This is a genomic window from Lysinibacillus sp. ZYM-1 (assembly GCF_001308875.1).
In the GTDB taxonomy this organism is placed as follows: Bacteria; Bacillota; Bacilli; order Bacillales_A; family Planococcaceae; genus Lysinibacillus.
Map to the genome: position 1 here is coordinate 1 of NZ_KQ465126.1, position 57,671 is coordinate 57,671.

General features: G+C 36.8%; 52 protein-coding genes, 1 tRNA gene and 1 riboswitch (1 of these 54 running past the window's edge). Of the genes, 36 read left to right on the forward strand and 17 right to left on the reverse strand.

The annotated features are described in order from the left end of the window. Nucleotides 1–199 precede the first annotated feature (199 nt). The gene (locus AO843_RS15900; RefSeq protein WP_054612075.1) at nucleotides 200–1,264 is read right to left on the reverse strand and encodes a M24 family metallopeptidase; all 1,065 of its coding nucleotides are present in this window, start codon (nucleotides 1,262–1,264) and stop codon (nucleotides 200–202) included. A 224-nt stretch (nucleotides 1,265–1,488) separates the two neighbouring features. Between AO843_RS15900 and AO843_RS15905 the strand changes: the two genes are divergently transcribed. The 6 genes from AO843_RS15905 (at nucleotide 1,489) to tsaD (ending at nucleotide 5,175) form a co-directional block, all read left to right on the forward strand. After that, nucleotides 1,489–1,564: transfer RNA gene (locus tag AO843_RS15905), tRNA-Asp, on the forward strand. A 448-nt stretch (nucleotides 1,565–2,012) separates the two neighbouring features. Further along, the gene (locus AO843_RS15910) at nucleotides 2,013–2,351 is read left to right on the forward strand and encodes a hypothetical protein (RefSeq protein ID WP_054612076.1); all 339 of its coding nucleotides are present in this window, start codon (nucleotides 2,013–2,015) and stop codon (nucleotides 2,349–2,351) included. Between the two features lie 209 nt (nucleotides 2,352–2,560). Next, a complete protein-coding gene (gene tsaE, locus AO843_RS15915) occupies nucleotides 2,561–3,010 on the forward strand; it encodes a tRNA (adenosine(37)-N6)-threonylcarbamoyltransferase complex ATPase subunit type 1 TsaE (RefSeq protein ID WP_054612077.1) in 450 nt (149 codons plus the stop codon). Next, on the forward strand, nucleotides 3,007–3,714 hold the full coding sequence (gene tsaB, locus AO843_RS15920; protein WP_054612078.1) for a tRNA (adenosine(37)-N6)-threonylcarbamoyltransferase complex dimerization subunit type 1 TsaB: 708 nt from the start codon (nucleotides 3,007–3,009) through the stop codon (nucleotides 3,712–3,714). The genes tsaE and tsaB overlap by 4 nt, the downstream gene beginning before the upstream one ends. Beyond that, a complete protein-coding gene (gene rimI / locus AO843_RS15925; protein WP_054612079.1) occupies nucleotides 3,707–4,159 on the forward strand; it encodes a ribosomal protein S18-alanine N-acetyltransferase in 453 nt (150 codons plus the stop codon). Before tsaB ends, rimI begins: the two co-directional genes overlap by 8 nt. Then, nucleotides 4,159–5,175, forward strand: coding sequence for a tRNA (adenosine(37)-N6)-threonylcarbamoyltransferase complex transferase subunit TsaD (gene tsaD / locus AO843_RS15930; RefSeq protein WP_054612080.1), 1,017 nt, complete (start codon nucleotides 4,159–4,161; stop codon nucleotides 5,173–5,175). The genes rimI and tsaD overlap by 1 nt, the downstream gene beginning before the upstream one ends. A gap of 437 nt (nucleotides 5,176–5,612) precedes the next feature. Here the strand turns inward: tsaD and AO843_RS15935 are convergent, their stop codons facing one another. Then, nucleotides 5,613–7,556, reverse strand: coding sequence for an ABC transporter ATP-binding protein (locus AO843_RS15935; RefSeq protein WP_054612081.1), 1,944 nt, complete (start codon nucleotides 7,554–7,556; stop codon nucleotides 5,613–5,615). Between the two features lie 252 nt (nucleotides 7,557–7,808). Between AO843_RS15935 and AO843_RS15940 the strand changes: the two genes are divergently transcribed. From AO843_RS15940 to tatC, 3 genes are all read left to right on the forward strand, one after another. Then, nucleotides 7,809–8,444: a redox-sensing transcriptional repressor Rex gene (locus AO843_RS15940; RefSeq protein WP_012291935.1), complete on the forward strand. Its 636-nt coding sequence runs from the start codon at nucleotides 7,809–7,811 to the stop codon at nucleotides 8,442–8,444. Between the two features lie 165 nt (nucleotides 8,445–8,609). Continuing rightward, nucleotides 8,610–8,795: a twin-arginine translocase TatA/TatE family subunit gene (locus AO843_RS15945; protein WP_008176991.1), complete on the forward strand. Its 186-nt coding sequence runs from the start codon at nucleotides 8,610–8,612 to the stop codon at nucleotides 8,793–8,795. Between the two features lie 16 nt (nucleotides 8,796–8,811). Then, nucleotides 8,812–9,636: a twin-arginine translocase subunit TatC gene (gene tatC / locus AO843_RS15950; protein WP_054612082.1), complete on the forward strand. Its 825-nt coding sequence runs from the start codon at nucleotides 8,812–8,814 to the stop codon at nucleotides 9,634–9,636. A gap of 75 nt (nucleotides 9,637–9,711) precedes the next feature. Here the strand turns inward: tatC and AO843_RS15955 are convergent, their stop codons facing one another. After that, nucleotides 9,712–10,476, reverse strand: a complete 765-nt coding sequence (locus AO843_RS15955; RefSeq protein ID WP_054612083.1) for a CPBP family intramembrane glutamic endopeptidase — start codon at nucleotides 10,474–10,476, stop codon at nucleotides 9,712–9,714. 169 nt (nucleotides 10,477–10,645) lie between these two features. Between AO843_RS15955 and groES the strand changes: the two genes are divergently transcribed. From groES to AO843_RS15980, 5 genes are all read left to right on the forward strand, one after another. Then, nucleotides 10,646–10,930 (forward strand): co-chaperone GroES, encoded by a 285-nt coding sequence (gene groES, locus AO843_RS15960; RefSeq protein WP_054612084.1) that lies wholly within the window; start codon nucleotides 10,646–10,648, stop codon nucleotides 10,928–10,930. Nucleotides 10,931–11,062: 132 nt separating this feature from the next. Next, complete coding sequence (groL, locus tag AO843_RS15965) at nucleotides 11,063–12,694, forward strand: chaperonin GroEL (RefSeq protein ID WP_054612085.1); 1,632 nt, start codon at nucleotides 11,063–11,065, stop codon at nucleotides 12,692–12,694. A 243-nt stretch (nucleotides 12,695–12,937) separates the two neighbouring features. Next, nucleotides 12,938–13,987, forward strand: a complete 1,050-nt coding sequence (locus tag AO843_RS15970; protein ID WP_369814430.1) for a FecCD family ABC transporter permease — start codon at nucleotides 12,938–12,940, stop codon at nucleotides 13,985–13,987. 4 nt (nucleotides 13,988–13,991) lie between these two features. Then, on the forward strand, nucleotides 13,992–14,753 hold the full coding sequence (locus tag AO843_RS15975; protein WP_054612087.1) for an ABC transporter ATP-binding protein: 762 nt from the start codon (nucleotides 13,992–13,994) through the stop codon (nucleotides 14,751–14,753). 10 nt (nucleotides 14,754–14,763) lie between these two features. Then, complete coding sequence (locus AO843_RS15980) at nucleotides 14,764–15,774, forward strand: ABC transporter substrate-binding protein (protein ID WP_054612088.1); 1,011 nt, start codon at nucleotides 14,764–14,766, stop codon at nucleotides 15,772–15,774. Nucleotides 15,775–15,876: 102 nt separating this feature from the next. Here the strand turns inward: AO843_RS15980 and AO843_RS15985 are convergent, their stop codons facing one another. The 4 genes from AO843_RS15985 to AO843_RS24585 form a co-directional block, all read right to left on the reverse strand. Then, the gene (locus AO843_RS15985; protein ID WP_054612089.1) at nucleotides 15,877–16,530 is read right to left on the reverse strand and encodes a 4'-phosphopantetheinyl transferase family protein; all 654 of its coding nucleotides are present in this window, start codon (nucleotides 16,528–16,530) and stop codon (nucleotides 15,877–15,879) included. After that, on the reverse strand, nucleotides 16,527–19,694 hold the full coding sequence (locus AO843_RS15990; RefSeq protein ID WP_054612090.1) for a non-ribosomal peptide synthetase: 3,168 nt from the start codon (nucleotides 19,692–19,694) through the stop codon (nucleotides 16,527–16,529). Before AO843_RS15990 ends, AO843_RS15985 begins: the two co-directional genes overlap by 4 nt. A gap of 131 nt (nucleotides 19,695–19,825) precedes the next feature. Continuing rightward, entirely contained in the window at nucleotides 19,826–21,574 is a 1,749-nt protein-coding gene (locus tag AO843_RS15995; RefSeq protein ID WP_054612091.1) for a methyl-accepting chemotaxis protein, read from the reverse strand. Between the two features lie 556 nt (nucleotides 21,575–22,130). After that, complete coding sequence (locus AO843_RS24585; protein WP_054612092.1) at nucleotides 22,131–22,619, reverse strand: hypothetical protein; 489 nt, start codon at nucleotides 22,617–22,619, stop codon at nucleotides 22,131–22,133. A gap of 150 nt (nucleotides 22,620–22,769) precedes the next feature. On the opposite strand from AO843_RS24585, the gene AO843_RS16005 reads away from it, so the two are divergent. Continuing rightward, on the forward strand, nucleotides 22,770–24,107 hold the full coding sequence (locus AO843_RS16005; protein WP_054612093.1) for an AAA family ATPase: 1,338 nt from the start codon (nucleotides 22,770–22,772) through the stop codon (nucleotides 24,105–24,107). Next, nucleotides 24,100–24,831, forward strand: a complete 732-nt coding sequence (locus AO843_RS16010; protein ID WP_054612094.1) for a hypothetical protein — start codon at nucleotides 24,100–24,102, stop codon at nucleotides 24,829–24,831. The genes AO843_RS16005 and AO843_RS16010 overlap by 8 nt, the downstream gene beginning before the upstream one ends. A gap of 44 nt (nucleotides 24,832–24,875) precedes the next feature. On the opposite strand, the gene AO843_RS16015 is transcribed toward AO843_RS16010, so the two are convergent. Both AO843_RS16015 and AO843_RS16020 read right to left on the reverse strand, forming a co-directional pair. After that, complete coding sequence (locus tag AO843_RS16015; protein WP_054612095.1) at nucleotides 24,876–29,963, reverse strand: DUF4132 domain-containing protein; 5,088 nt, start codon at nucleotides 29,961–29,963, stop codon at nucleotides 24,876–24,878. A gap of 13 nt (nucleotides 29,964–29,976) precedes the next feature. Next, nucleotides 29,977–30,396 (reverse strand): hypothetical protein, encoded by a 420-nt coding sequence (locus tag AO843_RS16020; protein ID WP_054612096.1) that lies wholly within the window; start codon nucleotides 30,394–30,396, stop codon nucleotides 29,977–29,979. A 183-nt stretch (nucleotides 30,397–30,579) separates the two neighbouring features. On the opposite strand from AO843_RS16020, the gene AO843_RS25605 reads away from it, so the two are divergent. The 4 genes from AO843_RS25605 to AO843_RS16040 all read left to right on the forward strand — a co-directional run bounded on the left by AO843_RS25605 (nucleotide 30,580) and on the right by AO843_RS16040 (nucleotide 35,100). Continuing rightward, complete coding sequence (locus AO843_RS25605) at nucleotides 30,580–30,759, forward strand: RNA polymerase sigma factor (RefSeq protein ID WP_054612097.1); 180 nt, start codon at nucleotides 30,580–30,582, stop codon at nucleotides 30,757–30,759. A gap of 167 nt (nucleotides 30,760–30,926) precedes the next feature. Next, complete coding sequence (locus tag AO843_RS16030; RefSeq protein WP_054612098.1) at nucleotides 30,927–32,216, forward strand: glycoside hydrolase family 18 protein; 1,290 nt, start codon at nucleotides 30,927–30,929, stop codon at nucleotides 32,214–32,216. A gap of 90 nt (nucleotides 32,217–32,306) precedes the next feature. Next, on the forward strand, nucleotides 32,307–34,526 hold the full coding sequence (locus AO843_RS16035; protein WP_054612099.1) for a YcdB/YcdC domain-containing protein: 2,220 nt from the start codon (nucleotides 32,307–32,309) through the stop codon (nucleotides 34,524–34,526). Between the two features lie 109 nt (nucleotides 34,527–34,635). Beyond that, complete coding sequence (locus AO843_RS16040; protein ID WP_054612100.1) at nucleotides 34,636–35,100, forward strand: YusW family protein; 465 nt, start codon at nucleotides 34,636–34,638, stop codon at nucleotides 35,098–35,100. Between the two features lie 55 nt (nucleotides 35,101–35,155). On the opposite strand, the gene AO843_RS16045 is transcribed toward AO843_RS16040, so the two are convergent. Beyond that, nucleotides 35,156–37,141 carry a catalase gene (locus AO843_RS16045; protein WP_054612101.1) on the reverse strand — a complete coding sequence of 662 codons (1,986 nt, stop codon included), beginning with the start codon at nucleotides 37,139–37,141 and terminating at the stop codon, nucleotides 35,156–35,158. A gap of 169 nt (nucleotides 37,142–37,310) precedes the next feature. Between AO843_RS16045 and AO843_RS16050 the strand changes: the two genes are divergently transcribed. The 6 genes from AO843_RS16050 (at nucleotide 37,311) to AO843_RS16075 (ending at nucleotide 42,275) form a co-directional block, all read left to right on the forward strand. Next, nucleotides 37,311–37,739: a MarR family winged helix-turn-helix transcriptional regulator gene (locus AO843_RS16050; protein WP_054612102.1), complete on the forward strand. Its 429-nt coding sequence runs from the start codon at nucleotides 37,311–37,313 to the stop codon at nucleotides 37,737–37,739. Nucleotides 37,740–37,796: 57 nt separating this feature from the next. Then, nucleotides 37,797–38,780, forward strand: a complete 984-nt coding sequence (locus AO843_RS16055; RefSeq protein WP_054612103.1) for a ring-cleaving dioxygenase — start codon at nucleotides 37,797–37,799, stop codon at nucleotides 38,778–38,780. A gap of 69 nt (nucleotides 38,781–38,849) precedes the next feature. Next, nucleotides 38,850–39,467, forward strand: coding sequence for a nitroreductase family protein (locus AO843_RS16060; protein WP_054612104.1), 618 nt, complete (start codon nucleotides 38,850–38,852; stop codon nucleotides 39,465–39,467). A 63-nt stretch (nucleotides 39,468–39,530) separates the two neighbouring features. Beyond that, the gene (locus AO843_RS16065) at nucleotides 39,531–40,073 is read left to right on the forward strand and encodes an NADPH-dependent FMN reductase (protein ID WP_054612105.1); all 543 of its coding nucleotides are present in this window, start codon (nucleotides 39,531–39,533) and stop codon (nucleotides 40,071–40,073) included. A gap of 128 nt (nucleotides 40,074–40,201) precedes the next feature. Further along, entirely contained in the window at nucleotides 40,202–41,596 is a 1,395-nt protein-coding gene (locus tag AO843_RS16070; protein ID WP_054612106.1) for a HAMP domain-containing sensor histidine kinase, read from the forward strand. Next, nucleotides 41,574–42,275, forward strand: coding sequence for a response regulator transcription factor (locus tag AO843_RS16075; RefSeq protein ID WP_054612107.1), 702 nt, complete (start codon nucleotides 41,574–41,576; stop codon nucleotides 42,273–42,275). The genes AO843_RS16070 and AO843_RS16075 overlap by 23 nt, the downstream gene beginning before the upstream one ends. A gap of 49 nt (nucleotides 42,276–42,324) precedes the next feature. Here AO843_RS16075 and AO843_RS16080 read toward each other — a convergent pair whose 3' ends face one another. Both AO843_RS16080 and AO843_RS16085 read right to left on the reverse strand, forming a co-directional pair. Further along, complete coding sequence (locus AO843_RS16080) at nucleotides 42,325–42,909, reverse strand: YdhK family protein (RefSeq protein ID WP_054612108.1); 585 nt, start codon at nucleotides 42,907–42,909, stop codon at nucleotides 42,325–42,327. A 116-nt stretch (nucleotides 42,910–43,025) separates the two neighbouring features. After that, on the reverse strand, nucleotides 43,026–43,622 hold the full coding sequence (locus AO843_RS16085; protein WP_054612109.1) for a biotin transporter BioY: 597 nt from the start codon (nucleotides 43,620–43,622) through the stop codon (nucleotides 43,026–43,028). A 180-nt stretch (nucleotides 43,623–43,802) separates the two neighbouring features. Then, a riboswitch (cobalamin riboswitch) is annotated at nucleotides 43,803–43,992 on the forward strand. A 245-nt stretch (nucleotides 43,993–44,237) separates the two neighbouring features. On the opposite strand from AO843_RS16085, the gene AO843_RS16090 reads away from it, so the two are divergent. Both AO843_RS16090 and AO843_RS16095 read left to right on the forward strand, forming a co-directional pair. After that, complete coding sequence (locus AO843_RS16090; RefSeq protein WP_054612110.1) at nucleotides 44,238–45,284, forward strand: FecCD family ABC transporter permease; 1,047 nt, start codon at nucleotides 44,238–44,240, stop codon at nucleotides 45,282–45,284. Nucleotides 45,285–45,289: 5 nt separating this feature from the next. Further along, nucleotides 45,290–46,081: an ABC transporter ATP-binding protein gene (locus AO843_RS16095; RefSeq protein WP_054612111.1), complete on the forward strand. Its 792-nt coding sequence runs from the start codon at nucleotides 45,290–45,292 to the stop codon at nucleotides 46,079–46,081. A gap of 88 nt (nucleotides 46,082–46,169) precedes the next feature. Here the strand turns inward: AO843_RS16095 and AO843_RS16100 are convergent, their stop codons facing one another. From AO843_RS16100 to AO843_RS16110, 3 genes are all read right to left on the reverse strand, one after another. Further along, complete coding sequence (locus AO843_RS16100) at nucleotides 46,170–46,487, reverse strand: DMT family transporter (protein ID WP_054612112.1); 318 nt, start codon at nucleotides 46,485–46,487, stop codon at nucleotides 46,170–46,172. After that, entirely contained in the window at nucleotides 46,487–46,840 is a 354-nt protein-coding gene (locus AO843_RS16105) for a DMT family transporter (protein ID WP_054612113.1), read from the reverse strand. The genes AO843_RS16100 and AO843_RS16105 overlap by 1 nt, the downstream gene beginning before the upstream one ends. Before the next feature lie 71 nt (nucleotides 46,841–46,911). Continuing rightward, a complete protein-coding gene (locus tag AO843_RS16110; RefSeq protein WP_054612114.1) occupies nucleotides 46,912–47,490 on the reverse strand; it encodes a TetR/AcrR family transcriptional regulator in 579 nt (192 codons plus the stop codon). A 144-nt stretch (nucleotides 47,491–47,634) separates the two neighbouring features. Between AO843_RS16110 and AO843_RS16115 the strand changes: the two genes are divergently transcribed. The 4 genes from AO843_RS16115 (at nucleotide 47,635) to AO843_RS16130 (ending at nucleotide 51,248) form a co-directional block, all read left to right on the forward strand. Then, nucleotides 47,635–47,805 (forward strand): hypothetical protein, encoded by a 171-nt coding sequence (locus AO843_RS16115; RefSeq protein ID WP_197278942.1) that lies wholly within the window; start codon nucleotides 47,635–47,637, stop codon nucleotides 47,803–47,805. A 71-nt stretch (nucleotides 47,806–47,876) separates the two neighbouring features. Further along, nucleotides 47,877–49,043, forward strand: a complete 1,167-nt coding sequence (locus AO843_RS16120; RefSeq protein WP_054612116.1) for an endonuclease Q family protein — start codon at nucleotides 47,877–47,879, stop codon at nucleotides 49,041–49,043. A gap of 108 nt (nucleotides 49,044–49,151) precedes the next feature. After that, nucleotides 49,152–50,774, forward strand: coding sequence for an S-layer homology domain-containing protein (locus AO843_RS16125; protein WP_054612117.1), 1,623 nt, complete (start codon nucleotides 49,152–49,154; stop codon nucleotides 50,772–50,774). Between the two features lie 105 nt (nucleotides 50,775–50,879). Further along, nucleotides 50,880–51,248 carry an ion channel gene (locus AO843_RS16130; RefSeq protein WP_054612118.1) on the forward strand — a complete coding sequence of 123 codons (369 nt, stop codon included), beginning with the start codon at nucleotides 50,880–50,882 and terminating at the stop codon, nucleotides 51,246–51,248. Nucleotides 51,249–51,296: 48 nt separating this feature from the next. On the opposite strand, the gene AO843_RS16135 is transcribed toward AO843_RS16130, so the two are convergent. Together AO843_RS16135 and AO843_RS16140 are read right to left on the reverse strand one after the other, a co-directional pair. Further along, entirely contained in the window at nucleotides 51,297–51,584 is a 288-nt protein-coding gene (locus tag AO843_RS16135; RefSeq protein WP_054612119.1) for a DUF2653 family protein, read from the reverse strand. Then, nucleotides 51,572–52,036 (reverse strand): hypothetical protein, encoded by a 465-nt coding sequence (locus AO843_RS16140; protein WP_054612120.1) that lies wholly within the window; start codon nucleotides 52,034–52,036, stop codon nucleotides 51,572–51,574. Before AO843_RS16140 ends, AO843_RS16135 begins: the two co-directional genes overlap by 13 nt. 184 nt (nucleotides 52,037–52,220) lie before the next feature. Between AO843_RS16140 and AO843_RS16145 the strand changes: the two genes are divergently transcribed. The 4 genes from AO843_RS16145 to AO843_RS16160 all read left to right on the forward strand — a co-directional run. Beyond that, complete coding sequence (locus AO843_RS16145) at nucleotides 52,221–53,237, forward strand: YdcF family protein (protein WP_054612121.1); 1,017 nt, start codon at nucleotides 52,221–52,223, stop codon at nucleotides 53,235–53,237. A 71-nt stretch (nucleotides 53,238–53,308) separates the two neighbouring features. Further along, the gene (locus AO843_RS16150) at nucleotides 53,309–54,595 is read left to right on the forward strand and encodes a tetratricopeptide repeat protein (protein WP_054612122.1); all 1,287 of its coding nucleotides are present in this window, start codon (nucleotides 53,309–53,311) and stop codon (nucleotides 54,593–54,595) included. A gap of 626 nt (nucleotides 54,596–55,221) precedes the next feature. Beyond that, nucleotides 55,222–56,514 carry a globin-coupled sensor protein gene (locus AO843_RS16155; protein ID WP_054612123.1) on the forward strand — a complete coding sequence of 431 codons (1,293 nt, stop codon included), beginning with the start codon at nucleotides 55,222–55,224 and terminating at the stop codon, nucleotides 56,512–56,514. Between the two features lie 205 nt (nucleotides 56,515–56,719). After that, nucleotides 56,720–57,671 carry the 5' portion of a protoporphyrinogen oxidase gene (locus tag AO843_RS16160; protein WP_054612124.1) on the forward strand. 443 nt of this gene lie beyond the right edge of the window, so only the first 952 of its 1,395 coding nucleotides appear in the window; it begins with the start codon at nucleotides 56,720–56,722; the stop codon falls past the right edge of the window.

The following is a 57,671-nucleotide window of genomic DNA, read 5'->3' on the forward strand; positions in this document are numbered from 1 at the left end:
ACCGAACACGGAAGTTAAGCTCTTTAGCGCCGATGGTAGTTGGGGGCTTCCCCCTGTGAGAGTAGGACATCGCTAGGCAACCAAAACAGTCAGCTGTGTCCTGGCTGTTTTTTATTTTCTTAACAAAAAGCAATGACAATAAAATAGAAATTGTCATTGCTCCTTATAATTCCAAAAGGAAAAAAATTATATTAATAAATTACAAAATGATAAGATCCTTAGGAGAGTGGGTGATGATCTCCACACCGTTCTTTGTAATAATGACATCATCCTCGATACGAACTCCACCTACATTTGGGATGTAAATACCTGGTTCAACTGTAAGTACCATATTTTCCTCTAGAATGTCTTCACATATAGTTGACATAAATATATTTTCATGGATATCTAAGCCGATACCATGTCCTGCACCATGCCCGTAATTTTGTCCGTAACCTTTATCTGTTATGTAATTGCGAGTATAGCTATCTGCTTCTTTTCCTGTAATACCAGCTTTCATATGAGAAAGGGCATTTTGCAATGAATCAAAGACGATTTGATATATTTCCTTTAATTGCGCTGATGGTTCTCCAACAGCAATTGTTCTTGTCATATCAGAACGATAGCCTTGATAATAAGCACCAAAATCTAGTGTCATCATATCACCTTGCTGAATGGTCTTAGAAGAAGCTAGACCATGTGGCAATGCTGAACGATGGCCAGAAGCGATAATCATGTCGAAAGCTGCTCCAGTTGCACCATTTTTTCGCATATGGGACTCTAATTCATAGGCAATCTCGATTTCAGTCATGCCAGGTTTAATGTATGTTAAGATATGCTTAAATGCCTCATCTGAAATCCAAGCTGCTTTTTTAATTGTTTTAATCTCTTCAGGCGTTTTAATCATTCGTAAATTTTCTACAATATTAGATAATGGCTTTAATGTGGCAGTTAATTTACTATTTATTAATTGATAGTCATAATAAGTAACATGATGTTGCTCAAAACCAACTGTTTGAATGGACTCTTGTTCGAAAAATTCTTGAATAGTCTCATATAAACGGTTACGATCGATCTCCAAGACTTCAAAAATTTTGCTTTGTTCAGTTGCTTGCTGTGTATAGCGGAAGTCTACCAATAAAAGTGCACGATTGTTAGTTACAATAACGGTTCCAGTACTACCTGTAAAGTCTGTTAGGTAACGGCGATTTTGAGCATTTGTAATGATAATAGCGTCCGTTTCTTGCACTTGCAAAGCTTTTCTTAAATGTTCTAATTTTGACATGTTGTCATTCCTCCTTTAAGTTAAATATACTGCAAAAACAGTGCGAAGTTTAAGAGAAAATTTAATTACATAGTGATTTATTTGCAAAATGAAGCAGGGCAAAGTAGAATATTATTTTTCTATTTATCCGTCCTGTTATATTAACATCATATATAGGAAAAAAATATGAAAATATTTCTTGCGTTGGTTACTTACATATGATATATTTATAAATGTCTTAAGAAGGTCCCGTGGTGTAGCGGTTAACATGCCTGCCTGTCACGCAGGAGATCGCCGGTTCGATCCCGGTCGGGACCGCCATTTAAATTAATAATATAGCTCTTATGATGATAAATCATAGGAGCTTTTTTGTATTCGTTCGATTTTTATTTTTATTTTCCTATTGGATATATGTTGGAAGGATGAATGCTTAACGTCTTGTGGACCAGTATATTAGCTTAGAAACACAAAGGTTAAAAGGATTATAAATTAGAATGATATTGTGACCAATCTCCCGTTATTTTTATTAGAATAACATCCATTTCCCTAAGTAGATCGCCAAACCTTTCTGCAATTGCCCCTAATCCCAGTGAAATCAAACAACTTATTGTCATTAGCCTACCTGATTTCATATTTTTTACATTATCTAAAAATAGTAACAAATACCGATAAATGATGTCGTTTCAATAAGGTAGAATTAGATATGTTTCTAAAATAAAGACTAAGGGTAAAAATTAGAAGTAATCGGATTGGCTACGGAGGTGTTTACATGAGCAAAGACCATTTTTTAAAATGTCTTTATCTACCTTTGCTTATTGGTTCCATGATTATGATGGTAGGCTGTGGGGATCCTATTATAGAGATTGAAGAATCAAATGCATATCATTGGCAAAAGAATATGAATGAAGCAGAATTTAAAAAATTAAAAAATGATATGTCGTATATTGAGGTAGTAGAAACAGCAGGCGGCGCAGGTAAAAAGGTTAATAATAATGAATATCGCTGGAATGATGAGAAATTGATGACGCAGGCCTATATAGTGAAATTTAAGGATGATAAACTGATTGATAAAGAAATTATAGCCGTAAAAGGTCATTCCAATAGATAAATAGATACACGTCTTCTTGGGAGAAGGCGTGTTTTTGTGTGGTTTCATAAAGTATGGAAATGGTTGATAGAGGTTCAAATAGGATGTTTCTGTGCAAAAGCAATGATGACAACAATTATGAAGAGCCATGATTGATATTAGATACTTTGAACATTTTCGCTAGTTTAGGTAAACTAGAGATAATGTAGTGATGAGAGGAAAAAAAGATAATGTATGAAATAATCATGAATTCAGTCGGTGATACAGAACACTTTGCTTTGAGACTTGCGAATTTACTAGAGGCTCAGGATACGATTACATTAGAAGGGGATCTAGGAGCTGGAAAGACAACTTTTACGAAAGCTTTGGCAAAAGGTCTTGGTGTCCAAAGAACTGTAAATAGTCCAACCTTTACGATTGTTAAACAATATGAGGGGCGTTTACCCTTTAATCATTTAGATGTTTATCGACTAGCAGAAAGTGATGAGGATCTTGGTTGGGAAGAGTTATTCTATGGAGATGCTGTATCAGTGGTAGAGTGGGCTCATTTAATTGAACAAGATTTGCCACAAGATCGACTAGCGATAGAGATTTACCGAATCGGAGAAAAAGAACGACGCTTTGTGTTAATACCTCGTGGAAAACGCTACGAGGCACTATGTGAGGAGCTAATGAAATGATTTGGTTAGGAATAGAAACAGCGAATACACCACTGTCCATTGCGGTTGTGAAAGATGGAAAAGTGGTGGCCGAAATGATACAAAATATAAAATTAACGCATTCTGCAGGAGCTATGCCAGCTATTGAGGAAATCCTAGCAAGGGTAAATTTAAAACCTAACGAATTGGATGGGATTGCCGTATCTGAAGGGCCAGGTTCTTATACAGGTGTCCGTATAGGTGTAACCCTAGCAAAGACTTTGGCATGGTCATTGCAAAAGCCTCTAGTCGGCATATCTAGTTTGAAGGCGTTAGCTGCAAATGCTACTTTGTATAACGGATTGATTTGTCCTATATTTGATGCTCGTAGAAGTAATGTCTATACGGCTATTTATCAAGGACTGGCATTAGAGACTATTATGGAGGATCATCATGCACATATTGATGATTTATTATCTCGTTTAAAGGCGTTAGAGGCTCCTATTTTATTTGTAGGAACAGATGTTGATATTTTTTGGGAAAAGATTGTTGGAGTACTTGGTGATGCAGCAATACGTGCACCGTTTAGCCATGACTTACCACGAGCCACTGAAGTCATTCGTTTGGCGATGAATGCTGAACTTCCGAGTATAGAGGCAACTCATCACTTTGTCCCACAGTACAAACGAATTGCTGAGGCTGAGGCGAATTGGCTAAAGGAACAAAAGGAGAAGGAACATGAGTAGTAATGTAACATATCGTAAAATGTTATCTGACGATGTCCCAGCCGTCTATGAAATAGAGCTTGCCTCATTTCCTGTGCCATGGACGTTAGATTCCTTCTACTATGAAGTGCATGAGAATCAATATGCACATTATGTGTTGGCTGTAGATGAGGATGGCAGTATTATCGGTTTTTGTGGCATGTGGATGGTCATAGATGCAGCACAAATTACGAACGTTGCTGTTATTGAGCAGGCTCGTGGCCGAGGTATTGGTGAGGGGCTTATGTGTGAGGCAATGCAAATAGCTCGTTTACATGGAATGGAAGTCATGTCTTTAGAGGTACGTGTAACGAATACTGTTGCACAAAACCTTTATCGCAAGCTTCAATTCCAAGATGGTGGTAAACGAGCAGGCTATTATACTGATAACGGGGAGGATGCCCTTGTCATGTGGGTGAATTTATAATGAATAATGGAATGATATTAGCAATAGAGTCGAGCTGTGATGAAACAGCTGCAGCGGTTATTCGAAATGGTAATGAAATTGTTTCGAATGTCGTTGCTTCACAAATAGAAAGCCACAAACGATTTGGTGGTGTGGTTCCTGAAATTGCTTCACGTCATCATGTTGAACAAATTACAGTGGTGATTGAGGAAGCTTTAGCACAAGCGAATATAAAGCCAGCCGATTTAGATGCTGTTGCGGTTACTGAGGGACCGGGTCTTGTCGGTGCGCTGTTAATTGGCATAAACGCAGCTAAGGCGTTTGCATTTGCGAACAATTTACCGATCATTGGTGTGCATCATATTGCTGGTCATATTTATGCTAATGCCCTAGTACAGCCAATGGATTTTCCTTTGTTAGCACTTGTGGTATCTGGTGGACATACAGAGCTTGTCTATATGAAGGAACATGGCTCCTTCGAGGTGATTGGTGAGACGAGGGATGATGCAGCAGGTGAAGCCTATGATAAAGTGGCCCGCGTATTAAACCTACCATATCCAGGTGGCCCGCGTATCGATCAGCTTGCACATGAGGGAGAAGAGGCAGTACGATTCCCTAGAGTGTGGCTGGAGGAAGATTCTTATGATTTTAGCTTTAGTGGCTTAAAATCAGCTGTGATAAATTATAAGCACAATATGGATCAACGAGGAGAAGAAATAACCCCAACTGCGGTAGCAAAAGGCTTTCAGGAAAGTGTTGTAGAAGTACTGACGGCTAAAACATTGCGTGCTGCTCGAGAGTATCAGGTGAAACAGGTAATTGCAGCAGGTGGTGTAGCGGCGAATAAAGGCTTGCGTACTTCATTAGAGGCAGTGTTCGCTGAGGAGGGTATTCCGTTTTTTGTACCGCCTCTGAAATTATGTACAGATAATGCAGCAATGATTGGAGCGGCAGCAATGCCGATGTTTGAAGCGGGTATTCGAGGAAACTTAATGATGAATGGGCGTCCAGGAATGGAGTTAAAATCTTGGGTGTAAGAATTAAAAGAGGTATCTTAGTTATTAAGGTACCTCTTTTTGTATGTTAAAAAATTTGTTGATAAAAAAAGAACCATGAAAAGAGAGTATCACTTAGTTTATATAAAATTGACAAATTTTTCAGAAAATTATCCACAGGTCAAGTAGTGAATTATAGAGCGAACACGCGTACTTATGCACAAATTGTTGATAACTTGTGCATAACTTGTGATTATTCAATATATAGTAGCCCTTTTTATATGAATTAATGTGGACAAATTTTTTTTGAGTTGTGGACAATGTGGAAAACTCTGTTGATATGTTGGTATTACTATATTTTTGGTGTGAATAAAACTGTGGGCATTTTTTGTCGAAAAATAGCACTTGACCAATATATATGAAAAATGAAGGAGAGTAAAGAAAAAAGCCATGTGACAATGCACACGGCTTAAATCAAATTACATATTTATATTTTCTAATTCTTCATTTAACGCTAGCCACTCTAATTCCAAAAGCTCATGCTGTTCCTTAACAGTAGCTAATTCTCCTTGCAGTTGGGCAATTTTTTCATGGTCTGTAAAAATGGCAGGATCGCAGAGTGCTTCCTCTATGTTTGCTATGACAGTGGTTGTTTCTTGCATCTTACCTTCTAAATCCTCGATAGTCCGTCTAATTTGACGTTCACGTTTTTTAGCTTCTTTATCGATCATTGAAGTAGTAGCCTTTTCGAGTTGTTCCTGCTGTGCTTGTGGTTGGGAGGCTGCTTTCATTTGTGCCAACTCCAGTAACTCCTGCTTTTTCTCCAAATAATAATCATAGTCGCCTAAGTATTCAAACGACCCAGTTCCAGACAACTCGACCACTTTTGTTGCAATGCGATTAATGAAGTAGCGGTCATGCGACACAAAAAGAAGTGTTCCTGGATAATCAATTAAAGCATTTTCCAAAACTTCTTTACTATCTAAGTCAAGATGGTTAGTAGGCTCATCCAAAATTAAAAAGTTCGCCTTTTTCATCATTAATTTCGAAAGTGCTAGTCGAGCCTTCTCACCGCCCGATAATGAGGAGACAGTTTTATCTACATCTTCTCCACTGAAAAGGAAACGTCCTAATACTGAGCGTATATCCTTTTCATTCAGGAGTGGCCACTCATCCCATAGCTCTTTCAAGACACTCTTATTGCTTGATAGCTTTGCTTGCTCTTGATCGTAATATCCAATTTGTACATTGGTACCGTAACGAATATCACCTGCCATTGGGGATATATCTTTGACAATAGTTTTTAATAAAGTTGATTTGCCAACCCCATTTGGACCAACAAGGGCTATACGATCCTCGCGAAAAGTACGTAGGTTAATACCACTTGATATTTTATGATCACCATAACCAATTGTTAAATCATCAGCGTTTAATACATCATTACCACTTTGACGTTCAATGTTAAAACCGAAACTAGCCGATTTCTCATCACCATCTGGCGATTCCATCCACTCTGTCCGTTCAAGCATTTTACGACGACTTTGTGCCATTTTAGTGGTAGAGGCACGTGCAATATTTTTTTGGATAAAATCTTCAAGCTTGGCCTTTTCATCTTGCTGACGCTCATATTGTTTGACATCTCGTTCATAGTTTTTAGCTTTTTCATCCAAGTAAGCACTATAGTTCCCTGTATATTTTGTAACGCGATGACGTGATACTTCATAGACAATGGAAACAACTTGGTCTAAGAAATAGCGGTCATGGGAAACAATTAAAATAGCGCCTTCATAACCCTTTAAGTAAGATTCCAACCATGAGAGTGTTTCAATATCTAAATGGTTCGTAGGCTCATCGAGAATTAAAAGATCTGGCTTACTTAGTAATAGTTTAGCAAGCGCTAATCGTGTTCGTTGTCCACCAGATAATGAGCTGATTGGCTTGTCAAAATCTTCAGGATAGAACTGCATTCCATGAAGCACAGAGCGTATATCTGATTCATATTGATAGCCACCTGCATCTTTAAAAGAATGCTGTAATTGATCATATTCAGACATAATTTTCGCATAAACAGTCGCGTTTTCGTAAACGGCAGGATCGGCCATTTGTTGTTCAAGTGAACGCAGGGTTTGTTCTTGTGCTAAAAATGATGCAAAAATTGTCATCATTTCATCCCAAATGCTTAGTGTAGAATTTAATCCAGCATGCTGCTCTAAATAACCAATCTGTATCCCTTTTGGAATAATAATATCACCTGAGTCATAGGACATTTGACCAGCGATTATTTTTAATAAAGTAGATTTACCTGCACCGTTTCGGCCTACTAAAGCAACACGATCACGGTGTTGAACCTCCAATTTGACACCACTTAAAATTTCATCTGCAAGAAAGGATTTAGTTAGTTGATTGACCTGTAAAACAATCATTCTTGACACCTCAATTCTACCTTAGTGTAATGGATGAACGATTTGCATGCAATGTCGATGCTTTACTTATTCCTAGCAGTCATGTAAGATTGAAACGATTTCTTTTTAGTTAGCTGCGTAAAAGCGCCATTAACTAAAGAGAAATACGATAGGGGATTGCAAAAATGTTGTATATAGTTAAGGATGAATGTATTAAAATTAGTAGTTAAATACAGTAAAATTGATTGAGATTTATCATAAGGAGGAGAAAGGTTGAAACAAGAATTAAAAATTCCACAAGCCACTACAAAAAGACTTCCTCTTTACTATCGATTTATTCAAAACTTTGCACAAGAAGGTATGGAACGTATTTCGTCGAAGGAACTGAGTGAAGCGATGAAAATAGATTCTGCAACGATTCGCCGTGACTTTTCTTATTTTGGTGCTCTTGGGAAAAAAGGCTATGGCTACGATGTACAGCATCTATTACAATTTTTTAGCCAGACGCTTGATCAACATGAAACAACAAAAGTGGCGTTAATTGGCGTGGGGAATTTAGGCAGTGCATTATTAAAATATAATTTTCAAAAAAACCACAATACTCATATTGTCGTAGCATTTGACTCGAAAGCTCCAAAAGATGGAAAAATGATCAGTAACATTCCTGTTTTTCATCCTGATTTACTGGAAGAAAAGTATGCAGAATACGGGGCAGAGCTTGCTATTTTGACCGTATCGCCACGCTCAGCACAAAAAATGGCGGATCGCTTAGCGGCCATGAATGCGAAGGGCATTTTAAACTTTACTCCTGAGCGTTTAACGGTGCCGGATAGTATGCAGCTCTTAACCATTGATTTATCGGTAGAATTGCAAGCGCTTATTTATTTAATTCGGAATCAGGAAGTGTGAAAATTTTACATATTTTAAAGTGGAGTTCACCGTTTCTGTCAAATAGTAATTTTAAATAAAACACGGTAAAATCAGTGAGAGTGACGAAAAACTTTCACATATAATTAGTTAGCAAAATGGCGAAATATGCGTTAAAATGATGGATATAAAGAGGAGGTGGCTGTAATGGGCGGTATTGGTCCTATGAGCCTCATTATTATCGGAGTTGTCGCGTTACTAATTTTTGGTCCTAAAAAGTTACCAGAGCTTGGTAAAGCATTTGGTTCAACACTACGTGAATTCAAAAATGCAACTAAAGGTTTAGCCGACGAAGATGATGATGACAAGAAAAAGAAAGAACTAGATAAGTAAGTTAGGATGTTGAGGAATGAATCCAAAAGATCTAACTGTCATTGAGCATATAGAAGAATTAAGAAAACGGCTGTTCATTGTTGCCGTTTTCTTTGTTCTAGCTATGGCCAGCGCCTTTTTTGTCGCAAAGCCACTTGTTAAATACCTTCAATCTACAGGAGCAAAATATAATATCGAGCTCCATGCATTTGACGTAGTAACACCACTAGCAATTTATATTCAAGTTGTTTTTTTAATTGCATTTATTCTTTCATCGCCAGTATTAATGTATCAATTGTGGTCGTTTATTAGTCCAGGATTAAGGGAAGTAGAAAGAAAAGCAACCTTAAGCTATATACCATATTCATTTTTATTGTTTATCGGAGGGTTATCTTTTTCTTACTTTTTATTATTCCCGTATGTCATCGAATTCATGATGAATTTATCAAATGATTTAGATATTAAGCAAGCAATTGGTATACATGAGTATTTTACATTTTTATTTAAACTCACAATACCATTCGGTTTTCTATTCCAATTACCTATTGTAGTATTGTTCTTTTCACGGATAGGAATATTGAGTCCAGATCTACTAATTCGTATTCGTAAATATTCATACTTTGGTTTATTTGTATGTGCTGCTCTCATTGCACCGCCTGAATTGGCGTCTCACTTAATGGTATCGGTGCCACTATTTATCCTGTATGAAATTAGTATTATGATATCTCGAGTTGGTTATAGGAAATATTTAAAATCAGAGGAAATTCGATTAAAAGAAGAGCAGGAAGCTGAGCAAAAGCGTCAAATTGAAGAGGCGCTTGAACAGCAACGACAACAAATAGAAGAATTGAATCAACAGTAATAAATAAAGCTCGGTGCCCTCACTAAGGCACCGAGCTTTTGTATTTTTGACAACTTTATATAGCTTTACAAAAATTTATTGCATTTTTTCTAGTTCTTGAAGAAACTTTTGCAATGGTTCTGCATAGAATTGTACAAGTGTCACAAATCCATTGAGCATAACGTGTGCAATAATAGAAGTCCAAATACGTTTTGTTTTGTGATATAAAAAAGCAAAAATTAAACCACAAATGGTATAAAGCAAGATATGAGAGAAGTCGAAGTGGATAATCGCAAAGAATATGGCACTTACTATTGCCGCCACCCAGAAATTTGTTGTTTGGACAAGTGATCCAAATATAACTCTGCGGAAGACGAACTCTTCTAAAATTGGCCCAAATACAACAATTGCTATTATGGCAATAGGAGCTCCTTTTGCTATAGCGACAATATCTGCAGTATTTTGGGAACCTCCTTCGATACCAAAAGCGGCCATTTCAATAGCTGCTCCAATCATTTGACCAAAGAATACGAGGAAAAAGCCAAGAATGCCCCAAACAATTGTGAGCGGTATTGTTTCCTTTTTTCCTTGATAAATGTTCCAAAAGGCTTTATCACGGGATGTTAAGATTAAACTTAAAATGAGCGCAACTGCAAAGCTTAGGGCAATATACCAGCCTTGAGTTATGGGTGCTGCTTGTTCAGAGGCTAGACCACTCATCTTCATAACAAGCTTGTGAAACGGTAAGAGCAACCATCTACTTGAGATTTGCATAAGGATATAAATCAGTAAAACATATAGAGCTGTTTTTTTATGTTTCGTTATTTTTTGAGAATTAGTCACAGTCAAAATCCTTTCCATTCATATGCTTCCTTTCTATTGTAGAGGAATATGGAAAGAAAACAAAATTTTTCGAAGTTCTGACTTGCAAAAAAAAGTTCGATTGATTATCATAATAATTGTGTTAGCACTCATTGATATAGAGTGCTAATAAATTTCAACAATTATTATTATTAGGAGGTTGTTTCACTTGTTAAGACCACTAGGAGATCGTATTGTAATTGAACTAATCGAGGTAGAAGAAAAATCTGCATTCGGTATTGTACTACCTGACTCTGCAAAAGAAAAACCACAAGAAGGTAAAGTAGTAGCAGTTGGGACAGGTCGTGTATTAGAGAACGGACAACGTGTAGAGCTTGACGTTAAAGTTGACGACCACATTATTTTCTCTAAATACTCTGGTACGGAAGTTAAATTTGAAGGTAATGAATACCTAATTTTACGCGAAAGCGATATTCTTGCAATTATTGAATAAGAACATTATTTACACACCTTAAATAAAGGTGAAGGCTTATTGTCCGTTTAACGAAGGTGACAATAAGATGAAATTGATATAAATATATTGAAGAAGCTTCACGAATATTCCATTTCAGGAGGGTAAATTCTCATGGCAAAAGATATTAAATTCTCAGAAGACGCTCGTTCATTAATGTTACAAGGTGTAGATAAATTAGCGAATACAGTAAAAGTAACATTAGGACCAAAAGGACGTAATGTTGTTTTAGAAAAAAAATTCGGTTCACCACTTATTACAAATGATGGTGTGACTATCGCTAAAGAAATCGAGCTAGAAAACCCATACGAAAACATGGGAGCAAAATTAGTAGCTGAAGTGGCTTCTAAGACAAACGAAATCGCTGGTGACGGTACAACAACTGCAACAGTTCTAGCACAAGCAATTATTCGTGAAGGCTTGAAAAACGTTACGGCTGGTGCAAATCCTGTAGGAATTCGCAAGGGGATTGATAAAGCAGTTGCTGCTGCACTTACAGAATTACACGCTATTTCCCGTCCAGTAAGCAATAAAGAAGAAATTGCACAAGTAGCTGCTATTTCTGCTGCAGATGATGAAGTTGGACAACTGATTGCTGAAGCAATGGAGCGTGTTGGTAACGACGGAGTTATTACAATTGAAGAATCAAAAGGCTTCACAACAGAGCTTGATGTAGTAGAAGGTATGCAATTTGACCGAGGCTATGCGTCACACTATATGGTAACAGACACAGATAAAATGGAAGCGGTTCTTGATAACCCATTTATCTTAATTACAGATAAAAAAATTACTAACATCCAAGAAGTATTACCATTATTAGAACAAGTGGTACAACAAGGCCGTCCACTTTTAATTATTGCTGAAGATGTTGAAGGAGAAGCGCTTGCAACACTTGTTGTGAACAAACTTCGTGGTACATTCAACGCTGTAGCAGTAAAAGCACCAGGATTTGGTGATCGTCGTAAAGCAATGCTTGAAGATATCGCTATCTTAACTGGTGGTCAAGTGATTACAGAAGAATTAGGATTAGACCTAAAATCAGCTGATATTTCTTCACTTGGTCGTGCTGCAAAAGTTGTTGTCACAAAAGACAATACGACAGTTGTTGAAGGTGTAGGCGGTGCAGATGCAATCGAAGCACGTATTGGCCAAATCCGAGCACAACTTGCTGAAACAACTTCAGAATTCGATAAAGAAAAATTACAAGAACGCCTTGCTAAATTAGCGGGTGGTGTAGCAGTAATTAAAGTTGGTGCTGCAACAGAAACAGAGCTTAAAGAGCGTAAACTTCGTATTGAAGATGCTTTAAACTCAACACGTGCAGCTGTTGAAGAAGGTATCGTATCAGGTGGTGGTACTGCACTTCTTAACGTTTATGCAGCAGTTGAAAAAATGGCTGAATCTGAAGAGGGCGATGTAGCGACAGGTATTAAAATTGTTCTACGCGCATTAGAAGAGCCAGTTCGCCAAATCGCTAACAACGCTGGTCTTGAAGGCTCTATCATTGTGGATCGCCTAAAACGTGAAGAAATTGGCGTTGGTTTCAATGCAGCAACAGGCGAATGGGTAAACATGATGGAAGCAGGCGTAGTAGACCCAGCGAAAGTAACTCGCTCAGCTTTACAAAACGCAGCATCTGTAGCAGCGTTATTCTTAACAACAGAAGCAGTTGTAGCAGATATTCCAGAAGCAGCCCCAGCAATGCCGGATATGAGTGGTATGGGCGGCATGCCAGGAATGATGTAATCTATCGCATAGAGCGACTTGATTAACTAAAATATAAAAAAACCAGTTCTCAGTTTAAAAATTGAGAGCTGGTTTTTTGTGCTTTTAATGCAAAAATCTAATAAAAAAAAATTTCCTGTTGTTTTTCCATAGATTATCCCTTACAATACAAAATGTAAAATGATAATGATAATCGTTATCAGTTGTAACTAATTGGATGATTGAGGTGACATTTTGGATAAACAGGAAGCAAACAGAATAGGGATGGGCAATATTTATTATGTCATTATTTTGCTTTTAATAGGCGCCATTATAATATCTGCCGTTTTTTCTGTATCAATAGGACAAGTTAGCATTCCTTTCAAACAATCAATGGATATTTTGTTGCATGCTGTATCCAATGGAAAGTTAGGCACACTCGATAGTGTAGATAGTGAGTCTTATTTGAATATTATTTTACAGGTTAGAATGCCGCGTGTAATTTTTGCGTTACTAATAGGTATCGGACTTGCACTATGTGGTGCTGTGATGCAAGCAGTCGTTCAAAATCCTCTTGCTGACCCATACATACTTGGTATTTCTTCGGGCGCATCATTGGGTGCAACCTTTGCCATTCTAGTTGGTTTTGGGAGTAGTGCTTTATTGGCACAATTTGGGGTAGCCTTTGGAGCGTTTGCAGGGGCAATGCTTACCTCTATGGCAGTACTTATTTTATCTAGCATTGGTGGTAAAGCAACATCGGTAAAGCTCGTTTTATCGGGTGTTGTCATAGGTGCATTATGTAGCTCTTTTTCAAGCCTTATCATCTTTTTTGCGAATAATGCAGAGGGCATAAAAACCGTTACTTTTTGGTCTATGGGAAGTTTAGCTTCTGCAAGCTGGGAAAAAACGCCGATCTTAGCAGTTGTAATTGTATTAGGAGCTGCATTATTTCTTTTCCAACATCGTGTGCTTAATACGATGCTATTGGGGGATGAATCGGCTATCACATTAGGTATCAATTTAAGTGTTTATCGTAAATTGTATATGATTCTAACATCGCTGATCACAGGGACAATGGTCGCTTACGCAGGTATGATTGGTTTTGTCGGCTTAATTATTCCACATATTACAAGAGGGATTTTTGGAGCAGATCATAAACGGTTAATGCTAGGAACATTACTCTTAGGAGGGCTTTTTATGATTTGGGCAGATATTCTGTCTCGAACATTAATCCAAAATGTTGAATTACCGATCGGCATCATTACTTCTGTCATTGGATCACCATTATTTATCTATATGATTGTAAAAAAAGGTTACAACTTCGGAGGGTAGAACAATGGAATTAGTAGCAAAAGAAATAGAAGTGAAGATTGGTAAAAAAGAAATTGTAAAAAACATATCCATTCATGTAAACAAGCAGCAATTTGTGGGCTTAATCGGACCAAATGGATGCGGAAAGTCAACTTTATTGAAAAGTATTTACAAAAGCTTAGTGCCACAAAAAGGAATGGTCTATTTAGATGATTTAGATGTTTTGAAAAGTCCAGAAAAAAAGATTTCACAGCATTTAGGTGTAGTGGGACAATTCAATGAAATGCACTTTGATTTAACTGTACAGCAAATGGTGATGTTAGGAAGAACACCTCATAAAAAAATGTTAGAGTCAGATAACCAAAAGGATTTTGCCATTGTGGAAGAGGCCTTAACGCGCACGAATTTGCAATCATATAAGGGACGTAGCTTCCTGTCGTTATCTGGTGGGGAAAAACAACGGGTTATTTTAGCAAGAACAATCGCCCAGCAGCCTAAATTTATGATTTTAGATGAACCAACAAACCATTTAGACATTCGTTATCAAATCGAAATACTATCCTGTGTGAGAAGCTTAAATATTGGTGTTTTAGCAGCGCTTCACGATTTAGAGATGGCTGCTCATTACTGTGATTATCTATACGCCGTAAAAGATGGTGAGATTTATGCGCATGGTACACCTGAAGAAGTTTTAACACCTGAAATAATAGAAGCTTTATATCATATCAAATGTCAAACGTTTACTAATCCAGTGACGAATGGATTAGGCTTTGCATATGGACTATAGGAGGAATACCATGAAGAAAAAATTATTACTAGGTATTGGGTTAGCAGCTTTATTAACGTTAACAGCTTGCGGTAATACTACCAAAAATACTTCAGAAGAATCACAAACAAAAGAACATTACCCATTAACCATTGAAAATTTTACAAAGGCTGAAGGTGGTTCGTCATGGGAAAAGAAAGATCAAGTATTCGATAAAGCGCCTGAAAAAATCATGGCAAATACACGTCCGGCAGCGGAACTATTATTGCATTTAGGACTAGGCGATAAAATCGTCGGTGTTGGTGCAAACTTTGGTGCTGTTGATAAATCTGTCGAAGCGGAATATTCAAAGTTAAATATTTTAAGTGATGAATATGTAGGTAAAGAGGTTACATTAGGAACTAATCCAGATTTAGTATTTGGTCGTGGTGGATTATTTGATAATGCTGAATGGGGAGTAGGCACAGTAGACTCACTGAATGAAATGGGTATTAAAACATTTGTATTAGAATCATCAATTACAGGAGGCACCTATGATTCTATTTACAAAGATATTGAAAATATTGGTGAAATTTTTAATGTTCAAGATAAGGCGGCTAGCTTTATTAAAGAATTAAAAGATCGACAACAAGACATAACTTCAAAATTAGAAAGTATTAAAGAAGAAAAAACATTTGCTTATTTGCATACAAATGATCCAAAGGAACTTTTTGTATATCCAGCGCATGATGAAACATTCTTTAATGATGCATTCAAAATGGTTAAGTTAGATAATATTTTCAAAGATGAAAAAGGTGATGTTAGTGTGGAAACATTAATTGCGTCAGATCCAGATGTGTTAATTCTTCCAAACTGGGATGGTTCTGATCTAACAAAAGTACGTGAAGAAATCTATGCTAATCCAAAGCTTTCAAGCATGAAGGCTATTAAAAACAAACAAATCTATATTGTAGATTACAATTATATGTTTGGTTATGGCTATAATACAATAGATGGCATGGAAGACTTAGCAAAAGAAATGTATCCAGATTTATTTAAATAATAGGTACTAGAGCTGCCCAGGGGTCGAAAAAACAGACACAATGGGCAGCTTTTCTATTCATAAAAAGGGAGGAGAAATGATTATTTTCTCCTCCTGTTGTTATTACTGCAGAAGCTGATGTTTATTTAATGTTGTCAATTTTACACCAGTAGATAAATTGTTCCAGCAAATGGTTACAGGGTGGCGTTGATCGAGATAAAGTAATTGTGTAGAAAGATCTACTCTTGTCCTTTTAATATCCATCGTATCAAACAAGTGAGGCGACATGATAGGAAATAAACCTGTTTTATAAAGTGCTTCTTTTAAAGTCCAAAATTCGTAAAAAACATGTAGAGGTTGATGAAGAGTTACTAGGAGCTCTTGCATAGATAACGCATAGTGCATAATTTCATCATTCACTGGCTTTATTTCTTCGACATCAATTCCTACTCGCCCGTTAGTGGCTACAGCCAAGACAATCCAATTGCCAGAATGAGAAAGATTAAAATCGCCTTCCCAGTGCTGATGACTCGCAACGTAAGGACGGCCATGTGAGTCATGAGTAATATGGAACGTAGCATCATTCAGGAATGGCAGGAGCGCCCATCTGATAAGAGCGTTACCTAGCAAGGCTCTTTGACGGTCCTGCCAATGCTTATATTGCCTGATCTTTCTTTGAACATTTGAAGGGAGAATTTTGTTAAACACATCCCATTCCGCTGAAGATAACCGTGCTCCTAAAGGGAGTGCAAAAAGCTGTATATCATTTGTGATCATCGTATGTTGACTTGTCTAAGCTTAGGAAAGTAGCCTGTTTCTACACCATATTCAATCATACGGTGAATAAATGCAGTATTTGGTACAGCACATTCGATGCTTGTATTGGCTAGAAATTCTATCGTTTTTTTGCAATTAAATATAAATGGTGAGTCACTAGCTCCATCACCTTCTAGCTGTGCAATAGCTAAAGACAAGTTTTCCTGTTCTTCTTTAGAATGCTCACCATGTAATAACCAATTTGTATATTCTTGTTTTGACATGGTTTGTAAATCATAACCAAGTTCCTTTATCATATCGATGAACTCTAAATAAGTAAGCGATACAGGATTACATAGATGGAAAACATGCCCATTTGCTGCTGGCTGGTTAGCTAGAGAAACGAGTGCTTGGCTAGCATAATTAATTGGTGTGAAGTCAACATGCCATTGTACAGTAGGTGTTTTACCTAAATAAAGCATAGCTTTAATCATACGGTAAAAGGCATTGTCATCGATATTACGTTGGAATTTTCCTGTTTCAGAATGACAACTTAAATTACCTACACGATAGATAGAAACAGGAATAGCGTCATGCACGGCATTTCTTACAAGATTCTCTGCCTCCAACTTACTTTGTGTATAGACATTATGAAGCTTTGCATCGTAGTTAAAATTACCTTGTGCTTCATTTGGTCCCCATTGAATGGCAGCGAGCTCCTCTGGAATGCCAATTGTCGATACATAATGGAAATGAACACCTGGTTTATGCTTTGCAATTTCAAGTAAATAGCGCGTTCCGTTTACATTGACATTATTAAAATGATCCGTCGCTCCGAAATGACGTACATCTGCACCACAGTGGATGATGGCATCGATTTCTTCAAGTATAACTTGTTCATCTGCACTAGTTAAATCAAGTTTTTTTCTACCTAAATCGCCTTGAACCACAGTTATTCGATCCTTCATGCGACGAGCAATGTCATGTCCAAAATAAAACTGCATACTATCCATTAGCTTGCCCTCTAAAGTTGTCTTTTCACTTGGTCGAATTAGACAATAGATATGTGCTTTTGTTGAGACTAGTAGCTCGTATAATACATGGCTACCTAAATAACCTGTGGAACCTGTCAATAAAACTGTAGTCATCGTTAATGGTTTCACTGTTTGTGAGACTGAAAGCTGGCTCGGCTCCATTAAGTCCTTAAAGACAAGGTTAGCTGGTAGCTCTTGTACGTCAATATCTTCAGGCTGATAGCTGCGAATATATTGATCTAATTCTGCAATCGTTTGATATTGGAAGAAATCCTGAATCTTTAGGAAAGGTATATGCCTCTTCACTTGTACAAGAATTTCAAGTACTTTTAATGAATGTCCACCAATGTGGAAGAAATTATCGTGAATGCCTATTGGATTGATACCAAGTACATATTCCCATGCATTAGCTAGCAAATGCTGTGTATCATTCTCAGGGGCAACATATGGATTGCTCCTTGATAACGTTACTTCCATTGTGGCTAAATGCTTACGATCTATTTTGCCAGTAGGGGATAATGGCATTTCTGGCAGTTCGATGAATCGTTCAGGTACCATATAATCTGGTAAAAGGTTAGCCAAGTAGTCTCTTAAAACATCTTCCTCTAACTGCATACCACTTGCCACCGTAAAATAAGCAAATAAATGGTTATTTCCATCAGACATTTTCTTGGCTATGATCACAGATTCCTGAATGCTAGGATGATTGCTTAATACCGTTTCAATTTCTCCAAGCTCAATACGGAAGCCTCTCACTTTGATTTGTGAATCCTTCCGTCCAACAAATTCGATGACCCCGCTAGGTAGTAGGCGCACTAAATCACCTGTACGATACATTTTTTGCTCTGGTTTAAATAGGTGGGGGACAAAGACCTCTGCTGTTTTTTCAGGTTGATGTAAATATCCTGCTGCTAGGCCAGCACCTGCAATACACAGCTCCCCTGTTACATGAACTGGGCAAAGCTGTTCATCCGTATTCACCACATACATCTCATAATTAGCAATCGGCTTGCCGATAGGAATACTAGATTGCATGTCTGTTATCTGGCTATTTATCTTAAAGTAAGAGGATAATACTGTACATTCCGTTGGTCCATATACATTAATAATTTCTGTAGAATAGCCAAATTTCTCTTGCCATTTTTGGACAATGGCAGGCAGTAAGGCTTCGCCGCCGACTGATAAGTATTGAAGCGTTGTCAGCTTGTCCCGATACTCTATTGGTAAATGTGTGGCTAGTTGTGTAAAGAAAGCGTTAGGTACAGTTGCAGTCGTTACTTGTTCACGGGCAATCATATCGGCAAATGCTTCTATTGATAAACGCTCTATACTTGTGAGCATATGAAGTCTTGCCCCTGAAAAGAAAGCAGTAAAAGTCTCTGTCACAGAGGGATCAAAACTGTAAGAGATAAACTGAGAAAATACATCTTCTTCAGTTGAATGGTAGATTCTTTGATTATCTGTTATCAGGTTTATAACAGCTTCATGCTTAAGCATAACGCCTTTAGGTTTGCCTGTAGAACCAGATGTATAAATAATATAGGCCAAATCGGATGGAAGTAGGTCACATTGTAGATCTTCTTGTGAAAGGTCACTCTCCATTTGATTTATTGTTAACACTGTGTGTAATTGGGAATCATTATGTATAAAGTCATTCAGTAAGGCACTATGTTCGTTTTTCGTTATGATAAATGGTGCGCCCGTATCGTTTAATAGATATTGACAACGTTCTTTTGGATAACTAGGATCAATAGGAACATAAACACCGCCAGCTTTTAGTACACCTAATAAACTGATAACAGTTTCTCTACTACGTTCCATCATAATGGCCACGTAGTCTCCTTTTTGTAGACCTTTGGCTATCAGCATATGTGCAACTTGGTTAGATTGTTCATTTAATTGACGATAGGTCATCCCTCCATCTTCATAGGATAGGGCGATACGGTCAGCAAATTGCTGTGCTACTTGATAAAATACTTCAGGTACCGTGATATTTTTATCATAGTCAGCTAGTGTGTGATTTAATGTTTGATAGGCTAAAGTATCCTCTTTATTTAATAGCTGTGTATGATTGGATAGTAGCGTCTCTTGTTCAGAAAAATGCATATTAAACTGTGATGTAGGAAAATCAAATTCTCGTTTATTATTCAATCATTACAACTCCTATTTTAGAAAAGGGCAGTCACTTATGCAGGAGATTTTAAGTCCTTTAGCTCCCACAGAAAGTAATCTGTGGGGTGCTAAAGGATTTAAACTCCATATAAGGGCAGCCCTTTCTCTTTTTATTTGACTACAAAGGTATTGACAACATTCAATAATTCTTCAGATAACTCTGATAGTACTTGAGCTTCCTCAGACACTCGTTGTACTGTATTTAGCTGAGATGCAGAAGTTGCAGCTACGGCTCTTGTATTATCTTTTGAGTTGATTGAGAAGTCCTCCATATCTTTAACAGCAGATGTTACTTCTTCCATACCAGCCGCCATTTCTTCAATTGTTGCTGACAGTTCTTGAATTTGGCCTGTCACATGATGAATGGACGTTAAAATCTGACTGAATGATTGTTCCGAATCATTTATCATGACGATTCCATGATCTACTTCTTCCACTGCGCGAACCATAATATTCACAGATTCGTTCGTATCATGCTGAATATGAGAAATAAGCGTGGAAATTTCTCGAGCGGAAGCCTCAGACTGTTCCGCAAGTTTACGTACTTCATCGGCTACCACGGCAAAGCCACTACCAGCTTCACCTGCACGAGCAGCTTCAATGGCTGCATTCAAGGCAAGGAGATTTGTTTGAGAGGCAATCCCCGTAATAATACCAACAATTTCTTCAATTTTATTAGAATGATCACCAAGCAATTTAACAGAAGCTGCAGATTGATTAACAGCCTGACTAATAGCATTCATTTGGGCAACAGATTTATTAGTCGATTCATTCCCTCTTTCAGCTTCCTCAGATGCTAGGATAGAAGATTCCGAAATTTGATTGGATGTCATAGCAATACGTTGAATACCAATACTCATTTCTTCTATTGTAATTGTACTTTCTTTTGCCTTTTGAACTTGGAGATCTGCTCCACTCGCAATTTCTTGCATAGAAGAAGCTACATTATTATAAGAATCCGAAGTTTCCTGCATATTCGTAGACAAAATATTGGCTGTGTTTGATACACGTGCAGATACATTCGTTGTACTTTTAATAACCGCTTTTAAGTTTTCAATCATAGAGTTAAAGTTTTGAGTGAGCGCTCCTACTTCATCTGTCGAAGTAACAGGCAATGGTTCAAGCTCTAAATTACCTTCAGCTACCTTTTTAGATTGTAAGGAAAGCTGCTGAATGGGTGTTAATTTTTTTCTTAAAAGAGTGTACACGGCAATGGATGAACCAATTAAGAAAATAACTGTCACTAACAAAGTCCAGAGTGCTTCTGACATAGCCTTTCCAGTTACCATTGAAACGTCATAGTCAATAGCATATGCAGCTAACATAGTTCCATCTTCATCCAAAATTGGTGTAAGACCAGTTTTATAGCTACCAAATTCATCGCTATAAATATCTGTAGCTGTAGCATCCTTTGTATTGAAAACTTCTTTAATTCTTGCTAGAAAATCAGGTGATAAGCCCATAGCAATCATGTCCTGGTTATACTCAGCACCTAGTTCAAGTATACTAGAAGAAAGGACAGGTGCATTAATGTTTCCCCCATCAACTGTAATTAAAAAGAGATTGGTAATGCTATCCGAATGATCATTGATAGCATCCATTTCTTTCGTCAATCGAAGAGCATTAGGGTTGCTGTCTGAAGGATTTTCTAATATCGATTTCAATGTCTCGATATCAATTGTTTTGGCTAAGATCATGCCTTTGTCATATAGCGATTGATTCATGTCTGTTAAATTGCTATTTCTTACTATATAATAAGAAAGACCTAAAGTAACTAATCCAAACAGTAATAAAATACTTACCATTATTGCGGTTAATTTTTTACTAATGGACATATGCTGCTTCTTACGTTTTTTCATGCTTTTCCTCCTAATTATGATATAACAAATATTTCAAGCTGAGGATGAGAAATGTATAATGTAGTCAATGAAATAAAACTACCATAATGTAAAGTCTTGTTGTTATTCATAGAAATCCAGATACCTTCTCAAAAATATGTACCAGTGCAAAGTAATCTAATTATCCCCTAACATTAAACTACTATACTGCCAAAAAAAATGATTCACAACCCAGAAAACTTACTATTTAAAGTCTATATATAGATAAATAAATGAAGATATTTAGTGTTTTAGTCTATGCTTTTTTTAGTTTAGACGATATTTTTACAAAAAAATAAATAGTTTCTAATATAAAAAACAAGTATGCTCATAACTGAGCCAATTTCAATTTAATTAAATTTTTGGCTAAAATCTTATTTCTTAATTTTTATTTAAGTCTTTTTGCCTATTGAGCAATATCTTATCTAATAAGAAACATTATTGCTTTTTCGGGTTTTTATTATGGAAATAAAATAAAAATATGTAAAAAAAGGCTTTTTCTTTATTCATAATTGAACAAAGAGAAGGCCTTTACTTGTTACGACTCTCTTGGGTTACCTATGATTCCTGGCAATATGTTTGGAAGTCCTGGTAATAATGGCGGTGGGAAGCCTGGATATTGTCCCCCTGGAAACGGCGGATATGGACGTGGAGGTTGTGGTGGATATGGCTGCGGTGGATATGGACGTGGTGGGTACGGTTGCGGTGGATATGGCTGTGGCGGATATGGACGTGGTGGGTATGGTTGCGGCGGATAGGGTGGTGGATAAGGTGGTGGATAAGGTGAGGGGTATGGTGGTGGATAGGAGCTACCAGGAGGTGTTCCTGTACCTGCTGCAGTTATTTGGCTAACATCAACGGTCACTATTTGTCCGTTATCTAACTGTATTTCAGCTGTTCTTCCTCCTGTTCCAAATGTTCGAATTAATGTACCTGAATAAGTACCTGTAGGAAGTGTCACCCATATTTTCATCCCTGGGCGGAATTGACTGTTAAAATCTTCAGGAGCTAATCTAGGATAAACCAATGAAACACACCTTTCTTCAATTTTCTCTAACATATGCCTACTTACTGTGAATGTCATAGGCTATAGGCTAGTTCTAATTAAATTAGAGTTTGTTATAAAATATAACAAATTCCATTATAATAAGGGAAAAGAGCAAAGGGTGTTTTGCAGATGGCGATCATTAAAATGAAAAAAATAAACATAAAAAATTTACGAAATGTACGTCAGGGTGAGATTATACTGGCAGTTAATTTCGAGACATTTTTACAAGCAAATGTTGTTGGACTATATGGACAAAATGGCTCTGGGAAGACAACCATTGTAGATGCATTTGGTTTATTGAAGACACTTATCTCAGGTTGGCTTGCTGATGTAAAGTTACCCACACAAGAGAAGCGTCTAATCTTGGCAGGCGAGCACACAGCCAGTCTTGATTTTGAATTTTTAGTGGAGAATCAATTTGGTACATTTTTTGTCCATTATTATGTGGAGCTGCAAGAGGATCAGCATCGTCTCTATACAACGTTGGAACGCATCTCGTATCGAGAAAACGACAAAGGGAAACGTTCAAAGATTTTAATGGCTATGACAGAGGATGATATTCAAATTCGTAAATCTAGTTTATCTGATTTAAGTGAACAAGCACGTATTCAATTACTTGTTATTCGACAATTAGCAAGAAAGGAATATAGGTCCTTTCTCTTTCATAAAGATTTGAAGCCATTATTACAGGAACGGCTTTCTGAACAAGAGATGCAGTTGCTAAAAAATATTGCAGTTGATTTTAGTGGAGATTTACACGTTGTTAATAATCAAAATATCGCCCCGCTATTTGAAGAACGGATCATGCCATTTAGTATTCATTTAGAGAAAACAAGAGGTCAAATTCCATATGATTTAAAGGGCCCCGCCTTATTGCCGGAGGATGCATTCTATGCTTTATGTGAAGTGATTGAGCAGAGTAACCGAGTGCTAGCTGCTATTATTCCAGGTCTGACTATTAAGATTAATATCATTACAAAGCAGACAATGGATGATGGGAGGCAAGGAATTCGTTTTGAATTTTTATCGCAGCGTGGAGAGCAGGAATTACCCTTGCGAACAGAGTCCGAAGGGATTTTAAAGATTATCTCTGTACTTAGTGTATTGATTGCTGTATATAATAATCCAAATGCTTGTGTGGTTATTGATGAATTAGATTCAGGTGTTTTTGAATATTTGCTGGGTGAGTTGTTAACAGTGATAGATGAGGATGGAAAAGGACAGCTTATTTTTACATCCCATAATCTGCGAGTGTTAGAGGTGCTAGCTATTAAAAATTTATGGTTCACGACAACAAACGAAAATCACCGTTATATGCAGCTAAAAGGTATTAAAGAAGTCAACAATGCCAGAGATGTCTACTTGCGTGCTATCCAGATTGGTGGCCAGGATGAAGAGATTTATAAGGAGACAAAAACATTCAAAATTAAACGTGCATTTCGTAAAGCAGGTGTGCAGCATGACTAAAAAAGTACTTTTAATCATTGTTGAGGGGCAGACGGAGCAAATTATTTTAGAGGATTATTTAGATGCTTACTTCGCGAATGCTACTATACGTTTTGATGTACAACGTGAGGATGTATTGACAAAATGGGATGCCAATAAACGCATACCGAATATTAAAAACAGTGTTATACGAGTGATCCAGCGTTATTTAGAAAAATACAAGTTTTTAGCAAATGATTTAACGGCTGTTGTTCATATAACAGACGCAGACGGTTGCTTTATTGCACCAGAATGTGTCAAAGTAGATGAGAATATTGAGCAAAAATTGTTTTATACAGAAGATGCCATTTTAGTGAAGTCCGATAAGCGTAAAGAGCAAATTGAACAACGTAATGAAATGAAGGCGAGGAATGCCAGAATTTTAATTGCCAATGACCACTTTAGTATTAACCGCTTGAAAGTGCCGTATCAATTATTTTATTTTTCTACAAACTTAGAACATGTTTTATGGGATGAACGTAATGAAATACCAACGGAAAAAATCCAAAAAGCAGATGAGTTTATTGAGAATCTGTCTGGTACGATTGAGGAATTTTTAAAAGCTTATTTACCAGTTAGTGCTGAACTACCCTATAGGGAAAAAATGAAAAAAAGTTGGTCATTTTTAATGGAAGGTAGCCATTCATTACAGCGAGGAACGAATGTACCTCTTTTATTTGAAATGATAAAAACGGATGTACAATAAAAACAGGTGACAAATGTTTCGTCACCTGTTTTGTATTGTATCTCTTAACGCATTTGTTCATAGCTACGAATATGAGCTAAAATGGCGGGATCTTTAATTTTGGAATCTTCACTTAGCAATAAAAGCTTCGACATAATTTCAGCTGTTCGTGGATCATCATCTACCATAGGTAAGAAGATGCGTCCTCGATGTTGAGATGGGACAGCGATAATCGGTATCATCGAACCGCCAATTTGATGAACCACACCACTACCTAAATGCAAAGAATAGCTTGCTAGTTTACCTTCAATTAGGGCATGTTGTCTTTTCATTTCTACGTTAGATAGCTTTAATAATTTAGCCAATTCTTCAACAATGATACTGCGCATTTCAACAGTAGAATGACTTGCCTCAGGGTCTACCCCACCAACATGGGCAACGCTGACAACGAGATCCATATCCCGCATAACCTCTGAGAATATCGTGGCTGGAATATCATCCAAGACGATACCTTTGCCTGTTAAACGATCGTAGAAGTAAACACCTTCGATAGCAGGTGCTTCAATTTCTGCTGGAGTAAACCAATCTGCCTGTGCATACAAGGATGCCACTATATTTTCTTTGTAATACACTTTACGTGGTCCTGTTTCGTAACTAATTTGCCATCCTCGTGTTTTCAGCAAGGCCACTGTTTGAGATGGATTTACTTGATGTCCCGCATAACGCAATGATTGTTTTTGTCCTTTTTCATCTGCATTAATGAGATATAGCTCACGGAACACTTGTTTAAATGGTTGTTGTATTTTGTGCTCGAACATATAGGCTTGCCATTGTCTCCATTGACCACTTTCAAGAAGATGGTAAGGATGAGCAATCATGAAGGCTGTTGTTGGAGCCAGTTTCACAATGTTACCTGAAAGTACCTGTAAGCCCTCTGGCGTCATCATCCCAACATGCTCACCGCTAATAAAAATAAGCTTTTGTAAAAGGGGAGCTAGAATTGGATGCGCTAATAAATTGATCAGCTCTTCCATTGAAAATACTGTTTCTAATGCCATTGCTTGCTCAAGTGCTGGACGTGCACGTTTATACTGCTCTTGTAAATCTTTGCGAGCTTCTTGCAAAGTGACAATGTCAACGTGCTTTTTTAAAGCAGCAGGAATATTCTTTAGTTGTTTACCATCTTTTTCAACGATTATAGTAACTGTGGCATCTTCTTCGATTTGTAAATGGGCTGTTATTTGTTCGATAGATTGTGCATTAAATAAATGATGGATATCGTTAAAAGCTGATAATTCCATCCGCCATGTGAAGCGAGTGGCTTCTCCATCGCCAGCATTGCGTGCTAAATTTTCCAGTGCAATACTAGCTGCGCGTGCCTCACTCGCACGACGTTGAGCCCCAAATTGTTTACTCTCTTTTAAAAACTGTTGAATAAATTGGTAACGATGTAAAGCGTCTTTATCATCTGAATTTTTTAATGGAATAAGTCCAAGTGCACGCAATTTATCTTTATTGCGTTTTTCTTGGATTTCCTTCATTAATGGCTTTGGACTGAGTGTGCCAATGGCTGTATCTGCATATAGCTGAGCACGACGATGGTTGGCTCCTTCTGAAGCATATTTTGCTGCATCATAAACAAGTTTGAATTTTTTCGAACCCAGTGTTTGGTAGGCACTTTGGAACCAAGCTAAATCAAAGGCTCCATCACGAAAATCTTCTGCAGTTATGCTTGAGAAAAGTGCAATCTGATCTTTGGCATAGTCGGATAAAGAATCTGTAGTATGGGCGATAAAATACCAAGCAGATTCTTTTAGCCCCTCCCAGTCAATTACTTCACTAACAAGGTCTATCCAATGTTGGTTATACATCATGGCTTCGATTAAACGTTCTTTAGAAATCTCAGTGTTTTGCCATGCTTCTTTTAACTGCAGGGAAGTTTCTTCCTTTTTAGGATAACAGCTAGTTAGAAGGCGCGAGAATACATCCTTCTTCGTTTCTGCCTGCCAAATATAGCCTCGTGCAAGCTTTTCACCATCGAGTGCCTGTAAAATTTGCAGGAAATAATCAATTCCTTCAAAGTGAGAAATGCTACTAGCAAGCTTGGTAACAGCGGTAGGCGTATCACCACGTTTAAGCTCTATAGCTAATATACGATCAATAGCTTGTTCACGAATAGCAAGGAAATCAGTTAAGTCTTCAAATGACTGATAGCGTTCTAGCAGTTTACTTGGCTCGGTAAATATTTCTGAAGCGAGCGTATTAGTAAAAATGGCTTCATATAAATGGTCTTGCGTCAATAAACCAACTTTAAGTGCATCTAAATATTGAAATAATGATACATCGTATAGGCTTGGGCTATAATTTTCTTTTTGCATGCGCTTTGTTAGCTCTTCATTGATGGCGAGCATTTTAGCATAATCACCATAAGTTGCATAATCAGATAAGCATCGATCGACAAATGCCTCAATAACATCTAAGTCAATAATCGTAGATGTGGATTGATAGTAATAATAACCTTTATCTCTTACGTCAACCCGCCACTGATCAGCAGGGATTTGTTTTAATAGCTGAAGCACAATACCAACTGCCTGTTCAAAGCTATTAAATGCTGGTGCATGCCGTTCTAGTAATGAAGTGGCTTCTTTATGCAGTATGGTCTCTCCTGAAATATTCTTAATGTCTTGCGACAGAACTGAAAAAATTTGTTGAAGGGTATAGCGATATTTCAAGGAGTTAAATTGAGTAACATATTTTTTGATTTCTTCATATTGAAAGAAAGGTTCGATAAGAAGACGAGCTGCATCGGAAAGGTCATGAGCAGCAGGATATTCTGATAGGTTATTATAAAAGTTAAAATAGGCTAAATCCTCACTGCTAAATAATGATGATTTGATCCATTCAACAATGACCTCTGGTATAGGGTAAGCATCTAGACTGGCATGTCGCTGACTGTCTGTTTTAGAGGCCACAATACTGTATTTTTGCCCAAGAGTAGTAGTCTCTTTGGTGTCGTTCCATTGATAGGTCTCATATTCAAAATCAGCATGCTCATCTAGTATTTGAATGAGTTGCTCCAACTTAGAGAAAAGCTTTTCTAGATCATATTGAAAGAACTTTTCAATGGGTGTAGATGTCTGTACATATAAAGGTACAAGCTGCTGCCAAGGTTCTTCACCATTCAGTTTGATAGGGCTATTGGCGATGCTATCGTATGGAATAGGCGCATGTGGTGTATATAAGCCAAAGCCATTGCTTTCGTTATATTCTGGTACATCCCTAGTTACTAATTGTTCGAGCAGTACTTGTTCATTTTTTGATACTTTTGGTAATAGGGAGCATAATGCCGTAATTTTTTCGCTTGCTAAGTCGTTGTCTTTAGAGGCTTCTAACAATAATTCAAGACCTCCAAGCCTCTTTAACTGCTTACTGTCTTTTATTAATCGTTCAGCACTTTGCAATATATGATCTTGTGGCTGAACTTTCAAGAGTGAAATAGCCTCTTTCCGTAGAGCACCAGATTTATTGGCTAAAAGATCCTCGATTTTTGCTATTTCTTCTTTGGTTGGTGTCAGAGCGTGTATTTTCTTTAACGCAAGAGAACGATTGATCGAGCTTCGATCTCTTAAAGAGTTAAATAGAAATTCACGTTGTCCTTGTGCAATTGGATCAAGACAATAAATATTCAGTAGGCCGATCCTACTTGATGGTGGATAGGCATCTGCATGTGTGATGATTCGTTTGAATAATGCCTCGTCCTGTAGATGATGGGCAAGAATAATTTGTGTTGAAATTAAGTCTTCGAATGACAAGTGTACAAAGACAAAAGATAGAGGTTTTCCTGTGATGGATATTCCATCTTTTGTTATTTCATTTTTTGCCCATTCAAGTTGTTCAAATAAAGGATATTCTACGCCCTGTAGCTGAGAATTTTCATTCATGAAGCTTTGAAGCGTTTTATCCCATTCATTATCTCTAGCATATTCACTATTAATATAGTGATTGGCACGAAGGAAATTATCCCATGCAAAAGCAAATAGCTCGATATCTTTAGTTGATAAAATTAATTCCTTCACAAAAGGTGCTGTAAAGGAGATTTTTGATAGGTTTTTCAAAAAGGCCAGTGTTGTAAGCTGTATATGTTTATCCCGCTTTAAAAGATTGGCCAGCAGACCATCTAGCTTCGTATAATCTTTTGTAGAGATCGCCCATAATGCGACGTAAATATCAATGGTACGTTCACTTTTTAGCAGCTGTTCGGTGAAGTTATCGTCTTCGATCGCTTGGATGGCTAAAGACAAAACTTCCTCCGTTATTTTTTGATTTTCAAAGCTACTATAGCCAAGTCCCATCCAGGTATCGACTGCTCGAATAACGGAGGAGAACCTTGTCAGTTGATGCTCCTGAATGAGCTTCATCATTTTGAGTTGTGCATCCAGATTACCATGGTCAATATTTTCTACAATCGCTTGTCGTAGCCCTTCTTGACGTGCAGCTGCTACTAATAATTTACCAAGTGCTTCATGCATACGACTATTGCTTGATTTGAAAATGCCACGAATGAGTGGGTGACCGAAAAAGCTACTATGATGCTCATCAAATAAAATACTCTCCACTGCCTCTTCAATGAAAGAATTTTCTAGGGACAATTCTTCAGCCAGCAACTGCTCAAAGACATTAAAGCCCATTACTTTGTCATTTTCATTTTTCAATACATAGGAGCTATAGTTTGGATAGGAACCATGCTCATATTGACTATGGTGAGTTAGTAAATCCTGCAGACTAATTTCCTCAAATGTCAGCATTTCTTCTATTAATTGCAAGCATTGAAAAAGATGATCTTGTACAGAATGAGCTGAACGAAACGAACGACGTAAAATACCAGTTTGGAACATCGTAGTATCATAACGTAATGCTAGTTTCTTAATCTGGAGTGCACGTTGTTGTGAAGAAAATAGAGTAAGAACCTCTAATAATGGACCGCTAAGTAACTCTTCCAGTGATTGAACCTGCTGTGCTGCAATAAGCTGTTCAATGTCATGATCTCGATTGTCCATATATTTTAATAATGCTGCTGCTAGTGGCTGTATAGTTGTTGGTGCGGTATCGATTATACTTTGAAAATGTGCTTTTTGTTCATGTGATAGTGTCATGAAAAATCCCTCCTTACCAAATGCGTCCTGCAAGCATTGTTAGTTTAATAAATGTAAAAACATCGTCTTCCTGTACGGTTAGTGGTGAAGTAAGCGAATCTATGGACTCCTCATTGTGAAGTACTAAGAAAAGCTCATCTTGAAAAGCTTGAAGCATTGTAGAGATCGCTTGGTCAACTGATTGGCATGAATCGTTCTTTTTCTCTTCAAAATGTACTTTGCCATACTGAGCTGCATCTTCTAATTGCTGATCGGTTAAATAAAGATGAAGTGGCGTATCTACCATTTTATCGTTATATTGTTGTACCTGTTGTGTGACAAGCTGATTAAGTAAATCTTGTAAAGTTATGACAGGCTCTTCGATAAAAAAAGGAATTTGTTGAAGCGTACGTGATTTCTTACCGATTGCTTTTTGTTGGTAAAATAAACGCAATCTAACACCTCCTTACAATAATCTCATTATACAAGAGTGTGAACTATGAAAAGAATAAGGCATATGACGCGAGTTGCGTAAAATATTTTGGGAAATGTGTAACGAAAAATAGCTTGCAACGACTTATTTGTAAGGTAGAAAGTGGGGTGAAGTTTTGCCAAAGATATATTAGAAGTAGAACGTTTGTACGATTTTTATCATCGAGATGCGTATCATTTTGCGCTTTATTATACAAAAAGTAGGGAAGAAGCGGAGGATATTACGCAAGAAATATTTTTCAAGGTGCTTAAACAATTCAACCGTTATAAGAATGAAGATAAAGTAAAAACTTGGATTTTATCTATTGCATGTAATAGGCAGTAGATATACATAGAAAGAACGTGTCAAAAAACTGTAAACAACATAAAAACAGAAAATCCATTCGCTGTAAATGCGATGGATTTTTTTGTGGTTTATTGAAAGACATCTTTCCTTTTCCTATTTCATAAGCTTTATAGGTATGATTTATCAAGCTAAAAGGAGGTAAAATCATTCAAATACATGTTGTACGTGCTGGTGAGTCTTTATGGGGTATTGCGCAGGCATATGGTACTACAGTTCAAAGTATTGTAGATGCCAATCAAATTCCAGAGCCAAATCGTTTAGTTGTGGGGCAAGCTCTTGTGATTCCGATTGTTGGAAGTTTTTATTATGTACAGCCAGGGGATAGCTTATGGTCAATTGGACAACGTTTCGGTATTAATTATGTAACACTTGCCCAAGTAAATGGTATTAATCCGAATCAACCATTAGCTGTGGGGATGAGATTATATATTCCGCAACCACCAAAAACAAGAGCAGAAACATTAGCATACTTAGAGCCGAGAGGTACATCTGTTAGTGAGGTGCTTTTGGATCAAGCTAGAGAAGCGGGCCCCTATTTAACATATTTAGCTTTATTTAGCTATGAGGCCAGACGAGATGGCACCTTACAGAGACCGCCAAGCCAAGGGGTGACACAAATTGCAGATGATACTGGGGCTTCCCTTGCGATGGTCGTTTCGAATCTGGAGAATTTTAGTTTTAGTGGAGATCTAGCGAGAGACATTTTTCAAAGTACAGCTGTCCAGGATATACTCTTTGATAACATTCTTGCGGAAGCTAGAAGACTAGGGGACGTTAAGGATATCCATTTTGATTTCGAAAATTTACCAGGTGATCAACGACAAGCCTATAACAATTTTTTAAGAAGAGCTGTAGAAAAATTCCATGCTCAAGGATACACAGTATCTACTGCATTAGCTCCAAAAACAAGTGCGGGTGAGCGAGGTCCATGGACAGAGGCACATGATTATAAGGCACATGGAGAAATAGTAGACTTTGTGTTACTGATGACCTATGAATGGGGTTATTCAGCAGGGCCACCAATGGCCGTTTCCCCTCTTCCCGAAGTAGAGGCTGTTGTAAAATATGCACTTAGTGAAATACCTGCAAGTAAAATTATGCTGGGACAAAATTTATATGGTTATGATTGGACGTTACCATTTGTTCAGGGTGGGCCTAATGCAGAAGCACTGAGTCCACAAAGAGCCATTGAAATTGCTAAACGTTATAATGCGGCTATTCAGTATGATTGGAGAGCACAAGCACCATTTTTTGAATATTATGATGAACAAGGTCGGGCACATATTGTATGGTTTGAAGATGCAAGATCCATTCAAGCTAAATTCAATCTTGTCAAACAGAATAATCTTCGTGGCATTGGCTATTGGAAATTAGGACTACCCTTCCCTCAGAATTGGCTATTAATTGGTGCTAATTTTAACGTAGTGAAGAAATAATCCAATATATAGTAATGCTGGTGATATTGTGTACCTTATTCTAGGTAGTTGTATTATAATTATGGTAAATATTTTTTTAGGAGGATTATATTGGTTAAATTTAAAAACTTAGGAATCATCTTAACATCTACAGCTTTCACAGTTAGTTTATTTTCACCAGTCTCCCAAGCATCAGCAAATGAAAAGGTAGCTTCAGAGAGAATTGAAATTCAAGTTGCTTCAACGGATACAAAAGTCTCAAAAAGTACGCTTATTAAAAAAATACACGAGATTTTCCCAGGGAAATTTGATTTTGTAAAAGATACTGATTTTCATATAGGGACAGGGCATTACTTTAGTGACGATAAAACCATTCGATACGACCTTAGCTTTAATAAAACAGTAAATGGTAGGGATATCCATGGAAGTTTTACATTTAAGGGAGATAGCTTGGAGCTGGAAAGTTTCTATTACGAACCTGCGAATAAAGAAGAAGCTATGTATCCAGCAAAGTATTCTGAGACGGAGGCCCAAACAATTGCCGATGATTTCTTAAAAAAGATTCCGAATACTGCAGGATATAAGCTCCAAGAGGATGATTTTGACTATTATTTCAATTCTTCTAGGCCTTTATCAGAACCAATAAGATATTCATTTGTGTATGCACCGACACATGATAATATACCGATTGCAAATTATCGAATTTCCATTGATGTACTTGCAAATGGTGAGATTGCTAGTTTCTATCGCTATTCTGATTCTATTAGTCAGGCAACATTTGATCGTGTTGATCAGAAAAAGAATGAATCAGATGTACTCGCTCAACTACGTGAAAATTTATCGGTAGAATTACGTTATGTAATAGACTATGACTTTGAAACTGGTAAACAATTTGCAAAGCTAGTCTATGTACCATCTTCAGGTCTTAATGGGGTACATGCACTTTCTGGTCAATGGCAATCTGCAAATGGCTTCACATCACAGGTGCCATTGACTAAAAAAGTAGAAAAACTCTCTGCTCAGCCATTGGGACCACGTAAGAATGGAATAACAATCGCAGAAGCTGAGGAATTAGCTAAAGCGATGATAAAAACGGATTCAAATAATAACGCAAAATTAGAAATAAGTATGGTTGATGAGAGAGAAAATGAAAATGGTGAGACTATTTATTCTATCCACTATTCATATTCGTATAAAAATAGTAGTGTTGGTACCTCTTTAGAAATAAAGAAAGCAACTGGAGAAGTGATTCACTACAATGATATAAGCAAGGAATACTCAACATCAGATAATGAGGGGGTCAAAATTTCTAGTGAAGCTGCATTAACAAAGGCAATTGGATACTTAAAAGAATATGCCCCTTCGTACTTACATGAGTATTCTAAACCAATTGATGAAGTGGAAATAAATGAATACAATGATGACTATAATTTCACATTCCCACGCATTGTCAATGGGATTCCGGTTAGTGGTGATGGGTTAATGGTTGCTATAGGTCCAGATGGTTCTCTACGTTCACTATATATTAGTAGCCAAGCTATTAAAAACTGGCCATCTCCAAATAAGACGTTTTCTAATGAGCAAGCAAAAGAGTCATATAGTAAGGCTCTAAATGTTCAATTACAATATGTGAAGCAAAATAGTAAAGATAAAAAACATTTCAATTTAGTCTATACACCTATTTTTGACGATAGCCAATTTAATCAAATTGATGCGACGACAGGTGAATGGTTAAAACCAGTAGATGAGTCGAAAGAAAAGTTTGTGATCTCCCATCCAACAGCTGCTAATGAGTTGAATTATCTACTGAAGCAAAATATTTTAGACGTAAAGGATCCTGCAAACTTTAATGCGGATCAAGCTGTGACAAAAGGGGAAGCATTGAAAATTTTACTGAAATCAGTATCATATGGCTATTTTGGTAATGGTGATGGAGAAAAGCAATCCTTCAACAATATTGATAAAAATCATCCATTATATGGAGTTGTTGAACAAGCAGTAAGAATGGGGATTTTACAGCCAGCCAATCAATTCGATGTGGATGCAACTTTGACTCGCCAAGAGCTAGCAATATGGTCAGTAATAGTATTGCAATTGGATAACGTGGCGAAGTATAAGGATATTTATAAATTAAACTTTGCTGATGCAGCTTCTATTGATCCGGCATATACAGGTTATATAGCGATCGCAAGTGGTATGGGTCTGATCGACGCACAGCAAAATAATTTTAATGCTACTAAGAGTGTGTCCTATGCAGATTTGGCTGTCTCAACAGTCCGTTTAGCAAAAGCAGTTCAAGAAAATAAAGGCGATAGAAACTTCTACTATTAGTTTACATGAATAATTGTAAGGACATTTCCTCATTGAAGGAAATGTCCTTTTTAGGTTAGTTTGGGGTTGAATAGGGAAGTAATATGGAATGAAAGGAGTGTACAATCGTATGAAATTAAAATCATTTTTAGCGATTTCTTTAATGACGGCTATTCTTTATGGCTGTAATAAGGATGAAGTAAAAGATGTACCTGCTAATGCACCAGCTGATCAGAATGCTACACAACAGACTGGCGATACGCCAACTGACCAAACGACATTCAACTTTTTAGAGTTTTCTTTGGATGTTGATTATTCCGCTACGGAGTCATATGAGGTGGAGTATGAAGACAAAAAATCGGGAATCTCAGCGAAGTTACAGGATGATCGGAAAAATGTAAAGTTACAAGGTAATGAAGCCTATACAAAATTAGAGCCGTTATTTAAACAGCTGAATTTTGATTCTACAACACCGAATGATGAAGTGATTGATCAAGTAATCAACGTTTTTAATATTGAAGATAACTATCAGTCCATTGAGGTTGAAGTAGAGTTTATTGATGGAAATGAAAAGGAATTTAAACGACTTCCATAAATGAGATGAGCCAGCTAAAACAAAAAGCGTTAGCTGGCTTTTAAATTCATGAACCTTACCGTTCCCAATGTCGATGTTTAGAAAGGGAATGAATAAATGAATTTAGATTATTTGCAACGCCATCTTTATTGGCGATATGCTGTAAAAACGATACATTTTCAGCATAGCCTATTGTTTTAAAATGCTGGTAGGCTTCTTGAAAAAATTGTTCTGCTTTAGCTTGTTGATAGGAATCATGGAAAGATCCAGTCACATAAACTCCATCATAAAGTGAGGAAGAAGCGGTGGCAAATGTTTCATGAATTTCATAGCCATTTAGTATGCCCTGTTTTGTACTAATCAGTTCCACTACTATATTTTTGCTCAAGAGTGTAGCAATCAGCTCATTTAGGTTTTCTTCGGTATTTTCTGCTACAATTACTGCTACTTTTAAAGTTTTGACACTTTCTACAGCATTGATGACTTGACTAACAGCAGGGGAAGTTTGAGTAATATGAGGTACCTCTACTTGTACTGGCGGTACTATACCGATAGTATCAGCAATTGCTGTTGCAAGCGTATGACTGACATGAGCTAACATATCAACAACTTGTTTTCGAATTGCTTTGTTTTTTACTTTTCCAAGTTCGAAGCAAAAAGCATTAATGATATGCTTTTTCTCAACATCTGTCACACTCAGCCAGAATAATCGGGCTTGTGTAAAATGGTCTTTGAAACTATCACTACGTGCACGTACCTTATGTCCCTCTATTTTTTCCTCATAATGAGTATAGCCTCCATCTGCTTCAGAGATGGGGGACGGTGTGTTATCAGCTAAGGAATTATTATGGTAGCTAACTTGCCCGACATTAATCGTTTGTCGACCATAACCATCTCGTTGATTATTATGGAAAGGACAAATAGGTTTATTTATAGGGATTTCGTGGAAGTTTGGGCCTCCAAGTCGTATTAACTGCGTATCTGTATAGGAGAATAAGCGGCCTTGTAATAAAGGATCATTAGAAAAATCAATGCCAGGTACAACATGACCTACATGAAATGCAGCTTGTTCTGTTTCAGCAAAGAAGTTGTCCACGTTTTTGTTAAGTGTCATTTTACCAAGGATACGGACAGGAACTTCTTCCTCAGGCCATATTTTCGTAGCATCGAGAATATCAAAACTATAATTAAATTCATCTTCAACCGGAATAAGTTGCACGCCAAGCTCCCACTCTGGGAAATCACCTCGTTCGATCGATTCCCATAAATCTCTGCGGTGGAAATCAGGATCTTTCCCAGCGATGATCTGCGCCTCATCCCAAACTAGTGATTTAACTCCAAGCGTCGGTTTCCAATGAAACTTAACAAAGTGGGCCTTCCTTTCATCATTGATGAAACGATAGGTATTAACGCCGAAACCTTCCATCATTCGATAGCTTCGTGGAATCGATCTATCCGACATATGCCACATAACCATATGGGCAGATTCCTGATTGTTCGCAATGAAATCCCAAAATGTATCATGGGCACTTTGAGCTTGGGGAATTTCATTATTTGGTTCGGGCTTTACTGCGTGTACAAAATCTGGAAATTTAATAGCGTCTTGTATAAAAAATACAGGTATATTATTTCCGACTAAATCATAATTACCTTCCTGTGTATAAAATTTTGTAGCGAAACCACGTGCATCACGAACAGTGTCGGCAGAGCCCCTTGAGCCCGCAACAGTGGAGAAACGAACAAAGACAGGTGTTTTCGTTCCTTTCCCATTTAAAAATTGTGCTTTTGTAATATTGCTTGCACATTCATAGGTTTCAAAAATTCCATGTGCTGCTGATCCACGTGCATGCACCACTCTTTCAGGAATACGTTCATGATCAAAATGCGTCATTTTTTCGCGAAAATGAAAATCCTCCAGTAAAGTTGGGCCACGATCGCCAGCTTTTAGAGAATGTTCATCTTCAGCTATTTTTAATCCTTGATTGGTTGTGAGAGACTGATTTTTATCACTTACTCGGAATGCTTCTAGTTGTTGTTGTTTTTGATTGACATCTTTTTTCATTTAGAATCCTCCTTTATAAGTTACAATTACTTTCTACCCGCGGAAGAAGTTCACAAACATTTGCAGCTAAAATGAAAATACGAAACAAAATGATTGCTGATCAAAAATGAATGTGGTATTATTATCTCGAATTAAAGATAATTAAATTCGAAATAAATGAGGTAGTCGTATGAAGGAAGACAATCGTAACTTAAAAGCATTTACGGTCTTGTTCCGAGCATATCAAACGATTCAGGATGCAACCAAAAGGGATTTACTTCAATATGATTTAAATCAAACCGAATTTTCGGTCCTTGAATTTCTGTATCATCGTGGCGAGCAGCCCATTCAAGTGATCGGTAAAAAAATATTAATTGCAAGTAGTAGTATTACTTATGTAATTGATAAGCTCGAGCAAAAAGGCTATGTATTTCGGAAATCATGTCCTAGGGATCGGCGTGTCACTTATGTATTACTAACAGATGAGGGACAGGCTTTAATGGAAGAGATTTTCCCTAAGCATGAACAAAAAATAAATGAGGTTTTTGAAGTATTGGAACCTCAGGAGCTGGAAACAATGATTTTGTCACTTAAAAAAGTTGGCAAAAATGCTAAATGACATTTAAAAAATTTTAAATATATATCTCGATATCGAGATAATTAGGAGGAGCATTATATGAATCATTTAAAAGGTGTACACCATGTAACAGCTATCACAAGTAGTGCTGAAGAAAATTATAAATTCTTTACTTATGTATTAGGGATGCGCTTAGTGAAGAAAACAGTTAATCAGGATGATATTCAAACATATCATTTATTCTTTGCGGATGATAAAGGTAGTGCAGGCACAGATATGACGTTCTTCGATTTCCCTAACATCTCAAAAGGGGTACATGGGACAAATGAAATTTCAAAAACTTCCTTCCGTGTACCAACGGATGCAGCTATAGATTATTGGGTAAAGCGTTTTGATCGTTTAAATGTGGAACATACGGGTATTAAAGAACAATTTGGTAAGAAAACACTATCTTTCGTGGATTTTGATGATCAACAGTATCAGCTTATTTCTGACGAGCATAATGCAGGTATTGCATCAGGTACGCCTTGGCAGGATGGTCCTATTCCACTTGAATATGCTATTACAGGTTTAGGACCAGTATTTGTCCGTGTAGCTGATTTTAAATACTTTAAAGATGTGCTAGAAAAAGTAATGCTCTTTACTGAGATTGCAAAAGAAGGAGACTTCCATCTATTTGAAGTAGAGGAAGGCGGAAACGGCGCTCAAGTGATTGTAGAACACAATACTGTGTTACCAGTAGCTCGTCAAGGCTTTGGTACTGTTCACCATGCGGCCTTTCGTGTAGAGGATCGTGCGGTATTAGATGAATGGACTGCACGTTTTGAGAGCTTTGGCTTCCACACATCTGGCTATGTAAATCGTCATTTCTTTGAATCATTATATGCCCGAGTAGCTCCTCAAATTTTATTTGAATTGGCAACAGATGGCCCAGGATTTATGGGCGATGAGCCGTACGAAACTTTAGGAGAAAAACTTTCATTACCTCCATTCTTAGAACCAAAACGAGCACAAATTGAAGGACTTGTTCGTCCTATTGACACTGTAAGAAGCTCTATTACGTTCGATAAAGAATATGAGTAATACTATTTTATTCAGTAGAGAAAAATTTTCTCTACTGAATGGATACATACTGGATTGGAGGTTTAATGAATGGAATTTTCTAAGCTGATTGATAAGCGTCGCTCGGCAAACAACTTTCTGAAGGACGTTAAGATGACTGAGGAAGATATACGTCCCATTTTAGAGGATGTCAAACTTGCTCCATCAGCCTTTAATTTACAACACGCCAATTATATCGTTGTGTTGGATGAGGCTATGAAAGAAAAAGTACGAGAGGCTGCATACGGTCAATATAAAGTGCATTCAGCTTCAGGGGTCATCCTTGTACTAGGCGATAAAGAAGCATACAAAAATACTGCTGAACTAAGTCAAGGTATGGTGGATTTAGGTATTATAACAACCTATGAATTAGAAGAAATAGTTGCTGAGAATACTAACTTTTATGAAGACCGCGGTGAAGCATTTATGAAAGAAGATGCTATTCGTAACGCATCTTTGTCAGCTATGTTATTTATGCTAGCTGCGAAAAATCGCGGCTGGGACACTTGTCCAATGATCGGCTTCGATAATCAAAAAATGCGTGAGCTTTTTAATGTGCCTGAAACACAAGAAATAGCTCTAATGATTACTATTGGAAAAGAAAAAGAAAGCAGTCGTCGTTTACGTGGTTATCGTAAGCCAGTTGAAGAATTTGCCACTTACTATTAATGTGGTATAAAATACAATAGCTATACAAATACTAAGAATAATGTACATTTAGGAGGAAACATCATGAAAGTAGTAGCAATCGTAGGTAGTATCCGTAAAGAATCTTATAATATGCAGTTAGCTCAATTTATTCAAAAACGTTATACTGAGAAATTTGATCTAGAAGTTTTAAGCCTGAAGGATCTACCGATGTATAATCAAGATATTGAAAATGAAGCACCACAAGCAGTTCTTGATTTTAAAGGAAAAGTAAAGGCTGCAGATGCTGTATTATGGGTAACACCAGAGTATAATGGAACAGTTCCAGGTGTTATGGTCAATGCAATTGATTGGTTATCTCGCGTAGATAAAGTAATGATTGGCAAGCCATCTATCATTATGGGTGCATCTATGGGTAACTTGGGTACTGTAAAAGCACAATTACATTTGCGTGATATTTTATTCTCACCTGGCATTAACTCACCATTGCTAAGTGGCAATGATGTTTATATCGGTGCTGTGCACACTAAATTTGATGCAGAAGGCAATTTAACTGATGAAGGTACAGTGAAATTTTTAGATATAGTAATTGATAACTTCCTAAACTGGACAAAAAAATACGTTTAAGTTAAAAACTAACCCATAAGTATATAATATACTTATGGGTTTTTTTCATTTGGATAGAGATTTCTTCTGCATGAAATCTTCATATTTTCCCGGTATACTATTAAGAAATTCTAAAATGGTGGTTACAGATGAGAAAATTATCACTGAAGCTTGGCATCATCTTTTTCATCACATTATTTTGTATCGAAACATTTATGATGTTTTTTTTACATGCCTCATTGACAAATTCAAGAGTTGAAGAGGAATTGGCGAGTTTGCAAGCAAGAGGAAATTCACATCGCACAATATTAGAACAGAACTTCAATAAGGAAACATTAGCGCATGTCGTATTGATGGAATCCGAAGAAACTACTGATGTAGTGGTCACAGATTATAAGGGGACAATATTAGCATCCTCGCAACCGCATCCTGAAATCAAAGATATGATAAAGAATTTAAATGGAATAGTACCCTACGAAGGAAGGATTCTACAAGATAACTGGCAAGAGGTGCAAGCTATTGCTACCATTAGCCCTATTCAAACACAGCAGACAACGATTGGCTATGTCTTTATGTTTCAAAATACAGATTCCATACATGCTTTAATGAAGCGTTTAAATAAACATTTCCTTATTGTTGGCATCGTCTCAGGCTTAGTAACCATTGCCGTCATCATAGTGTTATCTAGAAAGCTTGCCGAACCATTAATTCAGATGAAAGAAGCAACATTGAAAATGAGTAAAGGAGATTTTACAGTTACTCTGTCTCCAAATGGAAAAGATGAGCTTGGGGATTTATCGAATGCTATTCAGCTACTATCAAATGAGTTAAATCATTTAAGGCAGGAACGCAAAGAATTTTTATCTAGTATTGCACATGAGCTTCGCACACCGATTACCTTTATTAAAGGCTATACCGATATTCTTTATAAACGTGATTTAACAGGGCATGATCGACAAAAATATTTAGCTATTATACTAGAGGAGACCAATAGACTTTCGAGATTAATAAAGGACTTATTTGATTTAGCTAAAATGGATGAAAACTCATTTGTTATTGAAAAACAAAGTCTAAGTTTACATGCTTTTTTTATTAGCATCGAAGCTAAATTAAGCCCTGCTTTTCAAGAAAAAGATATTCATTTTGTGGTGTGCTGTGAAGAGGGATTAACACTATGGGCTGATGAAGCAAGATTAGAGCAAATAATGATCAATCTATTAAATAACGCATTAACCTATTGTAGACCGGGAGATACTACCACTGTAAATGTGAAGGAAATTAATGGCGTTTTAACCATCGTAATTCGTGATACGGGAAAAGGAATTCCTAAAAAGGATTTACCGTTTATTTTCGAGCGCTTTTACCGAGTCGAGAAATCTAGAAGTCGCGCATTGGGAGGGGCTGGACTAGGACTTGCGATTGTAAAGGAACTTGTACAGGCACACGGAGGAGAAGTGATGGTAAGGAGTGAAAAAAACAAAGGGACTATTTTTGAATTATCGTTTAAAGGAGTAGAAGCGGATGAAAACCATTTTATGCATTGACGATGAACCAAGAATGTTAGATTTATTGACCCTTTACTTAGAACCCGTTTTTCATTGTAGAGCAATGTCGTCCGTTCACGATGCGTTCATTTATTTAGAAGAAGAGCATGTGGATTTAGTTCTTTTGGATATTATGATGCCTGAAATGGATGGGTGGCAGGTTTGCCAAGAGATCAGGAAGTTTTGGGATGTACCTATAATCATGCTTACGGCCAAAGGGGAGCATTCAGATATTGTGAAAGGTTTGAACATTGGCGCAGATGATTATATAGTAAAGCCTTTTGATGAGGAAGAGTTATTAGCACGTATACAAGCGGTATTAAGGAGAACAAAAACAGAAGAAAAGGTGATTGTCTTTGAGGGATTACGCTTAGATAAAGAATCCTTTGAGTTATATTTTCGGCAAGAGGCAATCCCTTTAACACCAAAGGAATTTTCCATGATGGCCTTATTTTTAGATCATCAGAATAAAGTATTTTCAAGAGAACATCTTATCAATACAGTTTGGGGTTATAATGTTTCAATTGAAGATCGCACAATTGATTCCCATGTCCGTAATTTACGAGAAAAATTACGGAAAAGCGGTTTTCCTGCTGATGATTACTTGCAAACAGTTTGGGGAATCGGCTATAAATGGCATAAGTTTGCGGATAGAAAGCCTTTAGAACATAAAAGCTAGAAAACAAAAAAACAACCTCTACCAGACATACTGGGAGAGGTTGTTCGCATTAGTTCTCTGTTAACTCATCTTCTGTTACCCATTTATGATTTTTCACTGCTTCACCATTTATGGTGGAAGTGTAATCAACCATATAAACAGTCGTTGGTACAGCCTCTTCAATGCGGACAGTCGCGTTTTTCATTCCTTCCATATGTGTGGCAGCCGTTTTTACCTCTGTGCCAAAAGACAGTGGCCCCTCTCCTGCATCAATTAATTCCTCATGGATGACCCACTTATGATTCTCTACACGTTTTCCACCTGATGTTGGGTCATAGGAAATCGTATAAGCCGTAGTCTTATATGCACCAACAATTGTCGCTTCAGCATCTTTCATACCTTCCATATGTCCGTTCGAAATAATAGCCGTACTTCCAACGGGAAACTTCGGATTTTCAGCTTTTTTTAATGTAGCTGGTACTTCTTCAGAACTTGAATGATTCATCGTAGAATGATCCATTTCGGTTTGTTGTTCAGTCCCAGTAGTTTTATTTGACGTTGATGCAGGCTCTGTTGTATCGCTAGAACATGCTGATAACGTAAGTAAAGTTACTGCTGACAATAGCCCAATTGACCATCTTCTTTTAAATGTCATGTTAGATCCTCCTCACTATTTGCCCCTACTGTAGCAAACAAATATGCAGAAATGATGGACGTTATCTATTACAAAAAACTTCTTTAGTCAAATAACTAAAGAAGTAGATAGAGGTGTTATTGAATGGGCATGATTTTGAGTGTTTTTTGTAGTCGGTAGGCAAAGATGCCAGCGAAAATAGCTAAAATGATGTCTTTTGGAAGTGGGGGGATCATCCAGAGCCAAGCTAATCTATAAGAAAAATCTTCTGGCGCACTTGCCCATAGCTTGTAAGCAAAATACATCCAGTTTGTGCCTAGTAAATAATTGATAGCAGTTGCGATGAATGCAGCTAGGATATAGCTTTTCTTTGTACCACTTCGTTCCACAATTAATCCTGCAACAAATGCTGCTACAATAAATGTGATAATGAATCCAAATGTTGGACTTAAAATTTGACCAAAGCCTCCACCAAAGCGAGCAAAGACAGGTGCTCCTGCTAATCCTATACACATATAAACCGTGCAGGCAAGCGCTCCTTTTCTACTGCCCAAAATAAGTCCAGCTAAAATTGCAAAAAAGGTTTGAAGTGTAATTGGTACACCACCCACTGTCATAAAGGGCACAAAGGAAGTGATATTGGCACCCACCATCATTAGGGAAGAAAATAATCCAATATAAGCAATATCTACAGTTTTTAATTTATGATGACTTTGTTCTGTAACAGTTATCATGATTTCACTCCTATTTTGAAAGTTCATAATTATAGTGTAAAAAACTAAGTTATTTGTGTCAACTTTATATATTAATTAAGTTAACTCAACTCAACTCAACTCAAAAAGGTACTACCCTAATTTAAAGTTCTATGTAGACTAACTATCTATAAAAATGTATGATAGAATCGTCATAATTTTATAACTTTATATACTATTGGTGTGACATTTTAAAATATGTCGCTTAAAAGGGAAGTCGGTGGAAGTCCGACGCTGTCCCGCAACTGTAACGAGGAGTCCTATAATGTTTTTTGCCACTGTTAAAAATGGGAAGGCTTTTATAGGATCGTGAATCGAAGCCAGGAGACCTGCCAATAAGTAATACCTGTAATGCCCACGAGGATGCAAGCAATTACGGACAATAGCTGGATATTTTCTGACTTTGTTTATTCTAGGGTATTTTTGTGCGTATTTCCGCATGAAATACCCTTTTTTATCTTTATTCAAAAGAGATTTTTTGATGTACCAGGTATAGAAGACTTATCTAAATGCCAACTGAAGAGAGATAAATCCAGACTAATTTATGCGAGGGCATAATTGATTGCTTCATTCATCATATTAGTAGGAGTTTAATGGATGAATAAAAAATTTATGTTATTTTCTTTAGTACTTCTTTTAGTATTAATCGTTTCAATGACATTTGCCGTAATGGTTGGATCTGTTTCAGTGACACCATTATATGTGTGGAAAGTTATACTTTCTAAATTACCCTTTATCCAACATATGATAGAGCAAGATTGGAGCCGCTCACAGGAAATCATAATATGGCAAATAAGAGTCCCACGTGTCATTCTTGCTGCTATTGTTGGAGCAGGGTTAGCCATTGCAGGTGCAGCGATTCAGGCACTTGTACGAAATTCCATTGCTGACCCATATATTTTAGGGATATCTTCAGGTGCAGCAGTTGGGGCGACTTCAGTAATTATTTTAGGTGCCTTTTCATTTTTAGGTATGTATGCACTTTCTGTATCAGCTTTTTTAGGATCCTTGATCGCTATTGGGCTAGTATTTTTCTTATCGAGTGTGGGTGGACGTGTCTCAATCTTTCGCTTGCTATTAGCAGGTATGGCAATTTCCTTTATTTTAACAGCCATTTCTAATTTTATTTTAATGATGTCAAAGCAAGAGGGGGCTTTAAAGGCCGTTATGTTTTGGATGCTAGGTAGCCTAGCTGGAGCGAAATGGAATAATATTGTCATTCCAGCCTTCATATTTTTCGTTGTATTTGGGCTATTATGGCTATTCTATCGAAATTTAAATTTATTGTTACTTGGGGAAGAGGCTGCAGTAACATTGGGTGTCAATCTGCAACAATTTCGCATACAGCTCATATTACTTGTCTCACTCTTAACAGGGGTACTTGTAGCAGTCAGTGGTTCTATCGGATTTGTGGGGCTAATCATTCCGCATATAGTACGGTTAATTGTGGGTTCCAACTATAAATATGTAATACCGATCAGTGCATTATTAGGAGGGATTTTCTTAGTTTGGGCAGATGCATTAGCTCGAATTATTATTGCTCCACAGGAAATGCCCATCGGTATAATTACAGCCTTTTGTGGAGGGCCATTTTTCATTTGGTTACTCCGTCGTAACAATTATTCTTTTGGTGAAGGAGATTAACTTACATGACATTAGAAGCAAAACAAGTATCATTCTCCATTTACGATCAGCGGATACTACATGAGGTAAGTGTTCAAATAAAAGAAAAGCAATTTGTGGGTTTAATTGGTCCTAATGGTAGTGGAAAATCGACATTGCTTAAAAATATGTATCGTCTCCTAAAGCCTGAGAGCGGTACAGTACTGTTAAATGAGCAGGATATTTTAAAGCAATCTAGTAAAGCCATTGCCAAAAATTTGGCCGTTGTTAGTCAAGAAACACCTGTATTATTTGATTTTACTGTTCATGATTTAGTCAGTATGGGAAGGACTCCACATAAAAAGCTATTAGAGCTTGATCAGGAGCAAGATTTTCTAATTGTTAAAGATGCTCTGAAGCAAACTGGTATATCGCATCTAGCCAAACGAAGCTTTAGCTCTCTTTCTGGTGGAGAAAAAAAGCGTGTAATGGTTGCAAGAGCACTCGCACAGCAAGCACAAGTACTAATATTGGATGAACCAACAAATCATTTAGATATTCAGCATCAACTTCAGCTTATGGACTTAATTCAAACTTTACATCTAACAGTAGTAGCTGCTTTACATGACTTGAATATCGCTGCAATGTACTGTGACCAAATTTACGTTTTACAGCATGGACGCATTGTTTGTCATGGAACACCACAGGAGGTACTTACACCATCATTGCTGCAAGAAGTATTTGGTGTATTTGCCGATATTCAAACACATACACTAACCGGTAAACCTTATCTTACATATGTCCCAGAACAATTCGCAAAAAAGGTTTGCCAAGTTTAAAAACTGTACAGTAGTGCTTCGATGGATTTATCACCATTCAACAAAAAAGAAGGACGCCACTTCAATTTAAGAGGGCGTCCTGTGTTATTTAAGAAGATACTGCTTTTAATCCTGCAACTCCAATAATAATAGCAATGATACTTATTATTCGCGTAAAATTTTTAGATTCCCCAAAAAACATTATATTTACAAGCACGGCACCTACAGTACCAATACCAACCCAGACAACATAGGCGATGCTTAGTTGTAAATAATTAAAGGATGCATATAGAAGTGCAAAAGATAAACCGAAGCCACCAACGTATAATAATAAATTCCGTACAGTTTTATGTTGACTATAAAAGCGTAAACCGATGACACCTACTATTTCTGACATTGCAGCTAATATAACAAATACCCAGCCCATTATGCATCCACTCCTTTCGTAGTACCATGATCTTTCGATGGATTATCCGCTAATTTTAGGCCCATAACGCCCAATACTAAAATAATCATGAACATACCCTTAATCGCATTAAAGTCACCGTTGAAAATAAAGATATCCATTAATGTCGTACCGATTGCACCTGCTCCGGCAAAAATTGCGTAGACAGTCCCAGTAGGAAGCTTTTCACAAGCCTTTGATAAGAAGTGAAAATCGATGGCGATCATAGACACAATAATTATCCAATGCCACCATGAGTTTGCTACATTAAAACCAAATATCCAAAACAATTCAAATAAACTTGTTAGTCCAACATACATCCATTCTTTTTGCATAAATAAATTCCTTTCATAGCAATAATTAATGACTGACATTCAGTCATTTTTGAAGTAAAAGAGAACGCCACTTATGCGTGACGTAGGCCAAGTGCATGATATAAAAAGTCTAGAAGCTCAAGCTTAAGCAGTTGCATTGTTTCATCCTTGCTATCATCAAACAAATAAATCTGTTCAGCAGCAGATTCGATTAGACCAATGATAAGCTTAGCTGATCGTGATGGGTTAATGGACTCTCGAATGATTCCTTGTTGTTGAGCTGTTAATAAGAAATTACTCATCCAAGCATAGTAGGGTGAATAGATGCTTTCCCATTCTTTCAAATGCTCGGTTTGTGCAATACCTGCATAAATGAGGGCAACGATATCACCATATTCTTTTGTGATTAAGAAAATCATCTCAACAACTTCTTGAAGTTGCTGTTCAAAGGGTTTATGATCTGAAACGCCTTCTTCTACCGTAGTCATAATCCGCTCTACCATATTCTTTGCAATAGCAGGCATAACCGAAAGGCGCGATGGGAAATAGAGATAAAATGTTCCTTGTGCAATACCAGCTGCCTTTACGATATCTGAAACCTTCGTTTTTTCAATTCCTTTTTTTCTAAACACTTCAATGGCTGCTTGAATAATTTTTTCTTCCTTTGACATGCTATCCCTCACTTTGCCTTACTGATTAGTATGTTACAGGAGAAGAAAATGAATGTCAACGAAAAATGACTGATAGTCAGTCATTTTTGTGAAGTATAGTTGCTTTGACTTCTGGGAACTTTATGATTGAAAGGATTGATGATAATGGAAGAGATTAAATTTGCACAATTAGATTCACAGCAACTTGCCAAAATTAATGAACTTGAGAAAAAAATTGGTGTAACATTAGTTGCTTATGATTCCTCATCCATGCCACCACATGGTTCTGGCGCTTATGAGACAAATAATAGCACGACAAACAATCATCCATCATAATAAAGTGAGAAATGCCTTGCAGTTAATGTAAGGTATTTTCATTTTAAGTAACACTTAAGGAGTGAATGAACATGAAAGAATTCTATGCTGATTTACATATTCATATTGGTCGTACTTTTAGAGGCCGGGCTGTGAAAATTACTGGGAGTAAAACATTGACATTAGCACGCATTTTAGAGACTGCTAGTGCGAGAAAAGGGTTGGATATCATAGGTATCATTGATTGCCATTCACCAGAGGTCATAGAGGAAATGAAAGAGATGATTGACCGAGGTGAACTGATCGAGCTAGCAGAGGGAGGGCTACGTTATCTAAAAACGACACTGATTCCAGGATCAGAAATAGAAATCTATGATCAACATTGCCATGGTCCAATTCATGTGCTTGCTTACTTCCCTACATTATTACTAATGGAGCAATTTTCAAATTGGATGTCTCAACATATGAAAAATATCCATTTAAGCTCACAGCGAATTTATTGTGATGGAAGAACATTACAACAAAAAGTACATGAATTGGGAGGGCTTTTTATCCCTGCACATGTATTTACACCCTTTAAAAGTTTGTATGGCAAAGGTGTTCATCGTAGTTTAACAGAGGTCTTTGATCCGCAACTTATCGATGCGATTGAATTAGGTTTAAGCTCAGATACAAACATGGTGAGCCATATTAAAGAACTTCAAGCATACACATTCGTGAGTAATTCAGATGCACATTCTCTTGGAAAACTAGCACGTGAGTATCAAAAATTACGATTAGCAGAAGCGAATTTTGCTGAATTACAAATGGCCCTTCATGAACAACAGGGCCGAGCGGTAATAGCCAATTATGGCTTAAATCCATTGCTTGGTAAATATCATCAGACAGTTTGTGCTAAATGTGGAGAACAACTTAGTAACGAAGCAATAATTTGTACGAACTGTGAAAGTACACAAATCGTAAAGGGCGTTGCTACACGTATTCAAGAATTATCAGAGGAATTTTCAAATGAAAGAAGTAGACCGTCTTATATCCATCAGGTACCACTTGATTTTATTCCTGGTCTTGGTCCAAAAATGATGGAACGATTACTACAAGCTTTCGGAACAGAGATGAATATTTTACATCGAGTTACATTCGAACAGCTTGCACAAATTGTGCCACATAAAATTGCCAAATTAATTGATGCAGCTAGAACAGGTCATTTAGCTATTGAAGTTGGAGGTGGTGGCATTTATGGAAAGATACAAATTGAATAGATAAAGAGAAAATGTTTCAAAAAGATTGTTGGTTTTTTAACCTATTTTTAACTCTCTTCTAGTAAAATAGTTAAAACAATTACTATTTTTAGATAGAGGAGAGCGTATATGCAATTTTCAAAGAAATTCCGTTTTTTAGCTACAAGCATACTTGCACTACAGTTAACGATACCTGTCGCAGCTAATGCTGACGATCCAAAAGATTACATAGCACCAAGTTGGATTGCACAGGTAGATTATGTAGCACTAGGTGATTCAATTGCTCATGGGATGAACGAGGTAGGAGTAATCGGATTAGGCTACACAGATTTTGTTGCACAAACTTTACAAGAAGAGGGCTTCATCACTTCTTATAACAAAGGTTTTGCCATGTCAGGCTATACAACAAAAAATGTTTTGGCAGATATACAAAATGATGTTGCAAAAACGGTGACTGGTTTTGGTTATCCGACAGACCAAGTAAAGTTAAAAACATCTATAAAAGAGGCAGAGATCATTACACTAACTGTTGGCGCTAATGATTTATTACCAATATTAAAAGAGTCCCAAATAACAGGGGTGGACGCAGTTGCCATCGTTAAGGCTACGAAAGAAGCTGTAACAAATATTGCAACAATATTAACTGAAATTAAAAAGTTAAATCCACAAGCTGAAATTTATGTGATGGGATATTATAATTCGTTCCCTTACTATAGTGAGAACTTACAAAATCAATTTAAAATACTATTGGCAACAATGAATACAACAATAAAAACAACTGCTGAAAAAGCTGGAGCGATTTTTGTACCAACTTATGATGTTGTGGCCAAGGATGTTCCAAACTACCTTCCAAATCCAGAAAATATTCATTTAAGTGAAGCTGGTTATTTTGCATTGGCAAATGAAGCATTTTTACCAATCATTAAAACTAGCTCTTTATGGGATGTAACGAAAGCTATTCAAGTAGATGTAAAAGATCGTACAACTGTAGAAGTAAGGTGGCAAGAAGCGACGGATAATGTTGGCATAGAGAATTACGAAATTTATGTAAATGGAAAATTAACGTCAACATTGAATGCAGATACAACTAAGGTGACGCTCAACGATCTAACAGAGAATACAGCCTACACTATTACAGTAAAAGCAATTGATGCTGCTGGTAATGAAAGCGTTCAAAATCCAAAAGTAACTTTCACTACAGGAGGGTCGATACGCTTTACAGATACAGTCAATCATTGGGCGAAAGAGTATATTCAACAAGCAGCAGAAGCAGGGATGATGAATGGCTATCCTGATGGAACGTTTAAACCTAATCAAAATGTGACACGAGCACAAGTTGCTTCTATACTAGTGAGAAGTTTAGGCTTAACAACACGGGAAAAGGCACCATTTACTGACATATCAAATTATGATGCAAAAACACAGTCTGAAATTGCAGCAGCGTACACACATGGCATTATTAAGGGTGCCGATGGGAAATTCAACCCCACAAAACCTGTAACACGCGCTGAATTAGCAGTGATGATTCAGCGTACCTATGAACAGCAATTTAAACAACCTTATATTGTACAAGGGGGTTTGCCATTTACAGATGTTGCGTCATATAATGCTGAGACAAAACAGGCCATTACGATGTTATATGAGTTAGGAATTATAACAGGAGATGGAGGAAAATATTCACCAGCAGCTTCAACCACAAGGGGGCAAGCAGCTAAAATTATGGTGAACTTGAATCAATTATTCACGAAGTAAAAAAAAGGTAGAGGTAAAACAGCACCTCTACCTTTTGACGTTTTTGCTACAAACAAAGTATAGTCTTACTAGGTTGTATATGGTAATAAAGAGAGGAGAATGGGGATGTTATCATTTATCTTATCTGCCAAAAGATTAGTTAAAGGATTGTGGCGGTCATTTAAACGACCACAGTTTCTATCACTATTTACAACATTATTCCTTATCATTCTATCCGGTACTTTGTTTTACAAGGGTACAGAGGGTTGGCATTGGCTAGATGCCATGTATTTTGCTGTAGTCAGTTTGATTCCAACAGGCGTAGAAACTGGGCTATATCCAACAACCTCTTACTCGAAGATTTTTACAATGATTTATCTCATTGTTGGTACGGGTGTAATGTTTATTATGTTGCTCATGCTGGGGCGCTCTCTCGTCGATTTTTCCTTAAACGAGGATGAAAAAGAAGAGGTTAAGAAACGTTTGAAAAAGTAAAATAGCCGTACAATCAATCTGATGAAAGATTCATTGTACGGCTATTTTTTATGAAAGTTTTGCAATAATGCCTTCTTCATCGTCTAAAACAAGTTCAATACCTGTTGAGAAGGGATCACCATGTAGAACATCCTTTATCCAAACGCGCAAGGCGCCTATTATGGCTGCTGTATTGAGTATTTCCATTTGACCACTTACTTCAACCTCTGCGCCGAAGCCCGTGTCATCATCATATGTCAATTCCACAAGAACATCCTCTGGGCGAATGTTCTTGTAATACGCTTGGGATAAACAAATAGCGTTAATAATATCTTGTTCGTTAATTATTTGTGCCATTGAGCTTCCTCTTTGCGTTTTTTATCTTTAAACATCTTCATAATTTTTACGACAAGCATCACAATAACGACAATTGCAGCTACGTTAATGAGTAATCCTAAAATATTTCCAAGTAAACCCATGCCGCTAAATAAGCTACCGAATAATAAACCTGCAAGTCCCCCAAGCATTAACCCTTTCATAAGGCCACCTGAGAAGAAACCACCTTTTTTAGTTGTATCCACTTTATTTGTAGAACTTGTGTTGTTTTTATTTGTTGTTGCATTTTTTTGATCTTTAGAAGTATCCTGGGACTTCTGGATATTTGAGCTATTGTTATTGTTTGAGAAGCCTTTTTTACCCGATTTATAGGATTTAGCTTCTGCTGTTGGTGTATCTGAGATGAATAATGTTGCACCAACTGTGGAAAATATCAGTGTCGCTGCAAATAGAGCGGCAAGAATTTTTTTCATTACTTACATTCCTCCAATATAATTTTTAATTTGGTCATAAACTAGTTCTTATATAGTAATATTACATGAACTATATTAAAAAATAAAACCAATGCCTTCTATAAATGAGCAATATCAAAAAATTTGAACAAATAGTGACAGATGATGTGGTTGTAAAAATTATCTAATAGAAAGGGGTGAAACGATGCTAGCAACATTAATAATTTTCATCTCAATATTTTTATTGCTGTACCTGACAGAAAAAAGGCGCTTCCTCAACGCGGTAGCTCTCGGTCTGATAGGTATATATATAGTCAGAGCGCTCATTATTCACTATCCTTTATTACTACCTGATGATCAGGGGATCATTTCAGAAATGGGGATATTTATTATTCTAGGAAGCTTTCCAAGTATCATGTTTATTTTATCTATAGCCATGTTTTTTAATAGTAAAATTTTATTGGAGAAGGAAGGACGTAAAGTACGAAATTTAATGTTGGCCATTATGGGACTAAGTTTTGTTATTATGATGATATGGTACGTATTCGTCATTTTTATACAAATTGAAAATGTACTTTGGCATATTCTTTTCTTCTATGCGTTTTTGATTTTTGGCTATACAATGTTTTTATACACAAGTGTCCTAGCATACGCCATATTGTATCATTTCACACCCATACGCTATGAACCGAGTTATATAATAACACTAGGCTCAGGGTTAATTGGCGATAGAGTCCCACCACTTTTAGCAAGTCGTTTAAATGAAGCGGTAAAGCAATACAAGAAGTACGGGGAAAGACCGTTTATCATTGTCTCCGGTGGTCAAGGAAATGATGAAAAAGTATCAGAAGCAAAGGCTATGAAAAAATATTTATTAGATGTCCATGATATTCCCTCTAAAAAAATTCTAATGGAAGATCAATCGACCAATACAGAAGAAAATATGGTCTTTACAAAAAACATTATGGACCAACATGCTCAAGGAGAAAAATATCGTTCCATATTTGTGACAAATAATTTTCACGTATTTCGTGCAAGTCTCTATGCAAAAAAAGCAAAACTAGATGCAGAAGGGGTTGGCTCAAAAACAGCCTTTTACTATGTTCCTAATGCATTTACACGAGAATTTATAGGCTTATTAGAAATGAATAAATGGGCCCATACTACAATTTTTTTAATCATTACGCTATTCATAGGCTTACTGTTGAGAGCGTATGTGTAACCAAAATTCAACTGTCTTCCATATAATAATGGCAAGACAGTTTTTTACATAATGTGCAAGGGAGGAAAACAATGTACGAGCAAATTTTAGCGAAGCGCAATAAAGAACGAATTAATTCCTTACAAAGTATAATACAAACAAAAAATACATGGTTTGCTCAAAATATAAAATTACTTTCATTCGATGAAGTTAACTTGGCAGCCTTGCAAAAAATACTGTATCAAATAGTGCGAGGGTTATTAAAAGACCAGCAACAGCGTCATTTGCAAATTGTCGTTTCAGATCAAACTCAATCTGTGCAAGACAATGTATTAACGCTGTTAGCAGAATATGATGATTTGTTGCGTGATGCCATCCCGCAGCCAATCTATATACTCGTTTGGCAAATTTCATCCCTCGAAAAGTTAGCAAGCAGAATAGAAGTAGTAGATGATGTACTTGATGTAGTTGAATGGTATTTCTGCCATCAAGATGATCAAGTCAAGATTTTAGATGAGGAAGATTTAGATCATGAGGTAATGATTGATTTATATAAAGAGGCGGTTGAGGACCAGGATACGGATGCGCAATATCAGCTGGGGGAATATTACAGCGCAATTGAAGGGGATTATTTCCAACCTGAAAAATCATTAAAATGGTTTGAATTAGCTGCCGCTCAGGATAATGCAGATGCCCAATACGTGTTAGGTAATTTTTATTTTGAGGGAATCGGTGTTGAGGAGAATTATGCTCGGGCTTTTTCATTATATGAAAAAGCAGCTTTACAAGGGCACGCAGATGCTGCCAATAATTTAGCAGATATGTACTTTAATGGAGAGAGTGTGCCAAAGGATTTTACACTAGCAAAAAAATGGTTTGACTATGCTGCTAGCAAGAACGTTGCGGAGGCCATGTTTACGCTAGGAATTATTTATGAGCAAGGATTAGGCGTTAAAAAAGATGCAGGTGCAGCTTTTAATGCCTATAAAAAATCTGCCGAAACAGGGTATGTTGAAGCTCAGTATCGTCTTGGTGGTATTTATTTAGAGGGGCGTCTTGGTCAAGCAAAAGATATAAATCGAGGTCTATTTTGGTTTGAAAGAGCGGCAGAACAATTCCATATTGATGCCTTTTATGATTTAGGTTTTATTTGGAGTAAAGGATTAACAGGCATTCGGAATATTGAAAAGGGAATTCATTGGTTTAAACAGGCTGCTCTGCAAGGGGATGCTGACGCCAAGCTACAACTTGGACATATATATCATAAAGGTGAAGGAATTGCCAGAAATCTGAAAGAGGCTATTAAGTGGTATGGACTTGCAGCAGATGCTGGCATTGAAGAGGCTGCTAAAATATTACAGGAACTTAAGGGATTGTAAATTTTATGTTAAAATTTCATAGATCTTTAAGATTATTTATATGATCTTGAGCAATGGTTCTTTCGTATAGTAAAAAGCTCTATTTGTAAGTATTAAGGATCATTTAGGTTGAGGGCATAAAATATTAATATAGTGATATTTAATGAGGACCTATCGGAAAATAGAAAAAAGGTAAAAAAAATAAGCATAATCAAACAAACAAATAGAAGAAAAGGCTACCAATAATATTGTGGTAGCTTTTTTATTGATGATTTCAGGCAATTTAACAGCAAGGACTTTATATATACATTATGTAAAAAAATGGTACATATAAGATTGACAGTAATTTTTAAAATGTTTAAGGTAAATGAGTAATTTTGAAAACAATCATACATAAATAAATCGACTGTAGTTAATGTATAGAGCAGATCTGTTTGTTGAGTACAAATCACCTTTTAATTAATGATTGAACAATAAGTGACCGCTTTTGGAGGAGTGTGTCATGTGAAATAGCGGTAGCAAATGGAAACATAGTAATATGGCTAGCCTATTTTATCGGTATTTTTATTTGTATCAATCAATATGTTAAAAGGTATTTGTTGTTTCTCAGCCTGATAAAAGTAAACGGAACGAAAGAGGGAAGATAAGTGATTTTTCAAAAACAGAGAAAGACAAAGGCATTGGATTTACAGCAATATACTGTAAAAATGGATTTATCTAATCGCCAATTAATGGCTAAGCAAATTGAAATGCTGAATTTAACGAAGCAGGACTTACAATATTTAAAAGCATTCCAGCCGTATGTTATGGACAATATAGATCACATTGTAAACCGTTTTTACAATATGATAGGTACCGAGCATCATTTGGTAGATATTATTAGTCATCATAGTTCTGTAGAAAAGCTTAAAGTAACATTACGGCAGCATATTATTGAAATGTTTAACGGAACGATTGATGAGATGTTTTACCAAAGGCGTGTGAAAATTGCAAAGGTGCATGTTCACATTGGGCTTAGAACACAATGGTATATCTGCGCATTCCAAGATTTATCTCTCTCATTTATTGACTTAGTTGAACAAAATATCGATCAACCTCGAGATCAGTTTAATACCATTAGAGCGATTTCTAAAATTTGTAACTTTGAGCAGCAACTTGTTTTAGAAGCATTTGAAAACACTGTTGAACAGCATAAAGTAAATATGGAGCAAGAAAAAGAAACAATTGAACGGCAAATTGTAGAATCCTCGGAATTGCTTGCAACCATTTCGCAAGAAACAAATAGTTCATTTTGCAGTCTAAGCGAACAATCTGATGAAATTGAACAATTAGCTAAGAAATCAATTGATGTGTCCACCCTAGCTGAAAATCAAGCACTGGATGGACGTGAATGTTTGAAAAAGCAATCACAAAATATGAACAATATTATTCAATCTCTTCATGATATAGAAGAAAATATTGAACAATTGTCTGGTATGTCAAAGGAAATGGAAACAATCATGAGTGTCGTTACCAATATTGCCAATCAAACCAATCTGTTGGCTTTGAATGCCGCTATTGAAGCTGCCCGTGCTGGAGAAGCGGGGAAGGGATTTAGTGTGGTGGCTGATGAAGTACGTAAATTATCCATTCAAACAAAAGAATCTGTCACAGCTGTTGCATTGTTATTGCAAAAAACGAGTGAACGAACGGAAAAATTGGAGCAATCTCTTACTAATATTCAAGAAGAAGTGGCATCTGGTGAGGAAAACATGTTACACACTGAAGGCCAATTTACGAATATACTGGGAGCGATGACAGAAGCAAAAGATCAAAATGATTGCATGGCAATGAAAATTAAAGCAATTGCAAGTATATTAAGTGAGTTGGGTACTTCTTTTTCGGAAGTAACAAATTCCGCAGAAAAATTAGCAAACTTTGCCCAAAATTTAAAAGGTTAGATTACTAGTTATAATAAACACTATAGTACCTATTATTATGTGTCTTTAGTATTCATAGATCTCATAGAGTTACATACTCATAAAGCTAGGGTTACCTCACGGATGAGGTAGCTCTATTTTTGCTAAATTTGTAAAGGGTTTGACGTAACTTTCAATAAAAATAAGTTTATACTGTAGACAGAACTAAAAATAGGGGCGGTTTACTATGAAAACAGTTGTTGTATTAGGTGGCGGTATTACTGGGTTATGCACAATGCATTATCTACAACGTCAAGTGAAGGAAAAAAAATTAGATGTTCAGCTAGTGCTCGTAGAAAAAAATACATATTTAGGTGGCAAATTATATTCGGCATATGAACAAGACTTTATTATGGAAACAGGTGCTGATTCTATTGTAGCCCGCCATAAAGGTGTAATGGAGCTAGTGCAGGAGCTAGGTTTTGAAGAGAATCTCGTTTACAACGAAACAGGTATCTCCTATATTTATACAAATAACGAACTGCATGCCATTCCAGTAGATTCTACATTTGGTATACCTATGAGTTTGACATCTCTTGAGGAAAGTACACTCATTTCTGAACAGGCAAAACAAGAAGCACTAAAGGATTTAACTCTACCCAATGCAGGTTTCACGAAAGAAAGCTCGATAGGGGAATTTTTAACCTATTATTTAGGTGAAGAGCTAGTGGAAAATCAAATTGCACCCGTCCTGGCAGGTGTTTATTCAGGTGACTTACACCAGCTTTCTATAGCCTCCACACTACCATATTTAATTGACTATAAAAATGAATATGGAAGCATCATTAAAGGTTTCGATGCGAATCGTGAGCAATTTGTTAAAGCTTCTAACAAAAAATTTATATCGTTCCAAAATGGTTTATCCTCTTTAATTGAGCGATTAGAACATACGTTAACAGATGTAGACATCATCAAGGGTGTTGCAACAACCTGTGTCAAAAAACAGGAGAACCAATATATGATTTCCTTAGCAAATGGTCAAAACATTGAGGCAGATCATGTTGTCCTAGCATTACCGAATGAAGCAGTTCAAAGCATATTGCAGGATGAATCCTTAAACCGTTATTTTGATCAGTTTACTACAGCATCAGCAATTACCATTTATCTAGGTTTTGATGTACCTGACTCTAAATTACCAG

What these genes read in the sequence shown, in the direction of transcription:
- AO843_RS16055 (WP_054612103.1), top strand. Translation starts at nt 37,797, where the DNA reads ATGAATCATTTAAAAGGTGTACACCATGTAACAGCTATCACAAGTAGT.
- AO843_RS16120 (WP_054612116.1), top strand. Translation starts at nt 47,877, where the DNA reads ATGAAAGAATTCTATGCTGATTTACATATTCATATTGGTCGTACTTTT.
- AO843_RS15970 (WP_369814430.1), top strand. Translation starts at nt 12,938, where the DNA reads ATGGGCAATATTTATTATGTCATTATTTTGCTTTTAATAGGCGCCATT.
- AO843_RS16040 (WP_054612100.1), top strand. Translation starts at nt 34,636, where the DNA reads ATGAAATTAAAATCATTTTTAGCGATTTCTTTAATGACGGCTATTCTT.
- AO843_RS15900 (WP_054612075.1), bottom strand. Translation starts at nt 1,264, where the DNA reads ATGTCAAAATTAGAACATTTAAGAAAAGCTTTGCAAGTGCAAGAAACG.
- AO843_RS16115 (WP_197278942.1), top strand. Translation starts at nt 47,635, where the DNA reads ATGGAAGAGATTAAATTTGCACAATTAGATTCACAGCAACTTGCCAAA.
- AO843_RS16010 (WP_054612094.1), top strand. Translation starts at nt 24,100, where the DNA reads ATGACTAAAAAAGTACTTTTAATCATTGTTGAGGGGCAGACGGAGCAA.
- AO843_RS16095 (WP_054612111.1), top strand. Translation starts at nt 45,290, where the DNA reads ATGACATTAGAAGCAAAACAAGTATCATTCTCCATTTACGATCAGCGG.
- AO843_RS15980 (WP_054612088.1), top strand. Translation starts at nt 14,764, where the DNA reads ATGAAGAAAAAATTATTACTAGGTATTGGGTTAGCAGCTTTATTAACG.
- tsaD (WP_054612080.1), top strand. Translation starts at nt 4,159, where the DNA reads ATGAATAATGGAATGATATTAGCAATAGAGTCGAGCTGTGATGAAACA.
- tatC (WP_054612082.1), top strand. Translation starts at nt 8,812, where the DNA reads ATGAATCCAAAAGATCTAACTGTCATTGAGCATATAGAAGAATTAAGA.
- AO843_RS16110 (WP_054612114.1), bottom strand. Translation starts at nt 47,490, where the DNA reads ATGTCAAAGGAAGAAAAAATTATTCAAGCAGCCATTGAAGTGTTTAGA.
- groL (WP_054612085.1), top strand. Translation starts at nt 11,063, where the DNA reads ATGGCAAAAGATATTAAATTCTCAGAAGACGCTCGTTCATTAATGTTA.
- AO843_RS16090 (WP_054612110.1), top strand. Translation starts at nt 44,238, where the DNA reads ATGAATAAAAAATTTATGTTATTTTCTTTAGTACTTCTTTTAGTATTA.
- AO843_RS15995 (WP_054612091.1), bottom strand. Translation starts at nt 21,574, where the DNA reads ATGAAAAAACGTAAGAAGCAGCATATGTCCATTAGTAAAAAATTAACC.
- AO843_RS16075 (WP_054612107.1), top strand. Translation starts at nt 41,574, where the DNA reads ATGAAAACCATTTTATGCATTGACGATGAACCAAGAATGTTAGATTTA.
- AO843_RS16045 (WP_054612101.1), bottom strand. Translation starts at nt 37,141, where the DNA reads ATGAAAAAAGATGTCAATCAAAAACAACAACAACTAGAAGCATTCCGA.
- AO843_RS15985 (WP_054612089.1), bottom strand. Translation starts at nt 16,530, where the DNA reads ATGATCACAAATGATATACAGCTTTTTGCACTCCCTTTAGGAGCACGG.
- AO843_RS16145 (WP_054612121.1), top strand. Translation starts at nt 52,221, where the DNA reads ATGCTAGCAACATTAATAATTTTCATCTCAATATTTTTATTGCTGTAC.
- AO843_RS16125 (WP_054612117.1), top strand. Translation starts at nt 49,152, where the DNA reads ATGCAATTTTCAAAGAAATTCCGTTTTTTAGCTACAAGCATACTTGCA.
- rimI (WP_054612079.1), top strand. Translation starts at nt 3,707, where the DNA reads ATGAGTAGTAATGTAACATATCGTAAAATGTTATCTGACGATGTCCCA.
- AO843_RS15935 (WP_054612081.1), bottom strand. Translation starts at nt 7,556, where the DNA reads ATGATTGTTTTACAGGTCAATCAACTAACTAAATCCTTTCTTGCAGAT.
- AO843_RS16085 (WP_054612109.1), bottom strand. Translation starts at nt 43,622, where the DNA reads ATGATAACTGTTACAGAACAAAGTCATCATAAATTAAAAACTGTAGAT.
- AO843_RS16050 (WP_054612102.1), top strand. Translation starts at nt 37,311, where the DNA reads ATGAAGGAAGACAATCGTAACTTAAAAGCATTTACGGTCTTGTTCCGA.
- AO843_RS16015 (WP_054612095.1), bottom strand. Translation starts at nt 29,963, where the DNA reads ATGACACTATCACATGAACAAAAAGCACATTTTCAAAGTATAATCGAT.
- tsaE (WP_054612077.1), top strand. Translation starts at nt 2,561, where the DNA reads ATGTATGAAATAATCATGAATTCAGTCGGTGATACAGAACACTTTGCT.
- AO843_RS16100 (WP_054612112.1), bottom strand. Translation starts at nt 46,487, where the DNA reads ATGGGCTGGGTATTTGTTATATTAGCTGCAATGTCAGAAATAGTAGGT.
- AO843_RS16130 (WP_054612118.1), top strand. Translation starts at nt 50,880, where the DNA reads ATGTTATCATTTATCTTATCTGCCAAAAGATTAGTTAAAGGATTGTGG.
- AO843_RS16005 (WP_054612093.1), top strand. Translation starts at nt 22,770, where the DNA reads ATGGCGATCATTAAAATGAAAAAAATAAACATAAAAAATTTACGAAAT.
- AO843_RS16070 (WP_054612106.1), top strand. Translation starts at nt 40,202, where the DNA reads ATGAGAAAATTATCACTGAAGCTTGGCATCATCTTTTTCATCACATTA.
- AO843_RS16105 (WP_054612113.1), bottom strand. Translation starts at nt 46,840, where the DNA reads ATGCAAAAAGAATGGATGTATGTTGGACTAACAAGTTTATTTGAATTG.
- AO843_RS16150 (WP_054612122.1), top strand. Translation starts at nt 53,309, where the DNA reads ATGTACGAGCAAATTTTAGCGAAGCGCAATAAAGAACGAATTAATTCC.
- AO843_RS16135 (WP_054612119.1), bottom strand. Translation starts at nt 51,584, where the DNA reads ATGGCACAAATAATTAACGAACAAGATATTATTAACGCTATTTGTTTA.
- AO843_RS16065 (WP_054612105.1), top strand. Translation starts at nt 39,531, where the DNA reads ATGAAAGTAGTAGCAATCGTAGGTAGTATCCGTAAAGAATCTTATAAT.
- AO843_RS15975 (WP_054612087.1), top strand. Translation starts at nt 13,992, where the DNA reads ATGGAATTAGTAGCAAAAGAAATAGAAGTGAAGATTGGTAAAAAAGAA.
- tsaB (WP_054612078.1), top strand. Translation starts at nt 3,007, where the DNA reads ATGATTTGGTTAGGAATAGAAACAGCGAATACACCACTGTCCATTGCG.
- AO843_RS15910 (WP_054612076.1), top strand. Translation starts at nt 2,013, where the DNA reads ATGAGCAAAGACCATTTTTTAAAATGTCTTTATCTACCTTTGCTTATT.
- AO843_RS15945 (WP_008176991.1), top strand. Translation starts at nt 8,610, where the DNA reads ATGGGCGGTATTGGTCCTATGAGCCTCATTATTATCGGAGTTGTCGCG.
- AO843_RS15955 (WP_054612083.1), bottom strand. Translation starts at nt 10,476, where the DNA reads ATGGAAAGGATTTTGACTGTGACTAATTCTCAAAAAATAACGAAACAT.
- AO843_RS16060 (WP_054612104.1), top strand. Translation starts at nt 38,850, where the DNA reads ATGGAATTTTCTAAGCTGATTGATAAGCGTCGCTCGGCAAACAACTTT.
- AO843_RS16140 (WP_054612120.1), bottom strand. Translation starts at nt 52,036, where the DNA reads ATGAAAAAAATTCTTGCCGCTCTATTTGCAGCGACACTGATATTTTCC.
- AO843_RS16080 (WP_054612108.1), bottom strand. Translation starts at nt 42,909, where the DNA reads ATGACATTTAAAAGAAGATGGTCAATTGGGCTATTGTCAGCAGTAACT.